Here is a 54,309-nt window from a genome sequence, read left to right as displayed (position 1 = left end):
CACTGTGTGTGCGACTCTGTGCCCGGAGCGACGGATGCCGCGGCGGATCGCACTCCGATGAACGCTACGAACGCGCAGACGCCGGTGGAGAAGACCTTTCAGGACTGTAAGGAACCGGCCGGAGGCGAGCACCGCGCGACTAGTGTCGACCCCATGCAGGAGCCAACCGAGGTCGTCGTCGTCGAGGACGACCCCACGGTCAGGGAGGCGGTGGGCGCCTACCTGCGGACCCACGGCTACGCGGTCTCCAGCTTCGGCGACGGGATCTCTGCGCGGACGGCGCTGCGCGACAGCATTCCCGACGTGGTGATCGTCGACCGCATGCTCCCCGGCATCAGCGGTGACGAGCTGTGCCGTGATCTGCGCTCGTTCTCCGACGTGCCCATCATGCTGCTCACCGCTCTCGGGCAGGTGGAGGACCGCATCGAGGGGTTCGAGTTCGGCGTCGACGACTATCTCGCGAAGCCGTTCTCGCTGCGGGAGCTGCTCATGCGCGTCGGTGCGCTGGTGCGGCGCTCGCAGGTGACGCAGGCCGCGGTCGGCGAGGTGCGGGCCGGCGTGTTCGCGATCGATCCGCTCCGTCGGCGGGTGTGGGTGCGCGGCGACGAGATCGCCCTCACCGGTCGTGAGTACGACCTGCTGCACTTCCTGGTGCGCAGCGAGGGGCGCCCGCTCGGTCGCGAGGAGATCCTCCGTGAGGCCTGGGGCTGGAGCTTCGGCGAGGCCTCGACGGTCACCGTGCACGTGCGCCGGCTGCGGGAGAAGATCGAGGAGGATTCGCGAAACCCCATCCACCTGCGCACGGAGTGGGGCGTCGGATACCGCTTCTCGGCAGAGGGGGACCGCTCGTGATCATGCTCGCCGGGGCCGATGTGCTGCTGATCGTGCTGACGTGCCTGCTCGTGGCCGTGTGCGTCGCGGCGCTCACGCTCGCCCTGCTGCGGGTGCTGCGCCGTCGCTCGGTGCGCGCGCAACTGATGCTGGTCGCGAGCGCGGGGGTCGTCACGATGGCGGCCTCGGTCGTCGCGATCTCGCTGGAGATGTACATCTCGACGCACGACTTGACCGTGCTCCTCGTGGTGATCGGGGTGTCCCTGGTGCTCGGGATCATGACCGCCTGGGTGGTGGCCAGGGCGATGCGGTCGTCGTTCGATCGTCTGTCGGCATCGCTCGACGAGGTGGGCCGCGGAGGTGTGATCGTCGCCGAGCAGGGCGGATCCCGCGAACTGGACGATCTGTCGGTGCGGCTCGCCGAGGTGTCGGCGAAGGTCGATGCCGCGAATGCCGAGCTGGAGCGGCTGGACTCGGCGCGACGGCGGTTCTTCGCCTGGATCTCGCACGATCTGCGCACGCCCCTGACGGCGGTCCGTGCGCTCGCCGAGTCGATCGAAGACGGCGCGGCCGATGCTCCGGAGCGCTTCGCCGGGCAGGTGCGGGTGCAGGTGGAGACGATGAGCCGCATGGTCGACGACCTGTTCGAGCTGTCGAAGCTGACCTCGGGAGCCGTGCAACTGCAGACCCAGCAGATCGAACTGCTCGACGTGGTCTCCGATGCCGTCGCCGACGTCGCGGCAGCCGCACACCGCCACGGCGTGCGCATCGTCGAACGCGGAGTGGGCGGCCACGTGCTCTGGGCGGACCCGCATCAGCTCGGACGGATCGTCGTCAACCTGCTGACCAACGCGATCCGTCATGCACCGCGCGACACGGAGATCGTCATCTCGGCCACCGAGGTCGACCGGAACCGGCTCGTGCTCGGCATCCTCGATCACGGCGCGGGTGTCGCGGTGGAGGATCTCGACCGCATGTTCGACGTCGGTTGGCGCGAGGACGCGGCCCGCACGGCCCCGATCGATCAGGACGGTGTGGCCTCCGGGGCCGGTCTCGGCCTGTCGATCGCCCGCGGCCTCGCGCGTGCGCACGGCGGAGAGGTGTTCGCCGAGCGGACGGATGAGGGGTTCCGCATGAACGTGCTCCTGCCGTTCGCGGCGGTTCCCGCCACCGTGTGAGGGGCCTCGACGGATGCCCTCGACACGCGGGCTCTCGACACGGTGGGGGAGGCGGGTCATAGGCTGGAGCGCATGACTGACGTTCTTCCCGTGGGCCTCGCCCTTGATGAGTTCAGCTCCGACATCCGCCCGCAGGACGACCTCTATCGCCACGTGAACGGCGCCTGGCTCGCCCGCACCGAGATCCCGGGTGACAAGGCGCGCTGGGGCTCGTTCCACCTTCTCGCCGAGCAGGCCGAGAAAGACGTGCGGGCGATCATCGAGGAGTCGCAGGATGCCGAGGAGAGCACTCCCGCCCGCAAGATCGGCGACCTGTTCGCGAGCTTCATGGACACCGAGCGCATCGATGCAGCCGGGGTGACGCCGCTGACCGACACCCTCGCCGAGATCGACGCGATCGACGGCATCCCGTCGTTCCTGCGCACCGTCGGCGCCTACGACCGCGACGGCCGCGCGTCGGTCATCGGCCTGTACGTCGACGGCGATCCCGGTGACCCCGAGCGCTACATCCCGGTGCTGGTGCAGGCGGGTCTCTCGCTGCCGGACGAGAGCTACTTCCGCCTCGACACGTTCGCCGACACCCGGGCGGCGTACCGCGCGCACCTCGAGCGGCTGCTCGACCTGGCGGGTGTCGCCGATGCCGCGGTGAACGCCGACCGTGCGATCGCGCTCGAGACCGAGCTCGCAGGCCACCACTGGGACAACGTGCGTAGTCGTGACGCGGTGGCCACCTACAACCTCAAGACGTGGGAAGAGCTGCAGGCGCTCGCCGGTGTCGACCTGACCCCGTGGCGCGAGGCGGTCTCGCCGTCGAACCCCGCGGCCTTCGACGAGGTCGTCGTCTCGCAGCCCAGCTTCTTCGAGGGACTCGGCTCGCTGCTCACGCCCGAGCGTCTGGACGACTGGAAGGCGTGGTTGCGCGCCAAGGCCGTGCACGCCGCGGCTCCGTACCTGACCGACGACCTCGTGCAGGAGAACTTCTCGTTCTACGGCACCGAGCTCACCGGCGTCCCCACGATGCGTGAGCGCTGGAAGCGCGGCGTCTCGCTCACCGAGGGCGCGCTCGGCGAGGCGATCGGCAAGGTCTACGTCGAGCGGCACTACCCGCCGACGGCGAAGGCCGCGATGGATGAGCTGGTCGCACACCTGATCGAGGCCTACCGCCAGAGCATCACCGACCTCGAGTGGATGACGGCAGAGACCCGCGAGCGCGCGCTTGCCAAGCTCGATGCGTTCACCCCGAAGATCGGCCACCCCGAGGTGTGGCGCGACTACTCGAGTCTCGAGATCGACCGGGCCGACCTGTTCGGCAACGTGCGCCGGGCGTCGATCTTCGAGCACGACCGCAACGTCGACAAGGTGGGCACCCCCATCGACCGCACCGAGTGGCACATGCCGCCGCAGATGGTCAACGCGTACTACAACCCGTCGATGAACGAGATCGTGTTCCCTGCGGCGATCCTGCAGTATCCGTTCTTCGACGCCGGCCGAGATGCCGCCGCGAACTACGGGGGCATCGGGGCGGTCATCGGCCACGAGATCGGCCACGGTTTCGACGACCAGGGCAGCCGCTACGACGGCGACGGTCGCCTGCAGGACTGGTGGACGGATGCGGATCGCTCGGCGTTCGAGGAGCGCACGAAGGCGCTGATCGCGCAGTACGACGCCCTGGTCCCCGAGGGACTCGACGCCGAGCACCACGTGAACGGCGCCCTCACGATCGGCGAGAACATCGGCGACCTGGGCGGCCTCGGCATCGCGCTGAAGGCCTACGAGCTGTCGTTGGACGGCGCGGAGGCCCCGGTCATCGACGGGTACACGGGCGTGCAGCGCCTGCTGCTGTCGTGGGCGCAGGTATGGCAGCAGAAGAGCCGCGACGCCGAGACGCTGCGCCTGTTGACGATCGACCCGCACTCGCCGAACGAGTTCCGCTGCAACCAGATCGTGCGCAACATCGACGCCTTCTACGAGGCGTTCGGGGTGAGCGAGACCGACGCGCTCTGGCTGCCCGCGGCGTCGCGAGTGACCATCTGGTGACCAATCGCCCGACTCTGTGAAGCATCCCCCGGCGGTGGGGTTACGATAGCCCTGCCGCTGGGGAGCGTCTCCCCTCGGTATCCCGCACATCCACCCCCCTAAGGATCAGCGTGGGCGCTCTCGAGCCTGGTGAAGGCTTCCGCAACTCCTCGGCCCCCGAGTCCCTCGACGGTGCCCAGGAGGCATCCGGTGCGGGTCGCCGCTCGCAGCGCACCAGCCGCCGACTCCCTCGACGCGCAGCCGCCGGACGCCGCTCGTTCACGGCCACCCTCCGTTCGCTGGAGGGGCTCGTCGACTCCGGTGCGCAGGTCTCGGTGCACGTCGTCGACCTCGACAACCACGTGCACGTGTTGGCCGGCGACGACCACGTCACGATGCCGATCGCGGGCCTCGGCGTGGTGCCGCTGCTGATCGAGGTCGCCGCGGGCTTCCAGAGCGGTGCTCTCGATCCGTTCGAGATCGTCGACCGCGACAGCGTCGATGCCGTGGAGACCTCAGGGCTGTGGCGTCATCTGCACGCGCCGGCGCTGCCCTTGGAAGACCTCGCCGTGATGGCGGCGACTGCGGGTGATCCCATCGCGGTGAACGCACTTCTGCAGCGGGTCGGGCACGATCGGGTGCGCGAGCGCATCGAATCACTCGGACTGCGTCGCACCGCGCTGCTCGACCGCTTCCGCGACCGCCGCGGCCCCGACGACGCCCCGCAGGTCGCCGTGGGATCTGCGCGGGAGCTCGCGGGCCTCTTCTCCGCTCTGGTGAACTCGCAGGTGGTCGACGCCGCCGTCAGTGCGCAGGTGTCGGAGTGGCTGAGCCTGAACCAGGATCTGAGCCTGGTCGCGGCATCCACGGGTCTCGACCCGTTCGCTCACGATCACGACGCGCACGGCCTGCTGTTCGTGAACAAGACCGGCCGTGACCGCGGGGTGCGGGCCGAGGCGGGTGTGCTGGCCGGGCCTCGCGCCGGCGTCGCCTACTCGCTCATCGTGTGCTTCGACGACCTCTCGATCACGCATCGCCTGCGCGCCCACGATGCCTTCCGTGTGCTCGGAGTCGAACTCATGGAGTACACGCACTGAGCCTGTCTCCCATGGGTCTGTGTCCCCTGATCGCGCCTGTCCCGCGATCGAGCCGGCGAGAACAGGCAGTCTCGTCGGATCAGGCGGGGAGCGGCTGAATCGGCCTGATCCCGCGTGATCTCACCTGATGGCTGATGTCGCGTGATGTCGCGTGATGGCCTGATCGCGCCTGATCGCGCCTGATGCCGCCTGATCCCGCCTGATCCCGCGTGATGGCCTGATCTCGCGTGATCGCCGGATGTCGCGGGCGTCAGACGTACCGGCGGCTGTGCTCGCTAGCATCGAGGGATGCCTCGACCTGACTGGACTCCGCACCGCCGCGATGACGGCGAGCTTCTCGGGTGGATCCACCCCGACGGCGACGACTGGATCGCCGTCGATGTGCTCGGCCGCCCCGCATCCGCCCCGACCGAGTGGCTCGATGCCGAAGCGGCGCTCGAAGAGCACGGCATCGCTTGGCTCGCCGAACCGTGGATGCTGGAGGGCGAGGACGCCCGTCCGCTGCGGGTGCGCATCCTCGAAGTGACTCCCGACGAAGACGGCGCTCCCGGCCGGATCGTCGTCAAGATCGACGACTTCGGCGACATGACCCGTCCGGCCACTGCGCAGTTCATATTGTCGTGGCCGATTCCCGATCGGTTGCGCCCTCCGCATGAGGGTGATCCGGATCCGCGCACGATCTCCCGTTGACGGCCGGCGTCGACTCCCGTAGACCGGAGGGCGACCGCATCGGATGAGGAGCACTGCATGGGAATCGTCTTCAGCGACATCGCCGTCTCGGCCGACGGCTACGCGACCGGCCTGAACCAGACCGAGGAGAAGCCGTTCGGCGACGTCGACGACGGCTGGCTGCACAACTGGATGTTCGACGCGTACGAGGAGAACAAGGCGGAAGTCGACGCGATCGTCACCTCGGGCGCGACCATCATGGGTCGCAACATGTTCGGTCCAGTGCGCGGTGAATGGGACCGGGAATGGCGCGGCTGGTGGGGCCCGAACCCGCCATACCACAACCCGGTCTTCGTGCTCACGCATCACCCGCATGCGCCGATCGAGATGGAGGGCGGGACGATCTTCCATTTCGTGACGGAGGGGATCGAGGTGGCGCTCGAGAGGGCGCGGACGGTCGCCGACGATCAGGACATCTCGATCGCGGGCGGTGCGCGCACCGTGAACCAGTACCTCGCAGCGGGGCTCCTCGACGAGCTGCGCCTGCACATCACCCCGTGCATCATCGGCGCTGGGGAGCGCATCTTCGAGGGCGTATCGCCGCAGCGGCTCGAGCGGGTCTCGGTGCGCGCGACGTCCCTGGTGACGCACATCACCTACCGCCGGCTCTGACCTGTCGGGCGAAGTCCGTCTTCAGCGCGGCAGCGACGGATGCTGCTCTGTGCTGCGCTGCCTCGGGATGAAGAGCGACAGCACCACGGCGATCACTCCCGCGGCGATCGCGAGCCAGAAGCACACCTCGAACGCGGCGCGGGAGGGCACGGCGACCCCGTCGATGTCGATGCTCATCGCGGCGAGGACACCACCCATCACGGCCGACGCCCCCGACGTTCCGATCGACCGGAACAGCGCGTTCAGGCCGTTCGAGGCTCCCGTCTCGTTCGCGGGGACCGAGCGCATGATGATCATCGGCATCGCGGCGAACGTGAAGCCGATCCCGACTCCGATCAACAGGTTCGCGACCAGGACGTGCCATACCTCGCTCGACCACAGCAGCACGAACACGTAGGCGAGCACGATCGCGGTGGCGCCGACCGTGAACAGCGGGCGCGGGCCCACGGTGCGCTCCAGCCAACCCGAGAGCGGCGAGATCACCATCATCACCAGACCCGCGGGCATGATCACGAGCGATGCAGCGACCATGTCGAGGCCGAAGCCGCCCCCGATCGCCGGCGCCTCGAGCATCTGCGGGAACGTCACGTTCGAGGCGAAGAGCGCGAACCCCATGCCGATCGCGGCGATGTTCGTGAACAGCACGGCGGGCCGCGCGGCGACGCGGAGGTCGAGTAGCGGGTCCTTCGTGCGCAACTGGTACCAGCCCCACACCAGGAGCACCGCGAGCCCGCCGATGATGCAGGTGAGCGTCAGCGGCGAGGTCCACCCCCACTGCGCGCCTCGCGAGACGAAGAGCAGCATGCCGGTGAGGCCGATCGCGAGGCCGACGGCGCCGATCACGTCGAGTCGACCGGGAGAGCGCAGCACGTCTTCGGGGATCACTGCCAGCACCAGAGCGAGGCCGATGACGCCGAGAGCGGCGGCGAGCCAGAAGAGCATGTGCCAGTCGGCGTTCTGCGCGAGAAGGGCCGCCACCGGCATTCCGATCGCGCCGCCGACGCCCATGGTGGCGCTCATCAGGGCCACGGCGGTGCCCAGCCGTTCGGGCGGCAGCACGTCGCGCATGATCGCGATGCCGAGCGGGACGACGCCCGTCACGGCCCCCTGCAGCGCACGGCCGATGATCACGCCGACGATCGAACCGGAGACGGCGGCGATCACGGAGCCGAGGATCAGGATCGCGAGCAATGCGATCACGACCCGGCGCTTGCCGTACATGTCACCGAGGCGGCCGGATATCGGGGTGGCGACCGCCGCGACGAGAAGAGTGATCGTGACGACCCAGGTCGTGTCCTCGCGTGAGGCGTTCAGCAGTTGCGGCAGCTCGGCCTGCAGTGGCACGACCAGGGTGAACATGAACGAGGAGCACAGCCCCGCGAAGGCGAGCACCGCGACGATCGCCCACTTCGGTGGGGTCCGGGAGAGGCGCTTCCTGGCTCTGTCATCACTCGCACCCACCGGCTCAGGCTATCGGCGATCGAACGGTGCGGGGCCGTCCGGCGCTGGCTAGCATGTGCTCATGGCCACGAGCAGCGTCGCTCCGGACGATCCCGCCGCCCACCGCGGCATCTCCCGGCGCACCCAGTCCGAGATCTACCGCGCCGGCATCAGCGGCACGAGGCCCGCGGTGCCGATCGATCCCGTCGGCCTGAAAGCGGCGGCTCGCAAGGCCCTGAGCGCTGAGGCCTTCGCCTACATCGCCGGTGGGGCGGGTTCCGAGCGCACCATGACGGCCAATCGCCGCGCCTTCGAGCGCTGGCAGGTGTGGCCGCGGCCGTTGCGCGACGTCTCGACCCGCGAGCTCGGCGTGGAGTTCCTCGGGAAGAGGCGTGCGACCCCGCTGCTGCTCGCACCGCTCGGGGTGATGGAGATGGCACACGCGGATGCCGACCTCGCGGTCGCACGGGCCGCGGCCTCTCTCGGCGTTCCGTACACGCTCTCGAACCAGGCGTCCTTCCCGATGGAGCAGGTGGCGGATGCCGCGCCAGGGGGCTCGCGGCTGTTCCAGCTCTACTGGTCCGCGTCCGACGACCTCAACCGGTCACTGCTCGCCCGCGCCGAGGCATCCGGATGCGAGGCGATCGTGGTGACCCTCGACACGCACCTGCTCGGCTGGCGCACGCGCGACCTCGATCTGGCCTATCTGCCCTTCACCCGGGGCATGGGGATCGCGCAGTACACGAGCGATCCGGTGTTCCAGAAGCTGGTGCGGGAGCGTGCCGCCGCTTCGAAGCGCGATGCGCCGGGCGTCAGGGTCACCCCCAAGGCGGTCGCCGCAGCCCTCACGATCGCGCGGAAGGGCGCGCCGCTCACGGGCGGCGGCTCGGCGATCGACAACCTCCGCTCCCCGCTGCCGAGGGCTGCGGTCGAGACCTTCCTCGACATCTTCTCCACTCCGGCGCTCACCTGGGGCGACCTCGGGAAGGCCCGCGAATGGACGAGCCTGCCGATCATCCTCAAGGGCATCGTGCACCCCGACGACGCGCAGGCCGCCCTCGACGCCGGGATGGACGGCATCTGGATCTCGAACCACGGCGGCCGTCAGATCGACCAGTCCGTGCCGACGCTCGATGTGCTGCCCGCGATCGCCGAGCGCGTGGCGGGCCGTGTGCCGGTCGTCTTCGACTCCGGAGTGCGTGGCGGAGCGGACGCCGCGATCGCCCTCGCACTCGGTGCCACCGTCGTGGCGCTCGGACGGCCCTATGCGTACGGGCTCGGCATCGCCGGCGAGACCGGGGTGCGCGAGGTCGTGCGCAACGTGCTGGCCGAGCTCGACATCACACTCGGGCTCGCGGGCCTGACCTCGATCCCGCAGCTCGATCGCGACGCGCTGCGGAAGGTCTGATCGCGGTTCCGATTCCTCGAACGGGCCGAGGAGGGGCAGACTGGGTGCGTGCGAACCATCCGTGACCTCGACACCGTTGAACTCATCCTCGACGCGCAGGGCCTGCTCGACTCCATCCGGGGTCCGCAGCGCGTGGTGGATGCCGGAACCCTGCGTGCCCTGCAGCAGTCGGGCAACTACGTCGTCGGCTTCTTCGACGGCGAAGGCGACGACGAGCGCATGGTCGGTGCATCCATAGCCTTCTTCGGCGAGCCCGCGCGCCGTGCGATGCACTCGCACATCACCGCCCTGCTTCCCGAGTACCGCGGTCGCGGCTGGGGTCGCGAGCTCAAGGAGCACCAGCGCCAGTGGGCGTTCTCCCGCGATGTCGGCCGCATCACATGGGTGTTCGATCCGCTCGTGGCGCGCAACGCGCACTTCTTCTTCACCGTCCTGGGCGCGCGCGCCACCGGCTACTCGGTCAACCGCTACGGCATCTTCGGCGGCGGCGACGCGGGCGATGAGAGCGACCGCCTCGATGTCGAGTGGGCGCTTGCCGACATCGCCAAGCCTCCGGCCGATGACGCGGTGGTCGAGACTCTCGAGATCCCCGCCGACATCGAGGCGCTGCGCATCTCCGATCCGGCCGCCGCTCATGAATGGCGTCTCCGTCTGCGTGCGCAGATGGAGGGTCTGCTCGGCAGCGGGCTCACCATCGCCGGGTACGACAACGCGCGCGGCTACCTCTTCACCGCCTGAGGATCCGCTTCACCGCCTGAGCCCGCGGCGGGGTGGGCTCAGCGCACCCCGCGCATGAGCTTCAGCACGGGCTTCACGCTCAGCAGCAGTCCGATGCCGACCACGATGGCGATGCCACCGAGGATCGAGAAGAACGGCACCTCGTCGTCGGGGTTGTAGAACTGCACGAGCCAGCCGGAGATCGCCGTGCCCAGTGCGATCGACAGGAAGAACAGCGCGACCATCTGGGTTCGGAAAACGGTCGGTGCGAGCTTGGTGGCGGCCGAGAGCCCGACCGGCGAGATGAGCAGTTCCGCGACCGTGAACACGAAGAGGATCCCGACGATCGCGAGCAGTGGCGTGGAGTTCGCTCCTCCGCCGGCGAACGGCAGGAAGAGCAGGAATGCCGAGCCCATGATGATCGCGGCCAGCGCGAACTTCACCGGGGTCGACGGCTGGCGCTTTCCGAGCTTGGTCCAGATCGCCGCGAAGACACCGGACAGGATGATGATGAACACCGGGTTGATGGACTGCACCCACGACACCGGCATCTCCCATCCGAAGAGATTCCGGTCCAGGCGCTGGTCGGAGTAGATCGTCAGCACGGTGAACTGCTGCTGGTACAGCGACCAGAATGCGACACTCGTGATGAACAGCGGCAGGAACGCCCATACCCGGGAGCGTTCGGTGGCGTCGATGCGGCGGCTGCCGAGGATCACCGAGAAGTAGGCGACGGCGGCGACGATCGTGACGCCGATCACCAGCGTGGCCAGGTTGTCGGGCCGGATCACGCCGATGAGCACCAGGACGGCGATGAGCACGACCGCGGCGCCGGCGATGATTCCGACCAACAGGTAGCGCGACTTCGGGAGCGGGTTCGGCACCTCCCGCGCCGAGGCGGGTAGCGACTTGCGACCGAACGCGTACTGGATGAGTCCCAGCGTCATCCCGATGGCCGCGAGCCCGAAGCCGTAGTGGAAGCCGAGCGAGGACTGCAGGATGCCGGTGAGGATCGGACCCAGGAACGCGCCGAGGTTGATGCCGAGGTAGAACAGCGAGAAACCGGCGTCCCGTCGCGGGTCGTCGGCGCTGTAGAGGCTGCCCACGACCGATGTCGCATTCGCCTTGAGCCCGCCGGATCCGAGCGCGACGAGCACGAGGCCGACCCCGACGCCGACCGCGCCGGGGAGCAGAGCGAGGGCGAGGTGGCCCGCCACGATCACCATCGCGCTGACGAACAGCACCCGCTCCGCCCCGAACAGGCGATCCGCGAGCCAGGCGCCCAGGATCGTCGAGAGGTAGACCGACCCTCCGTAGGCGCCCACGATGCCGCCCGCGATCGCCTTGGGGATGCCGAGGCCGCCTTCGGTCAGCGAGAAGTACAGGTAGATGAGCAGGATGCCCTGCATGCCGTAGAAGCTGAAGCGCTCCCACATCTCCACGCCGAAGATGTGCACCAGGGCCCACGGCTGCCCGAAGAACCGGGTGTCGTCGTCGCGGGTCCGCGGTGTTCGCGCTGCAGTGCTCATCCCCAGGACGCTACTCTGGCGCAGCCGTCGAGGCCAGAGAGCGCGCGGGAACCACGGATAGAATGAGATGCCCGTGTTCACGGGTTTCCTCCCGCATCCGACCATTGGAGCCACCATGGCCGAACAGTCCCGCCTCGACAAGGTCATCGCCCTCGCCCGCCACCGCGGGTTCGTGTTCCAAGCGGGTGAGATCTACGGCGGTTCCCGTTCTGCGTGGGACTACGGCCCCCTCGGCACCGAGCTCAAGGAGAACATCCGCCGGCAGTGGTGGCAGACGTTCGTGCGCGGCCGTGGCGACATGGTCGGCCTCGACTCCAGCATCATCCTGCCCAAGCGCGTGTGGGAGGCGTCGGGTCACGTCGCGACCTTCACCGATCCGCTGGTCGAGTGCCTGCAGTGTCACAAGCGCTTCCGCGCCGACAACCTCATCGAGGACTTCGAGGCGCGCAAGGGGCGCAAGGCCGAGAGCGGTCTCGCCGACATCCCGTGCCCGAACTGCGGCACCAAGGGCCAGTACACCGAGCCGAAGGCGTTCTCCGGTCTGGTGAAGACCTACCTCGGCGTCGTCGACGACGAGTCGGGCCTGTACTACCTGCGTCCCGAGACGGCGCAGGGCATCTTCGTGAACTTCTCGAACGTGCTCACCGCGAGCCGCAAGAAGCCGCCGTTCGGCATCGGCCAGGTCGGCAAGGCGTTCCGTAACGAGATCACTCCCGGAAACTTCATCTTCCGCACCCGCGAGTTCGAGCAGATGGAGATCGAGTTCTTCACGCCGCCGGCCGAGGCGCAGGAGTGGTTCGAGCACTGGGTCGAGGCCTGCTGGAACTGGTTCATCGATCTCGGCATCGACCCCGAGAACATGCGTCAGTTCGACGTGCCCGAGGACGACCGTGCCCACTACTCGGCCGGCACCATCGATGTCGAGTACAAGTTCGGCTTCGCGGGCAAGGAGTGGGGCGAGCTCATGGGTGTCGCCAACCGCACCGACTACGACCTCTCCAGCCACAGCGAGGCGTCCGGCCAGAGCCTGACCTACTTCGACCAGGCCACGGGCGAGCGCTACACCCCGTACGTGATCGAGCCGTCGTTCGGTCTCACCCGCGCGATGATGGCGTTCCTCGTTGACGCCTATGTCGAAGAGCAGGTGCCCAACGCCAAGGGCGGAACCGACGTGCGCACGGTGCTCAAGCTCGACCCGCGCCTCGCGCCGGTCAAGGCCGCGGTGCTGCCGCTGTCGCGCAACGAGAAGCTGTCCCCGCTCGCTCGCGAGGTCGCCGACACGCTCCGCAGCTCGTGGGCCGTCGACTTCGACGACGCGGGTGCGATCGGCCGCCGCTACCGTCGCCAGGACGAGATCGGCACCCCGTTCTGCGTCACGGTCGACTTCGACTCCCTCGACGACCGTGCCGTCACCGTGCGCGACCGCGACACCATGGCCCAGGAGCGCGTCTCGATCGACGAGCTGCACGCGTACCTGGCCGAGCGCCTGCGCGGCGCCTGAGCACGCAGTATCCGGACCCCGTCGGCCTCATGCGGGCCGGCGGGGTCCTTCATGCGCTCCCGGCCACCGCGCGCGCGTACCTCTCGGAGAGCAGCTGCAGGCGGGGGAGCAGCTCGGGCGGGCTCTCGACCGTGAAGTCCATCATCAGCATCCCGATGTAGGCGGCGACGGTGTCGAGGCTGTCGGCGCCGGTGACGAGGATGCAGTGCTCGTCGTCGACCGGTTCGACCACACCGACCGCGGCGTGGATCCGATCGAGCACGGCCGCAGCCGGGGCGTCGATGCGCAGCCGGGCGTGCACGATCCAGCCGCTCACCGCGATGGTCCGCATCGCGAAGGCCGTGTAGTCGCCGCCGGGCAGCGGCTGCGGGTCGAAGCGCCGATGCGTCGGCATCCGCAGCTCCATCCAGTCGACGCGGTACGTGCCCCACTCTCCAGTCTCGGGGTCGCGCGCGACCAGGTACCAGCGGCGCACCCAGGTGAGCAGCCGATACGGCTCGACCAGCACGGGCGCGCCCTCGTAGTCGAAGCGCAGCCATTCCTCGTTGCGGATCGCGCTCGCGATGGCCTGCAGCGTCGCGGCGTCGACCTCGGGGTCCGGTGCGTCGGTGTCGTTGTTCTCCGGGGCGCGGTCGACGCTCGAGCGCAGCGCATCCACCGTCGGGCGCAGGTGCGAGGGCAGCACCTGTTCGAGTTTGGCGAGTGCCCTGGCCCCCGACTCCGCCACCCCGGCGATGCCCGCTGCGGCGCGGAGTCCGACCGTGACCGCCACGGCTTCCTCGTCGTCGAGGAGCAGCGGAGGGAGGCTGCCACCGGCCCCGAGACGGTATCCGCCGACCGATCCGCGCGTGGCGTCGACGGGGTATCCGAGGTCGCGCAGCCGCTCGATGTCGTGCCGCACGGTGCGCGAGGAGACGCCGAGCCGGGCGGCGAGCTCGGTTCCGGAGCGCTCGGGGCCGGTCTGCAGCAGGGCGAGCAGGGCCAGCAGCCGCGCGGTGGGATCGGCCATGAGAACTCCTCGAAAGTTCTTCGTCCATTAGGAACGAATCCAACCTAATGCACTCCTACCTTCGAGATATGGAAAACACGACGCTCACGTTCCGCCCCTTCACCGTCTCGGTCTCCACCGCCGAGGTCGCCGATCTCCAGGATCGACTCGCCCGCACCCGTCTTCCGCAGCCTTCTCCGACGGATGACTGGGATGCCGGCACCCCCAATTCCTATCTGCGCGAGGCCGTCGCGGCCTGGCGCGACTTCGACTGGGCTGCCGCCCAGGAGCGGATCAACGCCGTCCCGCACTTCACCACCGAGATCGACGGTCAGACGATCCATTTCATCCACGTGCGGTCGGCTCACGAGAGCGCGACGCCGCTGCTGCTCGCGCACACCTACCCCGGTTCGGCGATCGACTATCTCGACCTGATCGACCGTCTCGTCGACCCGGTGGCGCACGGCGGCCGCGCGGAAGACGCGTTCGATGTCGTCATCCCGGACGCGCCGGGGTACGGCTTCTCGCAGCCGCTCGCCTCTGCGGGGTGGACGACCGCGCGGGTCGCGGAGGCCTACGACCGCCTCATGCGCGGGCTCGGCTACGACAGCTACGGCATCCACGGTTCCGACAACGGCGCGATGGTCGCCCGCGAACTCGGTCTGCTCGAGCCGGCCGGGTTCCTCGGGCTGCACGTGCTGCAGTTGTTCTCGTTCCCCTCGGGCGACCCGGCGGAGTTCGAGAAGCTCGAGCCCGCGGACTACGCCGGCCTCGAGCACATGCAGTGGTTCCAGTCTGTCGGCGGCTACAACGCTATGAACTCGTCCCGTCCGCAGACCGTGTCGGTGGGGATCAGCGACTCCCCGGTCGGGCTGCTGGCCTACAGCGAGCTGTTCAACTCGTTCGGCAACGGCACCTCGCTGGTGCCGTTGGAGACGATCCTGCTCGAGGTCAGCGTGAACTGGTTCGCGAATGCGGCCTCCGGAATGTCCCGCAGCTACCTGGAGAACGCCAGGGCCGATGTCGGCGCCGAGGATGCCGGGCCGCGGGTCAGCGCCGCACGTACCGGGGTTGCGGTCTTCGCCGACGATTTCCAGACGATCCGGGTCTTCGCCGAGCGCGACAACTCGAACATCGTGCACTGGAGCCGCTTCGACGAGGGCGGGCACTTCGCCGCTCTGGAGCGCCCCGACCTGCTCGCCGGCGACATCCGCACGTTCTTCGCCGCGCAGGCCTGACGTTCTTCCCCTGGGGGTCTTCGCCCCGGTTCCTCCATACAGACCCACCCGTGCGAGCACCGCGCGGGTGGGTCTAGCATGTCGGCATGTTCGAGCCGTGGAGCGAGTTCAACGTCGCGATGGCGGGCGCGACGGCCGCGCTCGCCGGACTCGTGATCGTCGCCGCCAGCGTCAACATCGCCGAGATCGTGAAGTCGCGCACCCTGACCGCGCGGCTGCTGGCAGGCATCGCCGCTCTGCTGCTCGCTCTGGCTGTGTCGGCGCTGGGGCTCATCCCCGATATCGACGGGATATGGTTCGGCGCGGCGGCCGTCATCGCTACACTTCTGGCCGCGGTGTTCCAGGTGCACGCCACGCGGCTGATCGCGTCCGACCCGAGCCCCGAGGACCGCGCCCGCCCGCTCAAGTATCTCGTCGGTTTCCTGCCGATCGTCGCCTACCTCACCGCGGGCGTGCTGGTGTGGATCGGTCATCCGGCGGGGCTGTACCTCGCGGCGGCGGGCTGTCTGCTGGCGATCGTCTCGGCTGTGGTCGTGTCGTGGGTCGCGCTCGTCGAAGTGCTGCGCTGAGAGATCCTGCGCTGAGAGATCCTGCGCTGAGAGATCCTGCGCTGAGAGACGCTGCGCTGAGAGACGCTGCGCGGAGAGACCCTGCGCTCGTACTCGCGACTCAGCCCGTGACGGTGAGCTGCACCTCGGGGGTGCCGCCCGCCTCGACCCAGGCGAGTGAGCGCTCCAGAATGCCGCGCAGCACGTCGAGGTCGATCTGCTCGAGGTCTTTGATGTACAAGCATCCGACGCCGGTGGTGTGCGGGCCGAGCTTCCCCAGGGCCTCGGTGTGCTCGGCTACTCCGTCAAACAGGTAGATCGTGGTGGCGGCTTTGCGGGGTGCGAAGCCGAGCAGCCCGCTGTCGCCTTCCGTGCCGGTGGGGTATCGGTAGTGGCAGGATCCGAACCCGATGATCGTGCCCCAGGTCTGCGGCTCGCGGCCGGTGATGTCCTGCATCAGCGCGGTCAGCGTCTCGGCGTCGCGGCGGCGGACCGCGGGGGAGGAGCGGGCGATGAGCCCCGCGACGTCATCTCCTGTGGGCTTCATTTCGTTTCCTTCGCCGCAGCCTTCATGGCCTTCTTGTGCTCGCGCACCTTCGCGAGCGAGTCCGGCGAGACGATGTCGGCGACGCTGCGGTACGACCCGTCCTCACCATAGGGAGCGGATGCCTCGCGCCACCCCTCGCCCGTGAACCCATACTGCTTGCCGAGGAGGGCGAGGAAGATCTTGGCCTTCTGCTCGCCGAAGCCGGGAAGGGCCTTCAGGCGCTTCAGCACCTCGGGCCCCGACGGGTCGCCCTCCGTCCACAGGGCCGCGGCATCACCGTCCCAGTCGTCGACGAGGGTCTGGCACAGCGTCTGCACGCGCGTCGCCATGGACCCGGGGAAACGGTGCACGGCGGGCGTCTGCTTGAACGCCTCGAGGAACTCGTCCGGCGCCATGTGAGCGATCGTCGCGGCGTCAGCTGCGCCGGTGCGCTGCTCGATCTTGAGCGGACCGGCGAACGCGGTCTCCATCGGAACCTGCTGGTCGAGCAGCATCCCCACGAGAAGGGCGAGCGGATTGCCGGTCAGCAGCTCGTCGGCGGCGGTGTCTCCGGTGATGTGAAGGGCCATGACTCCAGTGTGCCACCGTGCAAGCCGAGCGTGTCAGGCGGTGGCGGCGCCCTCAGACGACTCGGCCTCGGGCGCGATGCCGTACAGCGCTGCCAGCGCCGCGGTGAACTCGTCGGCGCGACCCGCGGCGGCGAGCTCGTGGGCCCGCACCGTCGGGGCGTGCAAGAGGACGCCGGAGAGGTGACGCAGGGCCTGCTCGACCTTGCCGTCTTCGTCGCCGCGCGCACGGGCACGATCGATCTCGCGCTCGAGCAGTTCGAAGATGTGCGAGCGGAAGGCCACCACCGACGGGGTCACGCTCTGACGCGCGCCGACGACATGGAAGGTCTCGGCGGCTTCGCGCACGACGCTGCGGGCGGCATCCGTCGCCTGCAGCTCTTCGAGCGGCGCGTGCAGCCGGATGGTCTCGAGGTCGAGCAGTGCGACACCCTCGAGGGAGGCGACCGCGGGGTCGACGTTGCGCGGCATGCCCAGATCGACCACGAGCTGGCTGTGCGCGCCGACCGGGCAGCCTGCGGTGGCGAGGCCGGTCGGAAGCTGCAGGTGCTCCGGTCCGAGCACGGGCTCCGTGGCCGTGGTGCAGGTGATGAGCAGGCTCGACCGTGCGGCAGTGCGGGCGTACTCGTCGGCGGTGATCGGACGGATGCCGTGCTTCGCGGCGAAGACCTCGGCGCGGCCCGACGGCGAGTACACCGAGATGTTCACGGCACCGCGCTCGCGGAGCGTGGCGAGAGTGACCGCGGCGTAGGCTCCCGTGCCGACCAGCAGTACCCGTTCGGCCGACCAGTCGGCGATGCGGCTGTCGGCCAGTTCGAGAGCGAGGCGCACGAGCGAACGGCCGGCGCGGCCGAGGGCGGTGACGTTCTTGACCTTGCGCTGGGCCTGGCTGGCGCGCTGGAACAGGCGCTCGAGCTCGGGCGAGGTGGTGCCGTCCTTGCGGGCCGACTTGAGCGCGCGGCGCACCTGACCGGCGATCTCGCCCTCGCCGGAGACGACGGATTCGAGGCCGGAGGCGACGGAGAAGAGGTGCTCGGCGACGCGTCGACCCGAGTGCACGGTGTAGGCGCCGTCGAGGTCGGCAGCGGAGATGCCGGTCGCGGATTCCACCGCCTCGATCACGGCCTCGACGCCGATGGCGCCGGCGGCGGTGACCGGTTCGTCCATTTCCACGTACGCCTCGAAGCGGTTGCACGTCGCCAGGACGACCGCACCCTGCACGCACGGCGTCATGCCCACGATGGTGGGAGCGACGTCGTCGGGGGTGCGGCTCAGGCGTTCGAGCAATTCGAAGGAGGCGGTCTTGTGACTCGCCGTCACACACAGCAGCACAGATCGATTGTACCGGAGCGCCTGCGGGCGAGGGTCCGGCCGGTCGAACTCGGCGGCTCCATAAGGGGCAGATGGGAGGATGGAGGCATGGCCCTCTCCGACGCCCCGCTCCTGCGCGCCCTCGCCGGCGACCGTCCTGCCCACCCGCCGGTGTGGTTCATGCGACAGGCCGGCCGGTCGCTGCCCGAGTACCGCGAGCTGCGTGTCGGAACAAGGATGCTCGACGCCTGCCTGACCCCCGACCTCGCCGCTGAGATCACTCTGCAACCGGTGCGTCGCCACGGGGTCGATGCGGCCGTGTTCTTCAGCGACATCGTGATCCCGCTGCGCCTCGCCGGCGTCGAGGTGGAGATCGAGCCCGGCCGCGGCCCGGTGTTCGCGAACCCGGTGCGTACGGCAGCCGACGTCGACCGCATCACCGCGATCGACCCGAACGACCTCGACGGCACGGCCATCGCCGAAGCGGTCCGTCTCGTCACGGTCGAGCTCGGCGACACCCCGCTGATCGGGTTCGCGGGCGCGCCCTTCACGCTCGCGGCCTATCTCGTCGAGGGCGGTCCGTCCAAGGAGCACCTGCGGGCCAGGGCCATGATGCACTCCGACCCCGACTCGTGGAACCGTCTCGCAGGCTGGCTCGCCCAGGTGTCGCGCCGCTTCCTGGAGACGCAGCGCGACGCGGGTGCATCCGTCGTCCAGCTCTTCGACAGCTGGGCCGGCTCCCTCAGCACGGCTGACTACCGCGCCTTCGTCGCCCCGCACTCCCGCGCGGCGCTGGACGGCATCGGCCTCCCGACGATCCACTTCGGAGTGGGCACCGGTCCGTTCCTCGCCGACATGCGCCTGGACGGCATCGCCGACGGCGTGGGGGTCGACTGGCGTCAGTCGCTCGACGAGGCCGCCGCGATCCTCGGACCGGACGTCACGGTGCAGGGCAACATCGACCCGGCGCTGCTCGCAGCCCCGTGGTCGGTGCTCGAGGCCCATGTGCGCGACGTCGTCGAGCGCGGTCGTGCGGCGCGTGCTCACATCCTCAACCTCGGCCACGGCGTTCCGCCGGAGACCGATCCCGACCAGCTCACCCGCATCGTCGAGCTGGCGCGCACGATCTGACGGCCGCCGTCTGACGGTCAGGAGGTCCGTGGCCGCCGCAGACGGCGCGTGATCCGCAGGTCGTCGAGGGTGAAACGTCCGTCCGGGAGCGCTTCGCGGATGCGCGCATCGTCGAATGAGCGTGACGGCCGGATCCCGAGGGGTGCTTCCGGAGCGAACGGCGCGGGTTCGCTCACGCCTTCGGCGAGCATCCGCGCCTGGGCCTTCGCGACGAGCGGCACGACCATGGTCCACTCCGTCACCTGCGCCAGCGCGCGCACCATCCATGTCGGTACGGGGACGAAGGCGGGTCGGCGTCCGGCGACCCGGGCGATGCGGCGGATGGCCTCGCCGAGCGTGACTTCGTCCGCTCCCATGACCGCGATCGTGGGTTCCTCGACGCGGCCTTCGAGGGCCGCGACGAGCACATCCACCGCGTCGTCCACCGGCACGGGCCGCGCCGTGCGCTCGCGATACCCGACGGTCCAGAAGAAGGGCAGGGTCCGCACCGCCTTGGTCACGTGGTCGACCATGTGGTCGCCGGGGCCGTAGATCATGCCGGACTTGAGGATCGTGTGCGGGATGCCGGAGGAGCGCACGATCTCCTCCGCCTCCCATTTCGACTCGTGATAACCGGAGCCGCAGTCGGGGCGTGCCCGGAGGAAGCTCACGAGGACGATGCGCTGCACGCCCGCGCGGCGAGCGGCCTCCACCACGGTTCTCGTTCCGTCGACGTGCACGCGACGGAAGGTCTGCTCGCCGATCTCTCGGTTGATCCCTGCACAGTGCGCGACGGCGTCGCAGCCATCGAAGGCCACGGCCAGCGCGTCGACGTCGGTGATGTCGACGCCGTTTCGACGGGAGACGACGACCGCATCGTCGAGTCGTTCGGCGAGGTTCCTGCCGACGAAACCGGTACCGCCCGTGATGGCAACTCGCATGATGCCTCCCCTTCGCTCATTAGCTACGCGGCTAAAGAGTATCTAGCAAAGGTGCTATATTGCAACCATGGCAGACAGCGCGACCGACATCTTCGCAGCGCTGGCGCACCCTACCCGGCGCCAGATCCTGCAGGACCTGAAAGACGGTGAACTCGCGGCCGGCGAGATCGCGTCGCGCTTCTCCGCGAGCGGCCCGACCATCTCCCGTCATCTGAGCGTGCTCCGCCAAGCCGGACTCATCAGCGAGCGCCGCGACGCCAACCGTATCCTGTACTCCCTCGTCGGCGAGCGGCTCGCGCTCTCGGTCGGCGACTTCCTCTCCACGGTGTGCCCCGAGCAGATCGTGCTGCGCGAGGTCCGCAAGCGCGGACGCGGCGCGTCAGAGCCCGTCGAAGCCTGAACTGCCCGTTGCGGGGGGCCGACCGCCCCGGTGCGAGAATTGAGGCATGAGCCCTGAGCCCTCCGCTGCCGAGCCGTCCGACCTCGCCGCCCGTGCGGCGGAGAAGCATGTCGTCGTCGTCGGAGGCGGCATCGGGGGCCTTGTCGCCGCGCGGGAATGCGCGAAGGTCGGGATGCGCGTCACCTTGCTCGAGGCCGCAGAAGACCTGGGCGGCGCGATCCGTCGGGTCGATCTCGATGGAGTGACCGTCGACGCGGGGGCCGAGAGCTACGCGACCAGGGGCGGCCTCGTGCGAGCGCTCGTCGAGGAGCTCGGGCTGGCCGACCGCATCGTGGTCCCGCAGGCCGGCGGCGCCTGGCTCGCCGGTATCCCCGGAGTGGGCGCGGCGCCTCTCCCGGCCGGGGGCATCCTCGGCATCCCCGCCAACCCGTTCCAGCCCGACGTCCGGCGCATCATCGGATGGTCCGGTGTCTGGCGCGCCTATCTGGATCGCGTGCGACCGCCTCTCACGATCGGTCACCAGCTCAGCCTCGGCAAGCTCGTCGCCTCGCGCATGGGGGCGAAGGTGCGGGATCGCCTCGTGGCTCCCGTGACGACCGGTGTCTACTCGGCATCTCCCGACGACGTCGACATCGACGTCGCCGCACCCGGACTCAACGCCGCCCTGACCCGGGTCGGCTCCCTCTCGGGGGCCGTGCAGACGCTCCGTGACGAGGCGGCGGCGAAGGCTGCGGAAGCCGCATCCGGTGCGCGCATGGCAGCGAAGGAATCGGCAGCGAAGACGCCGGGGGCCGCCGTTGAGGGTCTCTCCGGTGGCATGAGCATCCTCGTCGATGCGCTCGTCGCCGATCTGGTGCGACTCGGTGCCGAGGTGCGCACGGGCGCATCCGTGCGCACCGTGCACAAGGCGGAGGCGAGCTGGGCCGTCGAGGTCGAGGTCACCCCGACCGATGAGGTTCCCACGAGCATCGACGGTGCAGACGCGCTCATCGCCGAGCTGCGGGCCGCCGCCGTGGATTCCGTGCCGCCCGTGATCGACGAGTTCGATGCGGACGCCGTCATCATCGCGACGCCCGAATCCGTCGCGCGCGACCTCCTCGCCGCGGCGGTGCCGGCCCTCGCCAAGACAGAGGCCGCGACATCGCCCGAGATCGAGATCGTCACCCTCCTCCTCGATGCACCGGAACTCACCACGATCCCCCGCGGAACCGGCGTGCTGACGGTTCCGGGCAGCCACACGGCCAAGGCGCTCACCCACTCGACCGCGAAGTGGGGCTGGGTGCGCGATGCCGCCGGCACCCGGCAGATCGTCCGGGTGTCGTTCGGCGCGCAGGGTGAACCGGCGGCGACCGCCGCGCTCGGCGACGACGCGGCCGCAGACCTGGCACGGCGCGAAGCCTCGGCACTGCTCGGCGTCGTCATCGCCCCCGCGGCCGTCATCGCCTCGCATCGTGGCCGCTTCGTGCAGTCGCAGCCGGCGTCGATCATCGGCTCCGGTGAGCGACGTTCCGCCGCACGCGCAGCCGTCGAGGCCGTGCCCGGCGTGGCCGCGGTCGGCGCCTGGCTCGCCGGAACGGGGCTCGCCCAGGTGATCCCGGATGCACGGGACGAGGCCGATCGTCTGCGACGCACCCTGTTGTGGGACTGAGAGTGGGAGTGGGAGTGCTCTCCGTGTCAACCCTCTGACCCATAGATGCCGAAATCGGCATACGGGGTTACGCTGGGTACCTGGCCGCGGGGTGCGAAAGCCTGCGGCCGGTCCCAACCGGGCGAATCTGGCCGGACTACCGGAACAAGGTGAGGAGACCCCATGAAGGGGAAGATCGGACTCGTCGTCGGGCTCGGCGTGGGCTACGTCCTCGGCACCCGTGCCGGACGTGAGCGCTACGAGCAGATCAAGACGCAGTGGCTCAAGGTGTGGAACCTCGATCCCGTGCAGGAGCAGGTCACCAAGGTCAAGGGCTTCGTCGGCGACAAGGCCGCGGCCGTCCCCGGCGCTCTCTGGACCGGGGTCGTGAAGGTCGCGAAGTCGGTCAGCGGCAACGGCACGCCCGGTCAGCGGCTCGACTCCGCCATCGCCACCGGACGCGAGGCGGCGGAAGACCTCGCCGAGGCGACGGAAGAGGCGGTCGAAGCCGCGAAGGCCACCGCGTCGTCGAATGCCTCGTCGAGCAAGACCTCGACCAAGACCGCAGCCAAGCCCGCCGCGAAGAAGCCCGCGGCCAAGAAGCCGGCTGCGAAGTCCGCCCCCAAGAAGTCCGGCGCCTGACATGCCCCGCGGATACCGTGATCGTGCCGACGACAGCCTGCTGACTCTCCTCGGAGACCTGCCGGAACTCGTCACGAATCTGGTCAAGGCCGAGATCGATGCTGCGAAGGCGTGGATCTCGCGCACCTCGAAGGACGCCGGCATCGGTTCCGTGTGGTTCCTCGTCGCGCTGTTCTTCCTGTTCTGGGCCGTGCCCGTGATCCTCGTGTTCGCGATCGCCGGGCTGTCCTCCTGGTGGCCTGTGTGGCTCTCGGCGATCGCGGTGTTCGGCATCCTGATCCTCGCCGTGCTGCTGTTCGCGCTGCTCGGTATCCTCAAGTTCCGCAAGGTGCTCGCACGCCAGAACCCGGCGCAGGCCGTCGCCGAAGACATCCGACTCGTGAAGGAGGCCGGCGATGACGAATTCTGAGTCGCTGCCGCGCACCGCCGTTCCCGGCGGGATCGTCGACCCTGTCGCCTCGGCCCGTGCCGAGCTGAAGGCCGCCCTCGCGGCGATCGAGGTCAAGGGGAACATCCCGCGCCGGGTCGAGAAGGCGTCGACGCGTGCGGTGGCGAAGGCCCGTGTGTACGCCGATCGCAACCCGATCGGGGCGATCGCCGCCACGGTCGGCATCGCTGCGGCGGTGGGGGGAGCGGTCTGGGCGATCGCGCGCTTCCTCTCACGCTGAAGCACAGCATTCCAGGATGCTGTGAGCCGCCCTCGTGGGTGATTAGCGGCTCCTGCGCAAACGAGGCAGACTGGGGAGCATGATGTCCGAAGAGCGCGATGAGAACCCGTCCGGCTTCACCCTCTGGGCTGTCTGGCGACGAAACCCCGACGTCCCCGTGACGGAGAACGACTCGACCGAGCTCGAGACGATCGTCTCCTACATCGAGGACTCCGGCGTGACCGTGCGCGGCTTCTACGACGTCTCCGGTCTCAAGGCCGACGCCGACCTCATGGTGTGGCTGCACGGTGAGACCGCCGAAGAACTGCAGAAGGCCCTGCGTCGCCTCCGTCGCACCGAGCTGCTGCGATCTCTCCTGCCGGTGTGGAACGTGATGGGCGTGCACCGTGACGCCGAGTTCAACCGTGCGCACGTCCCGGGCTTCCTCCGCGGAGTCGATCCCAAGGACTGGCTGTGCCTGTACCCGTTCGTGCGCACGCCCGAGTGGTACCTCGCGCCGGAGGAGGAGCGTCGCAAGATGCTCGCCGACCACGGGCGCAAGGGTGCCGCCTTCACGGGAGTGCTGGCGAACACCGTCGCCTCCTTCGCGCTCGGCGACTACGAGTGGCTTCTTCCGCTCGAGGCCGATGAGCTCACCGACCTCGTCGACATGATGCGCGACCTCCGCTACACCGACGCACGCAGGTACGTGAAGGAGGAGGTGCCCTTCTACACCGGGCGCAGGCTCCGGTTCGACGAGATCGCGGACGTCCTCCAGTAAGCGCATGAGCACCCCCATCCGTCTGGGTACCCGTCGCAGCGCGCTCGCGCAGGCGCAGTCGGGTCATGTCGCCGTCGCTCTCGAGAAGCTCTCGGGGCGCCGGGTCGAGCTCGTCCCGATCACCAGCGAGGGCGACACGAACCGTGCCTCGCTCTCCGAGATCGGCGGTCAGGGCATCTTCGCCACACGCCTTCGCGAGGCCCTGCTCGCGGGGGAGTGCGATTTCCTCGTGCACTCGCTGAAGGATCTGCCGACGGCGATCCCCGATGGCCTCGTGATCGCGGCGACGCCGAAGCGTGAGGATCCGCGCGATGTGGTCCTCACCCGCGACGGCATCGCGTTGCACGAACTGCGCTCCGGCAGCACCGTCGGTACCGGCTCGCCCCGTCGTATCGCCCAGGTGCACCGCCGTGCACCGGGTGCCGAGGTGGTCGATATCCGAGGCAACGTCGACTCCCGGCTGGCCAGGGTCGCCTCCGGTGAGTTGGACGCCGTGATCCTCGCGGCAGCGGGCCTTTCGAGGCTCGGAGCGAAATCTCCGCTGCGGCGGGAAGAGCTCGGTCTCGCCGAGTGGCCGACCGCCCCCGGCCAGGGGTCGCTCGCCGTCGAGACCCGTGCCGATGCACCGGAAGACCTGCGTGCGGCGCTCGCCGGTCTCGACGACGCCGACACCCGTCTGGCCATCACCGTCGAGCGCGCGATCCTGCAGGGACTGGATGCCGGATGCCAGGCGCCGATGGCCGCGCACGCGGTGGTGGACGGCTCCTCGGTCCGGGTCAGGGCGGTCGTCTACGCCGCTGACGGAGGGCGCCGGATCGGCCTCGACGTCACCGAAGACCTGAACGGGGAGTATATTCGTCGGAACGGCAGTGGCAATGGAGCGGATGCTGCCGATGGTGCAGACCCGATGCACGCAGCGCGCGAGCTCGGGTTCACTGTTGCCCGTCGGCTGCTCGATCAAGGGGCGGCCGGCCTCGTATCCCGAGAGCAATCCTCATGACCACTTCCGAAATCAAGCAGGACCGACCGCTGGACGGCTGGCGAATCCTCGTACCCCGTGGCGGGCCGTGGGGCGACAGTGTCGCCGCGAGCCTGCGCGCGCTGGGCGCCGTGCCGGTGGTCGCGCCGCTCATCAACTTCGCCCCGACGACCGACCAGGCGACGCTCGACTCCGCCCTGGCGCAGTTGGCCGCGGGGGAGTTCGACTGGCTGACCGTCACCAGTGCCACGACCGTCGACGTGCTCTTCGCGCACCGAGCGATCGTGCCGCGCACGACCAAGATCGCCGCCGTCGGTGAGACGACCGCCGCGGCTCTGCAAGCGGTCGGCTACGAGGTCACGCTGGTTCCCGAGCAGGACAACTCCGCTGAGGGGATGGCGCAGCAGCTCATCGCCCTCGAGAAGGAGCCGCGCCGCATCCTGGCCCTGCGCAGCGAGATCGCGAAGCCGGTGCTGAGCCGGCTGCTCTCCGAGGCGGGTCATGACGTGCATGGCGTCGTCGCCTATCGCACCGTGGGAGTGCCGGTGACGGAGCGCATCCGCCGCGACGTCGAGAACGGCCGGATCAACGCGATCCTGATCACCAGCGGATCGGTCGCCGAGCAGGTGCGTGAGCAGTTCCCGGAGATCCCCGACGAGACGCTGCTCGCCGCGATCGGACCGCGGACCGCGAAAGACGCGCAGCGTGCGGGTCTGCCCGTGTCGGTCGTCGCCGACCGGCAGACCGTCGACGCGCTCATCGACGCGGTATCGCACTTCACTCTTCCGCATGCGGCCGACGAGTTCGCACCGTGAGCTTTCCCGACGTTCGGCTGAGGCGCCTGCGGCAGTCCCGTGCGGTGCGCGACCTCGTGCGCGAGACCTCGCTGCATCCGCGACAGCTCGTGCTTCCGCTCTTCGTGCGTGAAGGCATCTCCGAGCCGGTGCAGATCGGCTCGATGCCCGGCGTCGCGCAGCACTCCCTGGATTCGCTCCGCGCGGCGGCGGTCGAGGCTGCAGAGTCCGGAGTCGGCGGCGTGATGCTGTTCGGCGTGCCCGCCGTCCGTGATGCCGTCGGGTCGGGAGCCGACGATCCGCGTGGCATCCTGAACGTCGCGACCGAGGCCCTGGCCGCCGAGGTCGGCGACGCGCTCGTCGTGCAGACCGACCTCTGCCTCGACGAGTTCACCGACCACGGTCACTGCGGCGTGCTCGCAGCCGACGGCTCCGTCGACAACGACGCGACTCTCGAGCGGTACACCTCGATGGCGCTCGCACAGGCGCGCGCAGGTTCTCAGCTGCTGGGGCTTTCCGGGATGATGGACGGCCAGGTCGCGGTGATCCGCCGGGCGCTCGACGCCGAGGGGTTCACCGACACCCTCCTGCTCGCGTATGCCGCGAAGTACGCCAGTGCCTTCTACGGACCCTTCCGCGAGGCCGTCGACTCTCAGCTGACGGGTGATCGTCGCACGTATCAGCTCGACCCGGGCAACCGGCGCGAGGGCGTGCGCGAGGCGGTCGTCGATGAGGCCGAGGGGGCCGACATCGTCATGGTGAAGCCGGCGATGGCGTTCCTCGACGTGCTGCGCGAGGTGCGCGACACCGTGAGCATTCCGGTGTGGGCATATCAGGTCTCGGGCGAGTACGCGATGATCGAGGCCGCCGGTGCGAACGGCTGGATCGACCGTCGTGCCGCCGTTCTCGAGTCCCTTCTCTCCATCCGCCGTGCCGGTGCGGATGCGGTGCTGACCTACTGGGCCACCGAAGCGGCCCGCTGGCTGCGCGACTGATCTCTCCGAGGAGTTCTCCTTCATGACCGACCGCAACGACGACCTGTTCTCCGCTGCCCGTGCGGTGATCCCCGGTGGGGTCAACTCTCCGGTGCGCGCCTACGGCTCGGTCGGCGGGACGCCGCGATTCCTCGCCTCGGCGAAGGGCGCGAAGGTCACCGATGCCGCTGGTCGCGAGTACGTCGACCTCGTCGCCTCGTGGGGTCCTGCCCTCCTCGGCCATGCGCACCCGGAGATCGTCGCCGCGGTGCAGGAGGCCGCGTCCCTGGGACTCTCGTTCGGTGCTCCGACCGAGGGCGAGGTCGAACTGGCTGCGCTGATCGCCGATCGCGTGCGGTTCGGCGAGACCCGACCCGTCGAGCGCGTGCGCCTGGTCTCCACGGGCACCGAGGCGACCATGACGGCCATCCGCCTCGCGCGCGGTGCCACCGGTCGCGACCTGCTCGTGAAGTTCGCCGGCCACTACCACGGGCACTCCGACGGTCTTCTCGCCGAGGCGGGTTCCGGGGTCGCGACGCTCGCGCTCCCCGGATCGGCCGGCGTCCCGGCGCCGGTCGCCGCACAGACCCTCGTGATCGGGTACAACGAGCCGGATGCGCTGGCTGCGGTGTTCGCCGAGCACGGTCAGCGGATCGCCGCCGTCATCGTCGAGGCCTCGGCGGCGAACATGGGCGTCGTCGCTCCACTCCCCGGATTCAACCGGCTGATCGCCGAGACCGCCCACGCCCACGGTGCGCTGATGATCCTCGACGAGGTGCTCACCGGATTCCGGGTGCACCCGGCAGGCTTCTGGGGTCTGCAGGCCGCCGCGGGCGAGGACTATCTGCCCGACATCTTCACGTTCGGCAAGGTGGTTGGCGGGGGCATGCCGCTGGCCGCGCTCGGTGGACGTGCCGAGGTCATGGATCTGCTCGCGCCGCTCGGCCCGGTCTACCAAGCAGGGACGCTCTCCGGGAACCCGCTCTCGGTCGCTGCGGGTCTCGCGACACTGCGGCTCGCCACTCCAGAGGTCTACGCGACGGTCGACGCTGCATCTGCCCGAGTAGCGACCGCGCTCGACGCCGCGCTCACGTCGGCGGGTGTCACGCACGCCGTCGCGACCGCCGGCAACCTGTTCAACGCCTCGTTCCGGGCCACGGCGCCGCAGAACTATGCCGAAGCCCAGGCGCAGGAGTCGTTCCGCTACGCGCCCTTCTTCCACTCGCTGCGCGAGCAGGGCGTGGCCCTTCCGCCGAGCGTGTTCGAGGCCTGGTTCCTGACCGCCGCGCACGGCGAAGAGGAACTGCAGCAGATCGAGGCCGCCCTTCCGGTGGCTGCGGCCGCTGCCGCCGCGGCGCGCCCATAGCGCGGCCACAGTCGGGCGGGCGTCTCGGTAGCGCGGCCACAGTCGGGCGGGCGTCTCGGTAGTGCGGGCTCGGTCAGGCGGGTGTCACCGCGAGATGAACATGACACGGCGCGGCGGGGCGTCGGTGTAGACACGGCCGAGTGGGCTGGTCCACTCGATATCGCCTCCGGGGAGTTGCCTTGCATGCCAGCGGTGCTTCTCGACGATGCCGGGATGCTTCAGTGAGTGGTGTCCGACGCAGAAGTGACTGAGGTTGTCGATCGACGTGCGCCCGCCCTTGGCGTGGTCGTGGTTGTGGTCGATCTGGCACCTGTGGATCGGTGTTCGGCAGCCGGGGAATCGGCAGTGCTGGTCGCGGGCCTGAAGATGTCGTCGCATCGCCGCCGTCGGCGCGTACGCGGCCGTGGCCGTCACGATTCCGGTGCGGTCGAGGAAGAGGCGGGACCACCCGCCGTGGCGACCGGCGAGGTCGCGGGCGACGTCGGGATGCAGCGCGCCGATGCCATCGAGTTCGGCCGGTCGGTCGTCAGCCCCGACCAGCGTCTCGGCAGCGATCGTGACCTGAAGGCGAGCCTGGATGCTTTCCAGCGCGGTGCCCCTCGCCGCGGAGGGATCGGTGGTCAGGAGTAGATCGCTCAGCAGATCGGTACGGATCGCATCGATGCCGCGCCCGTCTGTCGGGACGTGGGCGCCGTCGACGGACGGATCGGTCGTGAAGGTCACCCCGTTGCCGAAGATCACATGTGCATCGAATCGGGTGTCGTCAGCGGCCTGGCCGTGCGGGGGAAGGTGATCGGCGCACGAGTCGAGCTCGTCCGGGCGAAGCTTCGTCACCGCACCGGCACCAGGAGTGCGATCGTCACGCGTGTCGATGACATGCTGCGCGAGCCGGGTCAGGCGGTCGAGGATCGCGTGGGCGAGGTGCTCGGGAAGCACGACCTGCAGCAGTGCGAGGCCGTCGTCGAGGGACCTCAGCGTGACCGATCGTTCTCGGTGGGCGCGCCGGTGAAGCTCGACCACGGTCTCGCCGGCGAGGGACGAGGCGATCTGGCGCACCGTCGTGCGAGTGCGCGCGGGGGAATCGTGCTCGGCCACGACGATCGCGGCCGTGTCGTCGAGGGCGAGAGTGTCGGCGTCGCTTCGCCCCTCGCGGACGCCCTGCCGCACGATGCTTCCCTCACGCACGATCTCTCGGACATGTGCGGCGCTGATCGCACCCCGGCGGAACGCATCGCGAACCATGGGGTGCTCGGCGTCGAGGAAGAGGGCGTCGGTGAATGCGTACTCGACGCTGCCCTTCGACATGCGGCCGGCGGCCGAGTACTCGGCGACCGTCGACCGATGGATCGACTCGCGATGCTGCGGATGCTCCCGGACATCATCGTCGAGGAGACGCAGCCGATCGGAGAGGAGGGCCGAGGCTTCTGCTTCGAGTATCGCGATGTCTCGCCGCTTCTCGACCCAGGCATCGAGCAGCGCTTCACGCTGATCGGTGTCGTTCGCGGATGCGGCCATGCGTCGAGTATAGTACATATGTTCGAAACTCGGAAGGGGAATGATGATGACTGGTGCTGATCGACAAGGGATCGTTGCGTTCCTGTGAGCAACTTCCAGACAACTGGCAGGGCCGCGCTGGCAGACTGGGGGACATGGTGACGTTGTTGCTGGACCAGACGCAACTGGAGGTCGTGCTCTCGCCGATCGAACGTGCCGCCACCTTCCACCGTGACAACCTCCGTATCGCGCGCGACACCATCACCAAGGTGCAGTTGACGGAAGACGCCTGGACCTGGCTCCGCGGCGTCCCGAACCCGGGGACGCACATCCCCGGTGTTCTCGCGGCAGGCAGTTGGAAGGCCGCGGGCAGTCTCGACTTCGTGCTGATCCGTCGGCGTCGTCCGAGCGTCGTGATCGACCTCGAGGACGACGAGCAGTACCGTCGCCTGATCCTCACCACCAGCCACGGACTCGCGCTCACGCAGGCACTGCGGCTCGATGTGTCGACTGAACCGGCGAACGTCGAGGAGATCGTGGCGACGGCACCGGTCCCGGTCTCGAAGGGCCGCCGCCGTCCCGTCATCCGCCCTCGGCCCGCCTGACACCCTCGGCCCGCCGGACGCCCGCGTCGCCGGAGGTCCGCCCCGATGCGTGGCGTCCTCGGGAACGTAGAACGCCCTCCCGACTCACAGGTCAGGAGGGCGTTCGCATCAGCCGAGTCGCTCAGCCGTGATGGTGCTCGCCGTCGGTGTGCCCGGCGTCGTCGTGGTTATCGTCGTCGTGGTTATCGCCGTCGTGGTCCTCGTCGGCGTGCTCGCCGTGATGGCCCTCGTCGGTGTGCTCGCCTTCGTTGTTGTCGCCGACGTGCTCGTCCGGAGTCTCGGCGGCGGCGCCGTCGTGCCCGGCGTCGTTCCCGTCCGGATTCTCCGCGTGAGCCTCGGCGTCAGACGCCTCGGGGGCCGGATCGTCGGCTTCCGCGGAAGCCTCGGCCAAGGGCACGGTGTCGATCACGCCGGTGGACGCGACGCTCCAGTGCGCGCTCTCGTCGCGTTCGTTCTCCGAGCCTTCGTTCTCCGAGACGGCGTTCTCCGAAGCCTGGTCCTCGGCGCTCAGCGGGTAGTCCTTCGGCTCGTCCTCGTAGTACGCGCGAGCGGCGGCGGCGAGCATGGAGCTCACTGCCGCGGCGCGGGGGTCGGAGTCAGCAGGGGAGGCTGCGGCGTCGTCGGAAGGCGTGGCATCCGATTCACCGGTGCCCGACGCGTCGTGGAGGTCCGCGAAGATCTCGACCCCGCTGTGGTCGTCGTCGCCGGAGGCCAGATCGGAGGGTGCCTCCGTCATATCCGCGGCGTCCGCTGGTGTGGCAGCACCGAACAGAATCTCATCGAAGGATCGGGCCGGGGGCTGCTCGTCGGCGGACTGCCCTCTGAGGGTCGAAGCGTCGTCCGCCTCGAACGGACCCGAGGCGACGTCGCCCGACTTCTCGACAGGAGCCTCCTCGACCTGAACTTCTTCGCCGGGAACTTCGTCGACAGCGGCCGCTACGACGGGCGTCTCTTCGAGGGGTGCCTCCTCGGACGGCGTCTCCTCGGTCGCGATGACGTCGGCGGAAGCCGCGTCTGCAGGCGATTCGTCCGAAGCGCTCTCCGCGCTCTCCACGCTTTCGTCCTCGGAAACCTCGGAAACCTCGGAAACCTCGGTGGCGATGGATGCGGCGAGGTCGTCGGTCACGGCCTCACCTGCGGGAGCAGCGGCGGCCTCGGCCGCCCAGGCAGCAGCTGCAGCCACGGGGATGGCGACCACGGAGTCGGCGGGCGCGGGAGCTGTCGCTTCTGGAGCCGCCTCGTCGGGGGATGTCGCTTCGGGAGCGGTCGGCGCGGCAAGCTGGGGCGGCGCTGCGGGAGCGTTCGGCACGAACCGGCCACCGCGCATGAGGTCGATGAAGACGTCTTCCAGCGTCGGTCCGCGCTGCACCAGGGTGCTCAGAGCGATGCCCGCATCGGCAGCGATGGCTCCGACCGTGCCGGCGTCTCCACCCCTCACCGTCAGGCCCGAACGCAGCACTTCGATGTCGAAACCGGCAGCAGCGAGCGCTGCCGTCAGGGCCGCGCGATCCGCGGCGTCCACGATGACGGAGCCGCCCTTCGTGTCGGCGAGCGTCTCGATGCCGCTGGCCAGTACGAGCTCGCCCTTCGAGAGCACGAGCACATTGTCGGCGACCTGCTCGACTTCGCTGAGGACGTGCGAGGACACGAGGACCGTGCGCCCCTCGTCGGCGAGGCGACGCATCAGGAGACGCATCCAGCGGATGCCTTCGGGGTCGAGCCCGTTGGCCGGCTCGTCGAAGACCAGGGCGCCGGGGTCGCCGAGAAGCGCGTGGGCGACGCTGAGTCGCTGGCGCATCCCGAGTGAGAAGCCGCCGATGCGCGAGTCGCCCTCGCCCTCGAGGCCGACCAGCGAGAGCACCTCGCCGACGCGTGCCAGCGGGATGCCGTTCGCCTTGGCGGCGATGGTCAGCTGGCGTTCGGCGGTGCGACGAGGACGGTAGACGGTCTCTTCGAGCACCGCGCCGATCGTGCGCAACGGCTGGCGGAGCTCTGCATAGGCCGTGCCGCCGATCGTCGCCGTGCCGGACGTGGCGCGCACCTGGCCGAGCAGGATGCGCAACGTGGTGGTCTTACCGGCTCCGTTCGGGCCGAGGAAGGCGGTGACGGCTCCGGGCTCGACGCGCGCGGAGAAGTCCGAGACAGCGGTCACCTCATTGAAGCGCTTCGTCACGTGCGTGAACTCGAGCACCTGTCCTTCAGGCATCCGTGACCTCTCGTCGCATTTGAACAGTTCCTCCCTATCCTGCCGGAAAAGCCTGTCGGATCCCGCATTTCGCGCGGATTCCTGCCCTTGCCGAAAGGGGTAGCCTGGCCAGCGTGACCGATTCTCACGCTGCATCCCGCGTTCTCGTCCGCACCGAAGGGGCTCTCGGGCGGCTCACGCTCAACCGCCCCGAGGCCATCAACGCCCTCGACGTCGACATGATCCAGAGCCTCACCGCAGCGCTCGACGCCTGGCGCGACGACACCGACGTGCAGATCGTGCTGCTCGACGGAGCGGGAGATCGTGGCATGTGCGCCGGCGGCGACGTGCGCGCCCTGCATGCGCAGATCGTCGCGGGGCAGGCCGATCAGACCGCCGAGTTCTTCCGCGCCGAGTATGCGTTGAACGCGATGATCGCCGAGTATCCCAAACCTGTGGTGTCCTTCGCCGACGGCATCACGATGGGTGGAGGCATCGGCCTGGCCGGGCACGCGGCGATCCGTATCGTCACGGAGCGCTCGAAGCTCGCGATGCCGGAGACGCGCATCGGATTCACGCCCGACGTCGGCGGCACCTGGCTTCTCGGCCGTGCCCCCGGGCGCTTCGGCGAGTACTTCGGCCTCACCGGGGCGGCGATGAGCGGCGCGGATGCCGTGTATCTCGGCTTCGCCGACCACTTCGTGCCGTCGGATCGCCTCGACGCGTTGAGCGAGGCTCTCGCGTATCGCGCCGATCCCACGGGTCCCAGCGAGATCGTGCTGCTGTTCGACGAGACGCCGGAGCCCTCGCAGCTGCCCGCATCGAGAGAATGGATCGACGAGGCCTTCTCCGCTCCCACTGTGATCGAGATCATCGAACGCCTGCAGGCCCAGGGCACGACGGAAGCCGTCACGACCGCGGATCTTCTGGAGGGACTCGCGCCGACCGGCCTCACCGTCACGCTCGATGCGATCCGCGAAGCGCGCGAACTGCCGGGGCTTCGTGCCGCGCTGGAAGGCGAGTACCGCCGTGTGCTGTGGTTCGTGAACGAGCACCCCGATCTCGTCGAGGGCATCCGGGCGCAGATCGTCGACAAGGACCGCGATCCGAAATGGGACCCGCCGACGCTGGCCGAGCTCGCGTCGGACGCCGGCGCCCCTGCGCGCGGGTACGTTCCGCAGCCTGCCCTGTTCTGAAACGGTTCTGTTCTGAGGCGGGCTTACACGGAGGATGCGGGGACAGTGTCGGCGGTCGATCGCGACTGCCAGATCGCGCGGAGCACGTCGATGACGTCATCTGGATCCGCCTCGGCCGAGCCGGCCTCGTCGACCAGTTCGCGGATGCGCCGGATCACCGAGGTGGGAAGAACCCCCGCGGTCTCGGCGACCCGGGTGCCCGCAGCGGTGCGAGAGACGACCAGCCCCTCACCTTCGAGCATCTTGTATGCACGAGCCACGGTTCCGGGGGCGACACCCAGGTCGCTCGCCGTCTGTCGGACCGTCGGCAGTCGCTCTCCCGCGCCGAGCTGTCCCGAGACGATGAGACCGCGGAGCTGCCGGTAGATGTCCAGCGCCGGGTTCGCGTCGTCGGTCGGTGACAGTCGGGGAGCGGGGCTCACCGTGCGGCTTCCCGGTCGCCCGAGCGCTCCGCGACGCCCGTCGGTTCTGTGTCGTATCCCGGCGGGCACAGCTGTGCGCTCACGAGGAGAAGGAGGATGAACGCCGTGATCTCGAGAGCCGGCGCCAGCCATCCGCCGACCGCCGCGATTTCTCCGTATCGCCAGAAGGCCTCGTAGGAGTCGCTGCGGCCATCGCCCTCGACTGCGAGGCCACTGATCGAACCGGCTTCGGCGATGAATCGCCATGCCCCCGCAAGAGCGAGAAGAGCGCCGGACGTCGCGATCCGGGTGATGCCCTGTGCGATGTCGCGTCGTTCCTGTTGCTCGGCGAGGACGCCGGCGGGGCGCAGAAACGGGCGCGCCGCGTTGACATGCAGTGCGGCGACGGTCACGGCGACGAGTGCTCCGGTGCAGATCAGGACGGGGACTCCGTACGCCCAGCCGTAGAACCACGGCCGGATCGGATCGATCGTCTCGTTGGGCACTGCGATCTCGAGGAACACGTACGGACCGCCGTCGATGTTCGAGGAGGCGAGCCCGGCGAGCAGCGTGGTGGCGGTGAGCACGAGGACCGTGACGGCGGTTCCCGTCGAGTCGAGAGGAGAGCTGAAGGTCAGCCAGGTACGGCGTGCGGAGACGATGGGATGCTCCGGCGGCGTGCTGCCCCGCGTCGTGATCAGGAACGTCAGGGCGGCCACGCCGACACCGGCGGTGAGCACCGGCAGTGCATACCGCCACCACGAGACGACGCCGTCGAGGTTCACGGCGTACCCGGTGATCAGACTCTCGGTGACGAAGAGAGCGATCACCGAGAGTGCCACGATGCCGAGGGTGCGATGCTCTGGCGCGTAGCGCGCGAAGATCCCGCCGGATACCCCCGGGGCGAGGCGCGCGCGAGTCGAGGTCCGCGTTCGCCAGCGGGGAGAGATGGAGACACCGACCGCGATGATCGCCGCGAGGATCAGGGAGACCCAGGGCATCGAGAGGAGAGCACCGAACAACTGCCAGGGATCCGGCAGCCCGGAGCCGACGGGGATCCGGTCTGCCGTTGCGAGCGAAGATGCGGTGGTCGCGATCATGGAGAGTCCGTCCTCTTTTGTGTCATATGTTTATCACAAGTTGTATCAACGCGTAAACACAAAGAAGGGGAGATCGGTCTCGCCGGTCTTGTTCGCCCGCGTGCAGAAACCGCAGACCGGCGGGAGAAGCGGTTCGCTGTGAGCGAAGGTCCACCGTGAGGGGGATACGAATGTCCGCGGATCGTGGCACTCTGTCTTGTGGCCGATTGTCGGTCGGCATCCGTCTGCCGAGAAATCCGCCGTTCCATCCTTCCTAGAAAGTCCGCCTGTGCTGGGAAAAATTCTCCTCCGCTATCTCTCCCGATACCGATGGCTGCTGCTCGCGGTGCTGGTCTTCCAGCTCGCCAGCGTGGCAGCGACCCTCTACCTCCCGCGCCTGAACGCCGACATCATCGACAAGGGCGTCGCCCGCGGTGACACCGGCTACATCTGGAGCACCGGTCTGTTCATGCTCGCGGTCTCGCTGGGGCAGATCATCGCCTCGGTCACCGCTACCTACTTCGCCGCGCGCGCCGCGATGGGCGCCGGTCGCGACATCCGCGCCGACGTGTTCGGCAAGGTCAGCGGCTTCTCCGAGCGCGAGGTCTCGCAGTTCGGCGCCGGCTCGCTCATCACCCGCAACACGAACGATGTGCAGCAGGTGCAGATGCTCGCGATGATGGGCGCGACCATGCTGGTCACGGCCCCGCTGCTCGCGATCGGCGGCATCATCTTCGCCGTTCAGACGAACGTCGGCCTCAGCTGGCTCATCGCCGTCTCGGTGCCGCTGCTGCTGATCCTGGCCGCTCTCGTGATCGGCCGCATGGTGCCGCTGTTCCGCAGCTACCAGGGCAAGCTCGACAACGTCAACCGCATCATGCGCGAGCAGCTCACCGGCGTGCGCGTCGTGCGTGCGTTCGTTCGCGAACGCATCGAGGAAGATCGCTTCCGCGGCGCCAACACCGACATCATGGTCGTCGGCCGCAAGGTCGGCTCGCTCTTCGTGCTGCTGTTCCCGCTGTTCATGCTCATCCTCAACGTCACCGTCGTCTCGGTCATCTGGTTCGGCGGCATCGAGGTCAACAACGGCACGGTGCAGGTGGGCACGCTGTTCGCCTTCATGCAGTACATCGGCCAGATCATGGGCGGCGTCATCATGGCGAGCTTCATGGCGATGATGATCCCGCGTGCCGCGGTCTCGGCCGAGCGCATCGGCGAGGTGCTCGACTCCGAGTCCACGCTGGTCCGCCCCGAGAACGGTGTCACCGAGTTCCCGGTCCCCGGATCCGTCGCGCTCGATGACGTCGAGTTCACGTACCCCGGTGCCGATTCCCCCGTGCTCACCGGCATCAGCTTCGCCGCGCAGCCGGGCGAGACCGTTGCGATCGTCGGATCCACCGGCTCCGGCAAGACGACCCTCGTGTCGCTCATCCCACGTCTGTTCGACGTCTCGGGTGGTTCCGTGCACGTCGGGGGCACCGACGTGCGCGAGGCCGATGTCGAGTCACTGTGGGACAGCATCGGCCTGGTGCCGCAGCGTCCGTTCCTCTTCACCGGCACCGTCGCATCGAACCTGCGCTACGGCCGTGAAGAGGCCACAGATGAAGAGCTGTGGCACGCGCTCGACATCGCACAGGGTCGCGACTTCGTCGAGGAGATGCCCGACGGTCTCGACTCCCGCATCGCCCAGGGCGGTACGAACGTCTCGGGTGGTCAGCGTCAGCGACTCGCGATCGCCCGCGCGATCGTGCACCAGCCGCAGATCCTGGTCTTCGACGACTCGTTCTCGGCCCTCGACCTCACGACGGACGCCCGGCTCCGCCAGGCGCTGTGGCGGGAGTTGCCGCATGTGACGAAGATCGTGGTCGCCCAGCGCATCTCCACCATCACCGATGCCGACCGCATCGTCGTCCTCGACGGCGGAACCATGGTCGGCGTCGGCACACATGAGGAGCTGCTCGAGACGAGCGATACCTATAGAGAGATCGTCGAGTCGCAGCTGGGGGTGGACGCATGAGCGAGCAGAACAACGAGCAGACCAGGCCCAAGCGCGGCCGCGGTAAGGCGGCAGCGGCCGTCGCCGAGGTCGAGCTGAGCGCCGAGGAGAAGTACGAGGCCGAGCTCGCCGAGCAGGCGCGTCAGAACTCCGGCGACTGGGACAGCGTCGCGCCGGGCAAGGCCGACAACTTCGGTCCGAGCTTCGCGCGCATGATCGGGCTGTTGAAGCCGTCGGCCATCTGGTTCGTCTTCGTGTCGATCCTGGGCGCCATCGGCGTCGTGCTGACGGTCGCGGCTCCCAAGGTTCTCGCCGAGGCGACCAACCTCGTCTATCGGGGCTTCATCTCCATCCAGCTCGGACAGCCGACCGACGGCTTCCCCGGCTTCCCTGCCGGCACGTCGCAGGACGTCGTCGTCGAGGCGCTGCGGGCGGGTGGGCAGGACGACTTCGCGAATCAGGTCGGCGCGCTGGGCGACTTCACGGTCGGCCAGGGCATCGACTTCGACGCGCTGCGTCTGGTCATCGCCGCCGTGCTCGGCATCTATGTGGCCGCGGCCTTCCTCACCTGGATCCAGGGTTACGTCATCAACGTGATCATGGTCCGCACCATGTGGCGCCTTCGTGAGTCGGTCGAGGCGAAGATCAACCGTCTGCCGCTGGCGTACTTCGACAAGGTGCAGCGCGGTGAGCTGATCTCGCGCGTCACCAACGACATCGACAACATCACGCAGACGATGCAGCAGTCGCTCTCGGGTGCACTCACCTCGGTGCTCACGGTGATCGGCGTGCTCGTGATGATGTTCTCGATCTCGTGGCAGCTCGCGCTCGTCGCCCTCATCACGCTGCCGCTCATGGGCGTCATCTTCGGCATCATCGGACCGCGTTCGCAGAAGGCCTTCGGCACCCAGTGGCGCAAGGTCGGTCGACTGAACGCCCGCGTCGAGGAGGCGTTCTCCGGCCACGCGCTGGTGAAGGTCTTCGGTCGCGAGAAAGATGCTCTGGACAAGTTCCAGGTCGAGAACGAAGAGCTGTTCCAGGCGAGCTTCAAGGCGCAGTTCCTCTCCGGCATCATCATGCCGGCGATGATGTTCGTCGGAAACCTCAGCTACGTGGGCATCGCGGTGCTCGGTGGTCTGATGGTCGCGAACGGTCAGCTCCGTCTCGGCGACGTGCAGGCGTTCATCCAGTACTCGCAGCAGTTCACGCAGCCGCTTTCCGAGCTGGGTGGCATGGCCGCCGTCGTGCAGTCGGGCACGGCCTCCGCCGAGCGGGTCTTCGAACTGCTCGACGCCGACGAGCAGGAGGCGGACGACGCCGACGCTCCCGAGCTGGTCGAGGGCAAGGGCGTCATCGAGTTCGAGAACGTCGCGTTCTCGTACACGCCCGAGCGTCCGCTCATCCGGGACCTGTCGTTCCGGGTGGAGCCGGGGCAGACCGTCGCCATCGTCGGCCCGACCGGTGCGGGCAAGACGACGCTGGTCAACCTGATCATGCGCTTCTACGAGCTCAGCGGCGGGCGCATCACGCTCGACGGGCAGGACATCGCCGAGGTGACCCGCGACGAACTGCGTTCTCGCACCGGCATGGTGCTCCAGGATCCGTGGCTGTTCGCCGGCAGCATCCGCGAGAACATCCGTTACGGCCGCTCCACCGCGACCGATGACGAGGTTCTCGCCGCTGCGAAGGCGACCTACGTCGACCGCTTCGTGCATGCCCTTCCCGAGGGTTATGACACGGTGCTCGACGAAGACGCCGCGAACGTCTCGGCGGGTGAGCGTCAGCTCATCACCATCGCGCGCGCGTTCGTCGCGCAGCCGTCGATCCTCATCCTCGATGAGGCCACGTCAGCGGTCGACACCCGCACCGAGCTGCTGCTGCAGCACGCGATGGCCGCGCTTCGCGAAGGACGCACGTCGTTCGTGATCGCGCACCGCCTGTCGACCATCCGCGACGCCGACCTCATCCTGGTGATGGAGCACGGTGACATCGTGGAGAAGGGCACGCACGACGAGCTCATCGCCGCGCAGGGCGCTTACTGGCGTCTGTACCAGTCGCAGTTCGAACAGGCGGCGACCGACATCGATGCCGAGGATGCTCTCACCGGGACGACGCCCGTCGTCGTGACGGGCGATGCGAACAATGCCGAAGGCACGGGGGCGGAGGCTGCGGCCGCTGTCGCCGGCGCCTCCGCGGGCGCTCAGGTGCCCGCAGCCGAGACGGCGGCAGCCCAGGCGCTGCTGGAAGACGGGGCGGACGGTTCCGGCCACCGTTCCTGATCTCCGGCATCGCGCACGAAGACGCCCCACCCCGCTCGCTCGGGGTGGGGCGTCCTCGTGTGTGCGTCGGCGCGGAGGGCGTCAGGAGCGGTCGGCGGTGATGCCGAGCAACTCGAGCGGGTGGGTCAGACGCCACCAGGGACTCGGGCCCTCGACATCTTCGGCCAGCACCAGCGGCGTCGTGACGGTGTTGAGCGGGCCGGTCGTGGTCAGTGTGCCCACCGCGTCGTCCTGCTCGCGTGCGTCGCCGAGGTCGAAGGCCGCAGCGGCTGTGGCGGTCGCGCCGTTCCACAGCACCACCTCGGCGTCCGACTCGGTGATGACATCGACCTTCTCGCCCCAGGGGGTCGTGACCCGACCGACCACGGTGTCCTTCGCTACGGCGGGCGCCTGAGCCTCCAGCGCCGCTTCCGCTTCGGTGAACAGGGAACGGGTGAGAGCGAGTCGCTGCTCGTTGCCGGCCTGGTTCAGCGCCGCGGCGAAGAGATGCACGGTTGTGTCGCCGATGACCACGTCTTTGGCGGTGAGCAGATTCCAGCCGACGAGCGTGCCGGTCTTGATGCCGACGACGCCGGGATCGTCGAGCATCCCGTTCGTGTTGACGACCGTGCCGGCGCCCGGCAGATCGACCGACTTGGTGCCGACGATCTCGGCGAAAACCGGGTTCTGCATCGCGCGCTCGCCGAGCGTGACCAGTGCCTCGGGGGTGGCCACGTTGCGCTCGTCGAAGCCCGACGGCGTCACGACGGTGATGCCGGTGAGGCCACGTTCGCGCAGCCACACCTCGGCGGCCCGAGCGAACTCGCGGTCGGAACCCCAAATCTCGGTCGCGAGGCGGTCGATGTAGTTGTTCGCGGACCCCATGAGGGTTCCCTGCAGCAACTGATACTCCGTCAGCACGCCGCCGATCGGCACGTCGAGGGCGGACTGGTCGCTGCGCCGGTAGTCCCAGTACTTCACGCTGTCGGCGCGGGTGAAGGAGAACTCGGGCCCTTGCTCGCCGACCGCCAGCGGCATGCGGTCGAGCACCATCAGGCTGCTCACGACCTTGGTGATGCTGGCGATGCTCACGGCGTCGGGCACGGACGCCGCAGTGGTCATGCCCGCGATGCCGACGGCGCCGGCACCTTCGGTCGGCCAGGTGACGGTGGCGGCGGCAGCGGGAGTGGTCGTGAACTCGACGGACTGCACCGTGGGTGGCACCTCGTGCAGCGGCCACAGCAACGTGGTCCCGGCGTACGCGGCGACGAGGCCGACCAGCGTGGCGAGCGGGACCAGGATGCCGGGACGGGCGATGGCCGGTCGAAGGCGGGCGTCACGCAGCAGGCCGTTCGAGCGCTCGGCTTCCGACGTCTCATCGAGAGTCGCGACAGAGGTGTGCGCGGCGACCGCCGTGGTGTCCACCCAGGTCAGGGCTGTGGCCGGGGCGGTGTCGTCCGCCCACTGGGGTGCGGTCGAATCCAGCAGCGCGAGGGCTTCGTCGGAGGTCTCAGGGGTCACACGCTCGCGGGGGACGAACGGCGGCTTCGTCAGAGGGGGAGCGGCCGGTTCGGGGGTGAGCACCGGTTCCGGTGCGATCACGGGCTCCGGTGCGACGATCGATTCCGGCGCGTGCGTCGATGTCTGCTCGGCCGTCAGCACCGATCCGCCCGTCGCAGTATCGACTGGTCCGGAGGGGGCGGCGGTCGCCGGGCCGTCGTCGCTGACGACGCCCGTCGCCTCGTCGGCGGGATCTGAAGCGGTCACTCGTTTACGGTACCCAATCCCGGGCGAGTTCCGCGGCGCACGGCACTGTCGCCACGCGGGTGTCGCCAGCGGGTAGGATCTTCAGCACAACCACGGGAGTCCGGCGAGCCGGGCTGAGAGGGAGCGAATCGCGCTTCGACCGTCGAACCTGATCTGGGTCATGCCAGCGCAGGGAGGAGTTCAGATGAGTACGCCCACGTCCACATCCGCCGCAGCGAAGACGGCAGGGAACACCCCGGGCCGGAGCTATCTGCGCTGGCGGATCGTCGACATCGTCGTCGCCAGCGTCATCGGTGTCGCCGCCGGTCTGATCTTCTTGGCCTGGAACGTCGGCTACCTCGGACCGAAGGCCCTGCTCGAGCCCCTGCTTCCCGGCATCCAGGGTCTCCTCGACGGCCCGTGGCTCTTCGCCGGCGTGCTCGGTGGACTCATCATCCGCAAGGCGGGGGCGGCGATCTACGTCGAGCTGCTCGCGGCCGTGGTCTCGGCGCTCATCGGCAACCAGTGGGGCGGGTTCCTCACCCTCGAGGCCGGTCTCGTGCAGGGGCTCGGCGCCGAGCTGGTCTTCCTGCTCTTCTTCTACCGTCGCTGGTCGCTTCCGGTCGCCATCCTCGCCGGTGCGGGCGCCGCCCTTGCCGGCGGTATCAACAATCTCGTGCTCTGGTACGCAGGTTCCGGCCCCGCCTTCACGATCATCTACTTGGTCAGCACCGTCATCTCGGGCGCCGTCATCGCGGGTGCGCTGTCGTGGGTGCTGGCGCGCGGAATCGCCGCCACGGGTGCGCTCGATCGGTTCGGCTCCGGGCGCGAGGCGCGCGTCCGCGTCTGATGTCGGTCGATCAGACAGTCCCGGCCGCCGTCGAGGCGCGCGGCTGGGGGTGGCGTCACGCAAGTCGCATCGCCTGGGCTCTGCGCGACGTCTCATTCCGCATCGAGCCCGGTGAGCGGGTGCTGGTGCTCGGCGCGTCGGGCGCGGGCAAGTCCACGTTGCTGCACGGCCTCGCGGGCGTGCTCGGCGGTGAGGAAGAGGGTGAGAGCGCGGGAGACCTGCTCGTCGACGGTGCTTCGGCCGTGGCGACGCGCGGCCGTTCCGGGCTCGTGCTCCAGGACCCCGATTCGCAGGTCATCCTGGCGCGGGCCGGCGACGACGTCGCGTTCGGTTGCGAGAACCTCGGAGTGCCGCGGACCGAGATCTGGACGCGTGTCGCGGCGGCGCTGGACGCGGTGGGCCTCGACGTGCCGCTCGATCACCCCACCAAGGCCCTCTCCGGTGGCCAGAAGCAGCGCCTCGCTCTCGCCGGGATGCTGGCGATGCGGCCGGGTCTGGTGCTGCTCGACGAGCCGACAGCGAATCTCGACCCCGCGGGGGTGATCGAGGTTCGCGATGCGGTGGAGCGGATGCTGGAGGCCCAGCCCGCGACGCTCGTCGTCGTGGAACATCGCCTCGATGTCTGGCTGCCGCTCATCACTCGTGTGATCGTGATCGGTGCGGGGGGCGTGGTCGCCGACGGCCCTCCGCGCGAGGTGCTGCAGCGTGAGGGATCCCGGCTCGCGACGGACGGCGTCTGGGTGCCGGGGTGGCCTCCGCGGATGCCGTCGCCCCCCGCGAGCCGTGCGGGGGAGACGCTGCTGTCGGCACGGGAGCTCTCCGTCGCCCGGGTCAAGGGCAATCCGGTCGCGACAGGCATCGATCTGGAGGTGCACGCGGGCGAGGCCCTCGCGATCACCGGGCCCAACGGTACGGGAAAGTCCACGCTCGGTCTCACCCTCGCCGGACTCCTCGTCCCCTCCAGAGGCGAGGTCGTCGCATCCAGCGCCCTCGCCGACGGTGCCGGTCCGTCGCCGATCCGCTGGACCTCCCGCGATCTGCTGACCCGAATAGGAATGGTGTTCCAGGAGCCCGAGCACCAGCTGCTCGCGAAGACCGTGCGCGATGAGCTCGCAGTAGGACCGCGGGCCCTCGGCATGACGGAGGACGAGATCGCGGCCCGGAGCGAAGAGCTGCTCGCCAGGCTTCGGCTCACGCCGCTCGCCGCCGCGAATCCGTACACGCTCTCCGGTGGTGAGAAGCGCCGTCTCACGGTCGCCGCCGCGATCGCGACGCGGCCACGCGTGCTCATGCTCGATGAACCGACGTTCGGGCAGGACTCCCGCACCTGGGCGGAGCTCGTCGCGATGCTCGCGGCGCTTCGTGACGAAGGCTCCGCGGTCGTCACGATCACCCACGACGGTGAGGTCGCGCGGGCCCTGCACGCCGCCCGCTTCGAGCTCGGGGGTCCGGCGTGACCATGCTCGACACGCGCGCGCGCACCGGGGCGATCGCCCGCGTCAATCCGGTCGCCAAGCTCGGGGTGAGCGCACTGATCGCGGTGCCCCTGATCCTGACACTCGATCCGGTGTCGGCGTCCGTCGCCCTCGTGCTCGAGTTCGTGCTGTTCCTGTTCGCCGGAATCGGCTGGCGCGAGTTCTGGGTGCGTACCTGGCCGGTGTGGCTCGCGGCGCCTCTGACCGGTCTGACCATCGCGCTGTACGGCGAGACCAGCGGTGTGGTCTACGTGGACTGGTTCGTGCTGCGCATCAGCGAGGGGTCGCTCGCGCTCGCGCTCGCGACGATGCTGCGCGTGCTGGCGATCGCGCTGCCGTCTGTCGTGCTGTTCATCACCGTCGACCCGACCGACCTTGCCGACGGTCTCGGTCAGATCCTGCGGCTGCCGGCCCGGTTCGTGCTCGGTGCGCTCGCCGGACTCCGGATGGTGGGCCTCTTCCTCGACGATTGGCGAGCGCTCGAACTCGCACGCCGGGCCAGGGGCGTCGCCGATCGCGGGCGCATCCGACGATTTCTCGGCATGGCCTTCGCTCTGCTCGTGCTGTCGATCCGCCGCGGAGCCAAGCTCGCCACCGCCATGGAAGCACGCGGGTTCGGCGCACCCGGTCCGCGCACCTGGGCACGCGAATCGCGCTTCGGCGCGGCGGAGTGGGGTCTCCTCGCCGTCGGGGCCGCGATCTCCGGCGTCGCGATCGCTGCGGCCGTTGCCACCGGACAGTGGAACTTCATCATCGGGCCGACGGGCTGACCGGGCCGCGGTTTCGTGCGGTTCAGTTCTCGGCTCAACTGCCGGCGCCGGTTCCGATCTGGAAGTAGTGCTCCCGGTGCAGTGCGCATCGCTCGTTGAACAGGGCGGTGCACCGGGGGCAGGCCGTCACCGCGAAGTACTCGCTGATCGTGAGCTCGTGACCGCATGCGCCGCAGAGGATCGCCCGGGTGTCGTGCTGCTCGGGCGCCCACTGCGCAGCCGGATGCCCCGCCGACACCTCATGGCAGCGGTGGCACGGGTAGTAGTGGCCGCAGCAGGCGAAGCGGATCGCGATGATGTCGGTCGGGCCCCGGTAGTGCGCGCACCGGGTCATGTCGTCGATGACCGGGCCGAACACCGGCGGTCGGCCGGCGGACGGAGGCGCCACGCTCAGGACTCGTTCCAGAGCCGCCGGTAGTACTCGAGGCGCACGCGGTCGGGCTCGACCCCGTAGGCCTCGATGAGTGTGTCCTCCCAGCCGGATCCGAAGTTCCACATCGTGCTCATCGAGGCCACGGCGATGTCGGCCCAGCGGTCGGCGACGCCGAGCGCCGCGAGATCGACGAAAGCGGTCGGACGGCCGGCGTCGTCGAGAAGCGTGTTCGGCATGCAGGCATCGCCATGGCACACCACCAGCCGGTCGATCGGCGGTGCCTGGTGCAGCTCCTCCGACACGACAGTGCCTCGTTCCGCAGCGTTGGCGATCCGCCACTGCGTGCTCCACTCCCAGGGGCACTCGGCCACAGGCAGGGCGTCGTGCAGCGCGCGCAGGCCCGCACCCACCGCCCGCACCGCGGTCTCGGGCTGGTCGGCCCAGCGCGGGTCGACGGCACTGCTCGCGTCGAGCGCGACGGTGACGAGCCACTCGTGCGTGTCGTCCTGCCCCTGTTCGAGCACCTCGGGCACCGCGATCCAGGTGCGCGCCCACCGCATGCGCTCGGCTTCGTCGCGCATGTTCGCCTCGTCGTCGAGCGGCCCCCACTTGATGTACCGGCCGTCGTCGGTGCGGAACGTGAGCCCGCCGATCCCGTTGAGCCAGACCGGCACGAGTGCGGCACCGCGGGCGAGCTCGCGAACCCGAGCCGGCACGTCGAGTGAGGCGGAGGGGATGCTCATCCGTCCATCCTGCCCGACGTCGACGTTCTCGGTTCATCGGCGCTCGTCGCGCAGACGTTCGAGGTAGGCGTTGTAGGCGTCGAGCTCGGTCGTGCCGTGCGCATCGGCATAGCGATCGGCGGCGGCGGCGCGGGCGGTGTCGTCACGGAACCACCGATGCATGACGTACACGAGCATCAGCAGCGTCGGCGCCTCGCCGTACGACCATGCCAGACCGCCCGCCAGACGCTGGTCCTCGAGCGGATCCAGCCCGAGGGCCAGGGTCGGTGCGACGAAGTGGTCGACGAGCATCGTCGTCGCCATCATCAGGAAGACCCCGAAGAACGCGTGCAGTGCGGCCTCGGCGAAGACGTCGAGTGCCCGCCCGCCGTGCCCGAGGCGCACGGGGAGGGGGTCGGAGCTCAGCACGGGGATGGCGAACAGGATGCCCACGGTGAGGAACCCGACCTCCAGGGCGATGTGGCCGCCGGGAGCGGCGAGGACCCGATCCGCGAGACCGGCCAGATACAGACCGTAGAACGCGATCAGGTACACCGGGAGGGCGATCCACGGGCTCAGGATCCCTCGCGCGGCGCGGCTGCGGAGTCCACCGTGCGCGGCATGCAGCACGGCGGTACCCAGCCCGCGGTGTGGTGTGGCTCGCAGGAGCAGGGTGCCCGGTGAGCCGAGCACCAGCAGCGGCGGGATCGCGATCATCAGCGTGAGCTGCTGGAACATGAACACCGACATCAGCGCGTAGCCGTACGCCTCGACCCCGAGACCGGTGATCGCCGCGAGCGCGAGGCAGCCCAGGAGGAACACGACCGTGCGCCAGACGGGCCACCGGCGGTGCTGCCGCCACAGACGGATCGCTCCGCCGAGGTATGCGACCGCCAGCACGGCCGCCACCAGGGGCAGGACGGGGAAGGGTCCCGGCGCCGGCAGGACGAAGTCGGACAACGTCGGTGGCGCGTCCGGCATCCAGTCGTTCATCCGCTCGTGCCCTCTCGCGAGCCGTCCGGGCGACCGGGAAGCTGCGTGTCCCGCGTCTCCGCGCGGTGACGGAACCAGATGCCGATGACGAGGACGACGCCTCCGATCGCGAGCGCGACGTCGGCGAGGTTCCCGATGAACCAGTTCCCGTACGCGAGGAAGTCGGTGACGTGACCGACACCGAATCCGGGAGGAGCGAGCAGACGGTCCAGCACGTTTCCGATGGCGCCCCCGAGGATGAAGCCCAGCCCCCAGGCCCGCCACTCCGTGCGTGCGCGGGTCGCGACGACGAACAGCACGGCGACGGCACCCACGCCCACCACGGTCAGCACCCACGTCGCCCCGGAGCCCAGCGACAGCACCGCCCCGGGGTTGTAGGCGAGCTGCAGGCCGAGCGCGTCACCCAGCAGGGGTATCCGTTGCGTCAGGCTGAGCCCGGCGATCGCGGCGGCCTTGGTGGTCTGGTCGATCAGGACGACCAGGCCGGCGATCACGAAGGCGACGGCGTATCTCGGGACGCTCTCACGTCTCATCGGACGGCTCCGGCTGCGTCGCCCGATCACGTCGACGCCGCGCACGCCCCGCGAAGACCACGCCGGTCGCGCCGAGGGCGAGGATGAAGCCGATCCCGACGAGGAAGACGACCCCGAGCAATCCGAGGTCGTCACGCTGCACTCTCCGTTCGCCGTTCTGCTGCTCGTGCGTCGTCCCGGCGGTGGGCGTGGGGGTAGGTGTGGGAGAGGTGGTCGGCGCGGGGGTGGGGGAGGGCGCCGGCGCGGGCGTCTGGCTCGTCGTGCGCGTATCGGCTTCCGAGGCGACGACGCTGTACGGCACGCGGGCGGCTGCCGACTCAGCAGCGACGAGCAGGGTCAGGGCGCTGATCACCGCCCCCATGACGGTCGCGCCCACCGCGCGCCGAGTCGTCCGGATGCCCGGTCTCGTCTCGGGGCTCAGTGGTTCGGGAGGGTGCGGATCGGCGTTGTCCACGGGGCTGTTCATGGGTCTCCTTCGAGAGGGTGCGAGCAGAAGGTTCGAGAGGGCGGAGTCTCGGATCATGCCGCGCAGAGACGGCGCGGCATCGTGAGGGGTGTCGGGATCCGGGTGGGGGTGCGCGCGGCGGTCGGCCGATGCGCGACGTCGACGCAGGGCGTCGGCACGGGAGGTCGACGGGGATGTCGACGGCGGAGGCCGACGCGCGATGGAGGCGGCCGTGCATGCGCGGCCGGTGCGGATCAGGTTCGGGAGAGACCGAGTTGGAGGAGTGGGATCGCGGTCACACGCGGACGCAGGTGCGACGCGGACGATCGACAGCGTGCGCCGGATCCGACTCGGAGTCGCGTGATCGGCGTACGTCGTTGCGTCGCACGCGTCCGCAGGAGCAGCACGGCGAGTGCAGACAGCACCCCGAGTGCACACAGCGCGGCACCGGCGAGGGTGCTCGCCCCGATGTCCGCAGCGGCGGCGGGGACATGCTCCTGGTCCGCGGCTGCCGCATGGTCGAAGGCATCGACGGCCGTGGCGGCGAGAGAGGGCGCGGCGCCGTTACCGTCCGTCAGCCCGTGGGCCACCACCGTGAAGCCCAAGATCAAGAGGAGTGCGAGGGTCACGGTGGTAATGAGCCGCATTATCAATGGCTGTGCGACGGCGCCTGCGGGTCGGACGATCCCGGGCGAGCGGCGCATTCTCCGGATCCTACCTGCACCGGTTATCGCGTTCCTCCGAGCGATGGCGGGTGTCGTAGGCTCGCTCTCGACGCCGTACCTCGGCTCGTGGTGAAACCAAGAACCACGTAGGCTGGGACTGCGTTCCATCAATGCATGTCGCACGACGACGTTCGAAGGAGAACATCAGATGCAGATCAGCGGACAGGGTGCACTCGTCACCGGCGGAGCCTCGGGGCTCGGCCTCGCCACGGCACGCCGGCTCGTCGCCGCGGGCGCTCACGTCACGATCATCGACCTCGCCTCGTCGAAGGGAGCCGAGATCGCGGACGAACTCGGCGGTCTGTTCGTCGCGGCCGACGTCACGAACGCCGAGGAGGTGCAGGCGGCCGTCGCAGCCGCGCAGTCCGCCGCTCCGCTGCGCGTGGTCGTGAACTGCGCCGGCATCGCCCCGCCCGCCAAGGTGCTCGACCGCGAGGGCCACCCGGCCGTGCTCGCCGACTTCGAGCGCGTGATCCGCATCAACCTCGTCGGCACGTTCAACGTCATCTCGCAGGCCTCCGCCGTGATCGCGAAGAACGAGCTGCACGATGAGGAGCGCGGCGTCATCGTCAACACCGCCAGCGTCGCCGCGTTCGACGGTCAGATCGGCCAGCCCGCCTACTCCGCATCCAAAGGCGGCGTGCACGCCATGACCCTCCCGGTGGCACGCGAGCTCGCCCGCTACGGCATCCGCGTGTGCACGATCGCTCCCGGCATCATGGAGACCCCGATGCTGATGGGCCTTCCGCAGGCGGCTCAAGACTCGCTCGGCCAGCAGGTGCCGTTCCCGTCGCGCCTCGGACGCCCCGACGAGTACGCCGCGCTCGTGCAGCAGATCGTCGAGAACGGCTACCTCAACGGCGAGACCATCCGCCTCGACGGTGCCATCCGCATGGCGCCGCGCTGACCCTGCGTCTGCCATTCCCCTTCGCGATCAAGAACCCAGGAGAACCCATGTCCCTTGCAGGCAAGACCATCCTGATGTCGGGCGGCAGCCGCGGCATCGGCCTCGCGATCGCGCTGCGGGCGGCCGCCGACGGTGCGAACATCGCGATGCTCGCGAAGACCGACACCCCGCATCCGAAGCTCGAGGGCACCATCCACACCGCTGCCGAGCAGATCCGTGCGGCGGGTGGTCAGGCCCTGCCGATCGTCGGTGACGTGCGCGACGACGACGACATCACCGAAGCCGTCATGAAGACGCAGGGCGAGTTCGGCGGCATCGACATCGTGATCAACAACGCCAGCGTCATCGACCTCTCGCGCTCGCTCGACCTGAACGCCAAGAAGTACGACCTGATGCAGGACGTCAATGTGCGTGGCACGTTCATGCTCTCGCGCGCAGCGGTGCCGATCCTGAAGGACGCGGAGAACCCGCACATCCTCTCGCTGTCGCCGCCCCTCAACCCGACCCCGAAGTGGCTCGGCGCGCACACCGGATACACACTCGCGAAGTTCGGCATGACCATGGCGACCCTCGGACTCGCCGCCGAGTTCGCACGCGACGGGATCGCCGCCAACACCCTGTGGCCGCGCACCACGATCGCGACGGCGGCCGTGCAGAACCTCCTCGGTGGTGACAAGGTCATGGCTGCGAGCCGCACGCCCGACATCTATGCGGATGCCGCGTACGCCGTGCTGCTCAAGCCCGCGGCGTCGTACACGGGGCAGACGCTCATCGTCGAGGACGTGCTCGAGGCCGACGGTGTGACCGACTTCTCCGGCTACGCTGCGATCCCCGGCACCCCCGACAGCGCTCTCTTCCCCGACATCTTCCTCGACTGAGCCCCCGGCCGCCCCGAATCCGAAGGCCGAACCCGAAGGCCGAACCCGAAGGCCTGAGCGCGAGGCCTGAGCGCGAGGCCTGAGCGCGAGGCCGAAACGGAGACCATCCGTCTGCAGCACCGCGTGTCGGGCCACGCCGCGCCGCGCCTCACCCGGTTCGTCTCCGTTTTCGCGGGGTCAGAGTCGGAGCCGGAGCCGGAGCCGGAGGGGCGGGGGGTCAGATCAGCAGGTAGACCGCACCGATGATCGTGAGCGCGATCACGATGCGGTCGAACACGCGCTGATTCATGCGGCGGGCGACGCGCAGGCCGAGGAGCGCGCCGATCACCACGAGCGGGGCGAGCACGGCATCCATCAGCAGAACCGGTGACTCGAAGAGCCCGAGGCCGGCGAGGAACGGCACCTTGATCACGTTGATGATGGCGAAGAACCACGCGGACGTGCCGAGGAACACCTGCACCGGGGTGCGGGTGGCCAGGAAGTACATCGACATGACGGGGCCACCGGCGTTCGCGACCATGGTCGTGAAGCCGCCGAGCGTGCCGTAGGCGCCCGCGAGCAAGACGCCACTGGAGGGAGCTGCCACGGCATCCGCTCTGCTCTGCCGCCACCGGCGCCACAGCGTCACGGCGATCATCAGCAGCAGGATCACCCCGATCGCACGGCGCACCACCCCGTCGCCGGCGAGCGCGAGGAAGGCGAATCCGAGCAGCAGGCCCGCGATGACCGCGGGGGCGAGCCGCAGCAGCGTGGGCCAGTGCGCGTGTCGGCGATAAGCGAACAGGGCGAACAGGTCGCCGACCATCAGGAGCAGCAGGGTCGCGGCGGTCGAGGTGCGTGCGGGCAGGACGGCCGCGAACAGCGCGATCGCCAGGATGCTGCCGCCGGGCAGGGCGGTCTTCGAGATGCCGATCGTCACGGCGGCCACGGCGAGCGCCGCCCAGGCCCACGGGTCGAGTGCGATCACCGTTCGAGCTCGACGACGATCGCGTCGTAGCCGCGGCTCGAGGCGAGGTCGACCGGGAGTACGCCGTCGCCGTCGGGGATGCTGATGTCGGCCCCGCCGTCGAGCAGGGTGCGCACCACGTCGACATACGTCGAGGATCCGTCTCCGAGCACGATCGCTTCGTGCAGCGCCGTCCAGTTCAGGTCATTGATGTGGTTCGGGTCGACGCCGGCTTCGAGCAGGATCTCGATGGTCGAGAGGTGCCCGCGTTCCGAGGCGGGGATCAGCGCCGTGCCGCCGAAGCGATTCGTGCTGGTCAGGTCGGCGCCGTTGTCGAGGGTCAGACGGAGGATCTCGTCATGTCCGCGCGCGCCCGCGTAGAGGTAGGCGGAGTCCTGGATGTCGTCCTTGGCGTTCACGTCCGCCCCGGCCTCGATCAGGACCCGGGCCGCGTCGACGTGGTTCGCCTTGGTCGCCGCGACCAGCGCCGTCATGCCGCCGGATCCCCGCGCCTCGATCTCCGCGCCGGCATCCAGGGCGTGCCCGACGGCGGAGGCGTCTCCGGCCTCAGCGGCGGCGAGCAGATCGCGGGTGGCATCGGTCATGGCGGCCTCCTGAGTCGGCGAGGAAGAATGCGGCGCGGGCGGGTGCAGGCCCGCCGAGCACGCCGTCGTGGTCAGCAGTGCAGCCGTGACGGCGCCGACGAACAGCATCCTTCGGGCACCCATGCGTCCGGTATACCAAATGATGCCGGGTGTCGGGCGATCAGCCCCGCGTGGCGGTCACTCCCGGGTGGGGATCAGCCCCGTGCAGCGGTCAGCGCCGAGGCGAACCGGACGGCGCGCTGCTCGATGTCGGCCCAGTCGCGAGTCTTGATCGACGCGCCGTTCGCCAGGTCTCCGCCGGCACCGACCGCGACCGCGCCGGCAGCGAACCAGGCGGCGAGGTTGTCGGGGTTCACGCCGCCGGTGGGCATGAGCGGCGCGTCGGGGAACGGGCCGCGCAGGGCGCCGAGGTAGGAGGGGCCGCCGAGCGATGCCGGGAAGATCTTCACGACATCGACACCGAGCTCGAGCGCGCCCATGACCTCGGTGGGAGTCATGGCGCCGGTCATCACGACGCGGCCGGTGTCGAGCATGCTGCGGGTGAGGTGCGGCAGCGTGCCGGGGCTGACCAGGAACTCGGCTCCCGCATCGGCTGCCTGCTGAGCCTGTGCGGGGGTGGTCACGGTGCCGGCGCCGATGTAGGCGGCATCGCCGTGGCGGGCGATGAGCTCGCGGATCACCGCGGGCGCGTCGGGGGTGGAGAAGGTCACCTCGATGCCGGTGACGCCGCCGCGGATGATCGCCTCCGAGGCTTCGACGGCCAGCTCAGGGGAGGGGGCGCGGAGGACGGCGAGGATGCCGGTCGTGCGGGCGCGGTCGAGACGGTCGGGCATGGGGCTCCTTCATCGGGCGGGCTTGTCCATTCTCGCGGGCGCAGCCTGTAACGACAAGTTGGTCAGGATGCGTGGGTGTGCGGCCAGGCCTCGATCAGATCCTTCGACTCCTTGAGTCCGAGTCCCGTGTGCTCACGGAGCGCCTTGATCGCGGCGATCTTGGCGCCGCCGGCGACCAGCTTGTCGATGTCGGACGCCACCGAGGCCGGCAGCTGGGCGCGGACCGACGACGGAGTCGCCGCCGTCGGGGTGATCGCGGAGTGCGTGGCGGTGGTGTTCGACACGGCTGCGGTGTGCGGGGCCGTGGTGCTCACTGACCAGTGGTCGATGCGGTCCTTCGCCTCTTTGAGCCCTGTGCCGGAGTGGTCGCGGTACAGCTTGATGGCGTGGATCTTCTGCCCGGCTGCGACGAGCCGGTCGATCTCGGCGATCACGTCGGGAGTCAGACCGGAGGCGCTGGTGGTCGCGGATGATGCGGCCGCCGAGTGCGACGTCGCGGTCGTCGGCGTGAACACCTGTGGTTCCGGGAGCTTGGGGCGCATGCCGCGGACCGCGACGGCGAGGATCGCCACGACGACGATCAGGCCGACGACGATCGCAATGATCCACAGCACGGCATCCATGGGCCCAGTCTATGGAGGCGTCATCGCCCGCCCCAGGTCGTTCCCATCCGTCACCGCGTACCCTGGAGGGTATGACCGAGACTCCCCGCACGCGCGAGACGCGCCCCGCAGCATCCGCGTCCGCCCCGCAGGGACGCCCCGCCCAGGGCAAGGTCCGCGAGACCAAGAAGCCACAGGTGCGCCCTGCCACCGAGGGATGGACCCAGCAGAAGGATGCCGAAGGGCGTCCGCTGCTGCAGTTCGCGAGCCCCAAGCGCGGCAAGCCGCCCGTGCACCTGGCCGACCTGACACCCGCCGAGCGCACCGAGAAGGTGAAGGAGCTCGGGCTCCCCGGCTTCCGAGCGAAGCAGCTGTCGACGCACTACTTCCGCCACTACACGTCGGACCCCGAGCAGATGACCGACCTTCCGGCCGAGACCCGCGAGCAGCTCGTGGCTGGAATGCTGCCGCCGCTGCTCACCGAGGTGCGACGCCTCGAGACCGACCGCGGCGACACGATCAAGTTCCTGTGGCGCCTGCACGACGGCGCGCTGGTCGAGTCGGTGCTCATGCGCTACCCCGGCCGCATCACCCTGTGCGTGTCGAGCCAGGCCGGGTGCGGCATGAACTGCCCGTTCTGCGCCACCGGCCAAGCGGGGCTGACGCGCAACATGTCGACCGCTGAGATCATCGAGCAGATCGTGCGCGCGAACCGTCTGATCGCCGAGGGTGGCCTGGGCGGCAAGAAGTCCGACGACCACAGCATGGAGCGCGTCTCGAACATCGTCTTCATGGGCATGGGGGAGCCGCTCGCCAACTACAAGCGCGTCATGGATGCGGTGCGGTCGATGGTCGCGCCGCAGCCGGACGGGCTCGGCATGAGCGCCCGCGGCATCACGGTGTCGACGGTGGGCCTGGTGCCCGCGATCAAGAAGCTCGCCGACGAGAACATCCCGGTGACCTTCGCGCTGTCGCTGCATGCCCCCGACGACCACCTGCGCGATGAGCTCATCCCGGTGAACTCGCGGTGGAAGGTCGACGAGGCCCTCGACGCCGCCTACGACTATTACGCCAAGACCGGTCGCCGAGTCTCGATCGAGTATGCGCTGATCAAGGACATGAACGACCACGCCTGGCGTGCCGACCTGCTGGCCGAGAAGCTCAACCAGCGTGGG

Annotated in this window: 54 protein-coding genes and 1 riboswitch (1 of these 55 running past the window's edge); of the genes, 32 read left to right on the top strand and 22 right to left on the bottom strand. The window is 69.3% G+C overall.

Going from position 1 to position 54,309, the window contains the following annotated elements; translation table 11 throughout:
- Window positions 1-153 precede the first annotated feature (153 nt).
- The 6 genes from ACIQLD_RS09930 (at window position 154) to ACIQLD_RS09905 (ending at window position 6,463) form a co-directional block, all read left to right on the top strand.
- A complete protein-coding gene (locus ACIQLD_RS09930; RefSeq protein WP_402607849.1) occupies window positions 154-852 on the top strand; it encodes a response regulator transcription factor in 699 nt (232 codons plus the stop codon).
- A gap of 2 nt (window positions 853-854) precedes the next feature.
- Window positions 855-2,009, top strand: a complete 1,155-nt coding sequence (locus ACIQLD_RS09925; RefSeq protein WP_402608517.1) for a sensor histidine kinase — start codon at window positions 855-857, stop codon at window positions 2,007-2,009.
- A gap of 72 nt (window positions 2,010-2,081) precedes the next feature.
- Window positions 2,082-4,046, top strand: coding sequence for a M13 family metallopeptidase (locus ACIQLD_RS09920; RefSeq protein ID WP_402607848.1), 1,965 nt, complete (start codon window positions 2,082-2,084; stop codon window positions 4,044-4,046).
- A gap of 110 nt (window positions 4,047-4,156) precedes the next feature.
- Entirely contained in the window at window positions 4,157-5,122 is a 966-nt protein-coding gene (locus tag ACIQLD_RS09915; protein WP_402607847.1) for a serine hydrolase, read from the top strand.
- Between the two features lie 288 nt (window positions 5,123-5,410).
- Complete coding sequence (locus ACIQLD_RS09910) at window positions 5,411-5,812, top strand: hypothetical protein (RefSeq protein WP_402607846.1); 402 nt, start codon at window positions 5,411-5,413, stop codon at window positions 5,810-5,812.
- A 57-nt stretch (window positions 5,813-5,869) separates the two neighbouring features.
- Window positions 5,870-6,463, top strand: coding sequence for a dihydrofolate reductase family protein (locus ACIQLD_RS09905; RefSeq protein WP_402607845.1), 594 nt, complete (start codon window positions 5,870-5,872; stop codon window positions 6,461-6,463).
- Window positions 6,464-6,484: 21 nt separating this feature from the next.
- On the opposite strand, the gene ACIQLD_RS09900 is transcribed toward ACIQLD_RS09905, so the two are convergent.
- Complete coding sequence (locus ACIQLD_RS09900) at window positions 6,485-7,924, bottom strand: MFS transporter (protein ID WP_402607844.1); 1,440 nt, start codon at window positions 7,922-7,924, stop codon at window positions 6,485-6,487.
- Between the two features lie 61 nt (window positions 7,925-7,985).
- Here ACIQLD_RS09900 and ACIQLD_RS09895 point away from each other — a divergent pair, with 61 nt between their 5' ends.
- Complete coding sequence (locus ACIQLD_RS09895; RefSeq protein ID WP_402607843.1) at window positions 7,986-9,311, top strand: alpha-hydroxy-acid oxidizing protein; 1,326 nt, start codon at window positions 7,986-7,988, stop codon at window positions 9,309-9,311.
- Window positions 9,312-9,359: 48 nt separating this feature from the next.
- A complete protein-coding gene (locus ACIQLD_RS09890; protein ID WP_402607842.1) occupies window positions 9,360-10,049 on the top strand; it encodes a GNAT family N-acetyltransferase in 690 nt (229 codons plus the stop codon).
- Between the two features lie 38 nt (window positions 10,050-10,087).
- Here the strand turns inward: ACIQLD_RS09890 and ACIQLD_RS09885 are convergent, their stop codons facing one another.
- Entirely contained in the window at window positions 10,088-11,557 is a 1,470-nt protein-coding gene (locus ACIQLD_RS09885) for a peptide MFS transporter (protein WP_402607841.1), read from the bottom strand.
- Window positions 11,558-11,672: 115 nt separating this feature from the next.
- Here ACIQLD_RS09885 and ACIQLD_RS09880 point away from each other — a divergent pair, with 115 nt between their 5' ends.
- The gene (locus ACIQLD_RS09880) at window positions 11,673-13,058 is read left to right on the top strand and encodes a glycine--tRNA ligase (protein WP_402607840.1); all 1,386 of its coding nucleotides are present in this window, start codon (window positions 11,673-11,675) and stop codon (window positions 13,056-13,058) included.
- Between the two features lie 49 nt (window positions 13,059-13,107).
- On the opposite strand, the gene ACIQLD_RS09875 is transcribed toward ACIQLD_RS09880, so the two are convergent.
- A complete protein-coding gene (locus ACIQLD_RS09875) occupies window positions 13,108-14,067 on the bottom strand; it encodes a helix-turn-helix transcriptional regulator (RefSeq protein WP_402607839.1) in 960 nt (319 codons plus the stop codon).
- Between the two features lie 68 nt (window positions 14,068-14,135).
- On the opposite strand from ACIQLD_RS09875, the gene ACIQLD_RS09870 reads away from it, so the two are divergent.
- Together ACIQLD_RS09870 and ACIQLD_RS09865 are read left to right on the top strand one after the other, a co-directional pair.
- Window positions 14,136-15,284 carry an epoxide hydrolase family protein gene (locus ACIQLD_RS09870; protein WP_402607838.1) on the top strand — a complete coding sequence of 383 codons (1,149 nt, stop codon included), beginning with the start codon at window positions 14,136-14,138 and terminating at the stop codon, window positions 15,282-15,284.
- Between the two features lie 86 nt (window positions 15,285-15,370).
- Entirely contained in the window at window positions 15,371-15,853 is a 483-nt protein-coding gene (locus ACIQLD_RS09865) for a hypothetical protein (protein WP_402607837.1), read from the top strand.
- Between the two features lie 100 nt (window positions 15,854-15,953).
- Here ACIQLD_RS09865 and ACIQLD_RS09860 read toward each other — a convergent pair whose 3' ends face one another.
- The 3 genes from ACIQLD_RS09860 to ACIQLD_RS09850 are packed head-to-tail and all read right to left on the bottom strand — an operon-like array spanning window position 15,954 to window position 18,277.
- Window positions 15,954-16,379: a DUF1801 domain-containing protein gene (locus ACIQLD_RS09860; RefSeq protein WP_402607836.1), complete on the bottom strand. Its 426-nt coding sequence runs from the start codon at window positions 16,377-16,379 to the stop codon at window positions 15,954-15,956.
- Window positions 16,376-16,948 carry an HhH-GPD-type base excision DNA repair protein gene (locus ACIQLD_RS09855; protein ID WP_402607835.1) on the bottom strand — a complete coding sequence of 191 codons (573 nt, stop codon included), beginning with the start codon at window positions 16,946-16,948 and terminating at the stop codon, window positions 16,376-16,378. Before ACIQLD_RS09855 ends, ACIQLD_RS09860 begins: the two co-directional genes overlap by 4 nt.
- 33 nt (window positions 16,949-16,981) lie before the next feature.
- Window positions 16,982-18,277, bottom strand: a complete 1,296-nt coding sequence (locus tag ACIQLD_RS09850; protein ID WP_402607834.1) for a glutamyl-tRNA reductase — start codon at window positions 18,275-18,277, stop codon at window positions 16,982-16,984.
- 87 nt (window positions 18,278-18,364) lie between these two features.
- On the opposite strand from ACIQLD_RS09850, the gene hemE reads away from it, so the two are divergent.
- Window positions 18,365-19,387 carry a uroporphyrinogen decarboxylase gene (gene hemE / locus ACIQLD_RS09845; protein ID WP_402607833.1) on the top strand — a complete coding sequence of 341 codons (1,023 nt, stop codon included), beginning with the start codon at window positions 18,365-18,367 and terminating at the stop codon, window positions 19,385-19,387.
- A 17-nt stretch (window positions 19,388-19,404) separates the two neighbouring features.
- Here hemE and ACIQLD_RS09840 read toward each other — a convergent pair whose 3' ends face one another.
- Complete coding sequence (locus ACIQLD_RS09840; RefSeq protein ID WP_402607832.1) at window positions 19,405-20,307, bottom strand: NAD-dependent epimerase/dehydratase family protein; 903 nt, start codon at window positions 20,305-20,307, stop codon at window positions 19,405-19,407.
- Window positions 20,308-20,374: 67 nt separating this feature from the next.
- Here ACIQLD_RS09840 and ACIQLD_RS09835 point away from each other — a divergent pair, with 67 nt between their 5' ends.
- From ACIQLD_RS09835 to ACIQLD_RS09790, 10 genes are all read left to right on the top strand, one after another.
- Window positions 20,375-20,707, top strand: a complete 333-nt coding sequence (locus tag ACIQLD_RS09835) for a metalloregulator ArsR/SmtB family transcription factor (protein WP_021198263.1) — start codon at window positions 20,375-20,377, stop codon at window positions 20,705-20,707.
- 46 nt (window positions 20,708-20,753) lie between these two features.
- Window positions 20,754-22,355, top strand: coding sequence for a protoporphyrinogen/coproporphyrinogen oxidase (locus ACIQLD_RS09830; RefSeq protein WP_402607831.1), 1,602 nt, complete (start codon window positions 20,754-20,756; stop codon window positions 22,353-22,355).
- Between the two features lie 162 nt (window positions 22,356-22,517).
- A complete protein-coding gene (locus ACIQLD_RS09825) occupies window positions 22,518-22,976 on the top strand; it encodes a hypothetical protein (protein ID WP_021198265.1) in 459 nt (152 codons plus the stop codon).
- A 1-nt stretch (window position 22,977) separates the two neighbouring features.
- Window positions 22,978-23,385, top strand: a complete 408-nt coding sequence (locus ACIQLD_RS09820) for a phage holin family protein (protein WP_021198266.1) — start codon at window positions 22,978-22,980, stop codon at window positions 23,383-23,385.
- Window positions 23,372-23,644 carry a hypothetical protein gene (locus ACIQLD_RS09815; RefSeq protein ID WP_402607830.1) on the top strand — a complete coding sequence of 91 codons (273 nt, stop codon included), beginning with the start codon at window positions 23,372-23,374 and terminating at the stop codon, window positions 23,642-23,644. Before ACIQLD_RS09820 ends, ACIQLD_RS09815 begins: the two co-directional genes overlap by 14 nt.
- Before the next feature lie 79 nt (window positions 23,645-23,723).
- Window positions 23,724-24,404 carry a hydrogen peroxide-dependent heme synthase gene (gene hemQ / locus ACIQLD_RS09810; protein WP_402607829.1) on the top strand — a complete coding sequence of 227 codons (681 nt, stop codon included), beginning with the start codon at window positions 23,724-23,726 and terminating at the stop codon, window positions 24,402-24,404.
- A gap of 4 nt (window positions 24,405-24,408) precedes the next feature.
- The gene (gene hemC / locus ACIQLD_RS09805; RefSeq protein ID WP_402607828.1) at window positions 24,409-25,404 is read left to right on the top strand and encodes a hydroxymethylbilane synthase; all 996 of its coding nucleotides are present in this window, start codon (window positions 24,409-24,411) and stop codon (window positions 25,402-25,404) included.
- Window positions 25,401-26,198 (top strand): uroporphyrinogen-III synthase, encoded by a 798-nt coding sequence (locus ACIQLD_RS09800; RefSeq protein ID WP_402607827.1) that lies wholly within the window; start codon window positions 25,401-25,403, stop codon window positions 26,196-26,198. Before hemC ends, ACIQLD_RS09800 begins: the two co-directional genes overlap by 4 nt.
- Window positions 26,195-27,172 (top strand): porphobilinogen synthase, encoded by a 978-nt coding sequence (gene hemB / locus ACIQLD_RS09795; RefSeq protein WP_402607825.1) that lies wholly within the window; start codon window positions 26,195-26,197, stop codon window positions 27,170-27,172. The genes ACIQLD_RS09800 and hemB overlap by 4 nt, the downstream gene beginning before the upstream one ends.
- A gap of 22 nt (window positions 27,173-27,194) precedes the next feature.
- The gene (locus ACIQLD_RS09790; RefSeq protein WP_402607823.1) at window positions 27,195-28,517 is read left to right on the top strand and encodes a glutamate-1-semialdehyde 2,1-aminomutase; all 1,323 of its coding nucleotides are present in this window, start codon (window positions 27,195-27,197) and stop codon (window positions 28,515-28,517) included.
- Window positions 28,518-28,601: 84 nt separating this feature from the next.
- On the opposite strand, the gene ACIQLD_RS09785 is transcribed toward ACIQLD_RS09790, so the two are convergent.
- On the bottom strand, window positions 28,602-30,032 hold the full coding sequence (locus tag ACIQLD_RS09785; protein ID WP_402607821.1) for a DUF222 domain-containing protein: 1,431 nt from the start codon (window positions 30,030-30,032) through the stop codon (window positions 28,602-28,604).
- Window positions 30,033-30,166: 134 nt separating this feature from the next.
- On the opposite strand from ACIQLD_RS09785, the gene ACIQLD_RS09780 reads away from it, so the two are divergent.
- Window positions 30,167-30,616 (top strand): hypothetical protein, encoded by a 450-nt coding sequence (locus ACIQLD_RS09780; protein WP_402607819.1) that lies wholly within the window; start codon window positions 30,167-30,169, stop codon window positions 30,614-30,616.
- A gap of 121 nt (window positions 30,617-30,737) precedes the next feature.
- On the opposite strand, the gene ACIQLD_RS09775 is transcribed toward ACIQLD_RS09780, so the two are convergent.
- Window positions 30,738-32,822, bottom strand: coding sequence for an ATP-binding cassette domain-containing protein (locus ACIQLD_RS09775; RefSeq protein WP_402607817.1), 2,085 nt, complete (start codon window positions 32,820-32,822; stop codon window positions 30,738-30,740).
- Window positions 32,823-32,935: 113 nt separating this feature from the next.
- On the opposite strand from ACIQLD_RS09775, the gene ACIQLD_RS09770 reads away from it, so the two are divergent.
- A complete protein-coding gene (locus ACIQLD_RS09770) occupies window positions 32,936-33,997 on the top strand; it encodes an enoyl-CoA hydratase/isomerase family protein (RefSeq protein WP_402607815.1) in 1,062 nt (353 codons plus the stop codon).
- A gap of 23 nt (window positions 33,998-34,020) precedes the next feature.
- Here the strand turns inward: ACIQLD_RS09770 and ACIQLD_RS09765 are convergent, their stop codons facing one another.
- Both ACIQLD_RS09765 and ACIQLD_RS09760 read right to left on the bottom strand, forming a co-directional pair.
- Window positions 34,021-34,419 (bottom strand): GntR family transcriptional regulator, encoded by a 399-nt coding sequence (locus ACIQLD_RS09765; RefSeq protein ID WP_402607813.1) that lies wholly within the window; start codon window positions 34,417-34,419, stop codon window positions 34,021-34,023.
- Window positions 34,416-35,498: a hypothetical protein gene (locus ACIQLD_RS09760; protein ID WP_402607811.1), complete on the bottom strand. Its 1,083-nt coding sequence runs from the start codon at window positions 35,496-35,498 to the stop codon at window positions 34,416-34,418. The genes ACIQLD_RS09765 and ACIQLD_RS09760 overlap by 4 nt, the downstream gene beginning before the upstream one ends.
- Window positions 35,499-35,766: 268 nt before the next feature.
- On the opposite strand from ACIQLD_RS09760, the gene ACIQLD_RS09755 reads away from it, so the two are divergent.
- Entirely contained in the window at window positions 35,767-37,494 is a 1,728-nt protein-coding gene (locus ACIQLD_RS09755; RefSeq protein WP_029258535.1) for an ABC transporter ATP-binding protein, read from the top strand.
- Window positions 37,491-39,752, top strand: a complete 2,262-nt coding sequence (locus ACIQLD_RS09750) for an ABC transporter ATP-binding protein (RefSeq protein WP_402607809.1) — start codon at window positions 37,491-37,493, stop codon at window positions 39,750-39,752. Before ACIQLD_RS09755 ends, ACIQLD_RS09750 begins: the two co-directional genes overlap by 4 nt.
- Window positions 39,753-39,833: 81 nt before the next feature.
- On the opposite strand, the gene ACIQLD_RS09745 is transcribed toward ACIQLD_RS09750, so the two are convergent.
- The gene (locus ACIQLD_RS09745; protein ID WP_402607807.1) at window positions 39,834-41,498 is read right to left on the bottom strand and encodes a D-alanyl-D-alanine carboxypeptidase; all 1,665 of its coding nucleotides are present in this window, start codon (window positions 41,496-41,498) and stop codon (window positions 39,834-39,836) included.
- An 82-nt stretch (window positions 41,499-41,580) separates the two neighbouring features.
- Window positions 41,581-41,690: riboswitch (TPP riboswitch) on the top strand.
- On the opposite strand from ACIQLD_RS09745, the gene ACIQLD_RS09740 reads away from it, so the two are divergent.
- From ACIQLD_RS09740 to ACIQLD_RS09730, 3 genes are all read left to right on the top strand, one after another.
- Window positions 41,683-42,327, top strand: coding sequence for an ECF transporter S component (locus ACIQLD_RS09740; RefSeq protein WP_402607805.1), 645 nt, complete (start codon window positions 41,683-41,685; stop codon window positions 42,325-42,327). It overlaps the preceding riboswitch by 8 nt.
- Window positions 42,327-43,784 (top strand): ABC transporter ATP-binding protein, encoded by a 1,458-nt coding sequence (locus ACIQLD_RS09735; RefSeq protein ID WP_402607803.1) that lies wholly within the window; start codon window positions 42,327-42,329, stop codon window positions 43,782-43,784. The genes ACIQLD_RS09740 and ACIQLD_RS09735 overlap by 1 nt, the downstream gene beginning before the upstream one ends.
- A 2-nt stretch (window positions 43,785-43,786) precedes the next feature.
- Entirely contained in the window at window positions 43,787-44,572 is a 786-nt protein-coding gene (locus ACIQLD_RS09730; RefSeq protein WP_402608515.1) for an energy-coupling factor transporter transmembrane component T family protein, read from the top strand.
- Window positions 44,573-44,606: 34 nt separating this feature from the next.
- Here ACIQLD_RS09730 and ACIQLD_RS09725 read toward each other — a convergent pair whose 3' ends face one another.
- The 6 genes from ACIQLD_RS09725 to ACIQLD_RS09700 all read right to left on the bottom strand — a co-directional run bounded on the left by ACIQLD_RS09725 (window position 44,607) and on the right by ACIQLD_RS09700 (window position 48,267).
- Window positions 44,607-44,960, bottom strand: a complete 354-nt coding sequence (locus tag ACIQLD_RS09725) for a CHY zinc finger protein (protein ID WP_402607801.1) — start codon at window positions 44,958-44,960, stop codon at window positions 44,607-44,609.
- A gap of 2 nt (window positions 44,961-44,962) precedes the next feature.
- On the bottom strand, window positions 44,963-45,688 hold the full coding sequence (locus tag ACIQLD_RS09720; protein ID WP_402607799.1) for a phosphotransferase: 726 nt from the start codon (window positions 45,686-45,688) through the stop codon (window positions 44,963-44,965).
- A 33-nt stretch (window positions 45,689-45,721) separates the two neighbouring features.
- Window positions 45,722-46,660 carry a cytochrome c oxidase assembly protein gene (locus ACIQLD_RS09715; protein ID WP_402607797.1) on the bottom strand — a complete coding sequence of 313 codons (939 nt, stop codon included), beginning with the start codon at window positions 46,658-46,660 and terminating at the stop codon, window positions 45,722-45,724.
- A complete protein-coding gene (locus tag ACIQLD_RS09710) occupies window positions 46,657-47,193 on the bottom strand; it encodes a signal peptidase II (RefSeq protein WP_402607795.1) in 537 nt (178 codons plus the stop codon). Before ACIQLD_RS09710 ends, ACIQLD_RS09715 begins: the two co-directional genes overlap by 4 nt.
- Complete coding sequence (locus ACIQLD_RS09705) at window positions 47,183-47,659, bottom strand: hypothetical protein (RefSeq protein ID WP_402607793.1); 477 nt, start codon at window positions 47,657-47,659, stop codon at window positions 47,183-47,185. Before ACIQLD_RS09705 ends, ACIQLD_RS09710 begins: the two co-directional genes overlap by 11 nt.
- Before the next feature lie 233 nt (window positions 47,660-47,892).
- A complete protein-coding gene (locus tag ACIQLD_RS09700) occupies window positions 47,893-48,267 on the bottom strand; it encodes a hypothetical protein (protein WP_402607791.1) in 375 nt (124 codons plus the stop codon).
- Between the two features lie 244 nt (window positions 48,268-48,511).
- Between ACIQLD_RS09700 and ACIQLD_RS09695 the strand changes: the two genes are divergently transcribed.
- Both ACIQLD_RS09695 and ACIQLD_RS09690 read left to right on the top strand, forming a co-directional pair.
- The gene (locus ACIQLD_RS09695; RefSeq protein ID WP_402607789.1) at window positions 48,512-49,270 is read left to right on the top strand and encodes an SDR family NAD(P)-dependent oxidoreductase; all 759 of its coding nucleotides are present in this window, start codon (window positions 48,512-48,514) and stop codon (window positions 49,268-49,270) included.
- Window positions 49,271-49,317: 47 nt separating this feature from the next.
- Window positions 49,318-50,148, top strand: coding sequence for an NAD(P)-dependent oxidoreductase (locus ACIQLD_RS09690; RefSeq protein ID WP_021198290.1), 831 nt, complete (start codon window positions 49,318-49,320; stop codon window positions 50,146-50,148).
- Window positions 50,149-50,365: 217 nt separating this feature from the next.
- Here the strand turns inward: ACIQLD_RS09690 and ACIQLD_RS09685 are convergent, their stop codons facing one another.
- The 4 genes from ACIQLD_RS09685 to ACIQLD_RS09670 form a co-directional block, all read right to left on the bottom strand.
- A complete protein-coding gene (locus ACIQLD_RS09685) occupies window positions 50,366-51,115 on the bottom strand; it encodes a sulfite exporter TauE/SafE family protein (RefSeq protein WP_402607787.1) in 750 nt (249 codons plus the stop codon).
- Window positions 51,112-51,699 carry an ankyrin repeat domain-containing protein gene (locus tag ACIQLD_RS09680; protein WP_402607785.1) on the bottom strand — a complete coding sequence of 196 codons (588 nt, stop codon included), beginning with the start codon at window positions 51,697-51,699 and terminating at the stop codon, window positions 51,112-51,114. Before ACIQLD_RS09680 ends, ACIQLD_RS09685 begins: the two co-directional genes overlap by 4 nt.
- A gap of 194 nt (window positions 51,700-51,893) precedes the next feature.
- Complete coding sequence (locus ACIQLD_RS09675) at window positions 51,894-52,532, bottom strand: bifunctional 4-hydroxy-2-oxoglutarate aldolase/2-dehydro-3-deoxy-phosphogluconate aldolase (RefSeq protein WP_402607783.1); 639 nt, start codon at window positions 52,530-52,532, stop codon at window positions 51,894-51,896.
- Between the two features lie 62 nt (window positions 52,533-52,594).
- Window positions 52,595-53,155 carry a ribosomal protein L7/L12 gene (locus ACIQLD_RS09670; RefSeq protein WP_402607781.1) on the bottom strand — a complete coding sequence of 187 codons (561 nt, stop codon included), beginning with the start codon at window positions 53,153-53,155 and terminating at the stop codon, window positions 52,595-52,597.
- A gap of 71 nt (window positions 53,156-53,226) precedes the next feature.
- On the opposite strand from ACIQLD_RS09670, the gene rlmN reads away from it, so the two are divergent.
- Window positions 53,227-54,309, top strand: the 5' portion of a protein-coding gene (gene rlmN / locus ACIQLD_RS09665) for a 23S rRNA (adenine(2503)-C(2))-methyltransferase RlmN (protein WP_402607779.1). The gene runs 219 nt beyond the window's last position; only the first 1,083 of its 1,302 coding nucleotides appear in the window; the start codon lies at window positions 53,227-53,229; its stop codon lies off the right edge, out of view.

Origin of the sequence: Microbacterium sp. NPDC091662, from assembly GCF_044756705.1 — a bacterium.
Lineage (GTDB): Bacteria > Actinomycetota > Actinomycetes > Actinomycetales > Microbacteriaceae > Microbacterium.
The sequence above is the reverse complement of the archived record's forward strand: the minus strand, read 5'-3'. Positions and strand labels throughout refer to the sequence as shown.

Bases quoted from the DNA above. Each gene is read 5' to 3' on its own strand.
- ACIQLD_RS09675 (WP_402607783.1), bottom strand. From the start codon at position 52,532: ATGCCCGACCGTCTCGACCGCGCCCGCACGACCGGCATCCTCGCCGTC.
- ACIQLD_RS09740 (WP_402607805.1), top strand. From the start codon at position 41,683: ATGAGTACGCCCACGTCCACATCCGCCGCAGCGAAGACGGCAGGGAAC.
- ACIQLD_RS09855 (WP_402607835.1), bottom strand. From the start codon at position 16,948: ATGGCCCTTCACATCACCGGAGACACCGCCGCCGACGAGCTGCTGACC.
- ACIQLD_RS09780 (WP_402607819.1), top strand. From the start codon at position 30,167: ATGGTGACGTTGTTGCTGGACCAGACGCAACTGGAGGTCGTGCTCTCG.
- ACIQLD_RS09690 (WP_021198290.1), top strand. From the start codon at position 49,318: ATGTCCCTTGCAGGCAAGACCATCCTGATGTCGGGCGGCAGCCGCGGC.
- ACIQLD_RS09875 (WP_402607839.1), bottom strand. From the start codon at position 14,067: ATGGCCGATCCCACCGCGCGGCTGCTGGCCCTGCTCGCCCTGCTGCAG.
- ACIQLD_RS09920 (WP_402607848.1), top strand. From the start codon at position 2,082: ATGACTGACGTTCTTCCCGTGGGCCTCGCCCTTGATGAGTTCAGCTCC.
- ACIQLD_RS09910 (WP_402607846.1), top strand. From the start codon at position 5,411: ATGCCTCGACCTGACTGGACTCCGCACCGCCGCGATGACGGCGAGCTT.
- ACIQLD_RS09820 (WP_021198266.1), top strand. From the start codon at position 22,978: ATGCCCCGCGGATACCGTGATCGTGCCGACGACAGCCTGCTGACTCTC.
- ACIQLD_RS09720 (WP_402607799.1), bottom strand. From the start codon at position 45,688: ATGAGCATCCCCTCCGCCTCACTCGACGTGCCGGCTCGGGTTCGCGAG.
- ACIQLD_RS09930 (WP_402607849.1), top strand. From the start codon at position 154: ATGCAGGAGCCAACCGAGGTCGTCGTCGTCGAGGACGACCCCACGGTC.
- hemQ (WP_402607829.1), top strand. From the start codon at position 23,724: ATGATGTCCGAAGAGCGCGATGAGAACCCGTCCGGCTTCACCCTCTGG.
- ACIQLD_RS09730 (WP_402608515.1), top strand. From the start codon at position 43,787: ATGCTCGACACGCGCGCGCGCACCGGGGCGATCGCCCGCGTCAATCCG.
- ACIQLD_RS09710 (WP_402607795.1), bottom strand. From the start codon at position 47,193: ATGAGACGTGAGAGCGTCCCGAGATACGCCGTCGCCTTCGTGATCGCC.
- ACIQLD_RS09905 (WP_402607845.1), top strand. From the start codon at position 5,870: ATGGGAATCGTCTTCAGCGACATCGCCGTCTCGGCCGACGGCTACGCG.
- ACIQLD_RS09895 (WP_402607843.1), top strand. From the start codon at position 7,986: ATGGCCACGAGCAGCGTCGCTCCGGACGATCCCGCCGCCCACCGCGGC.
- ACIQLD_RS09790 (WP_402607823.1), top strand. From the start codon at position 27,195: ATGACCGACCGCAACGACGACCTGTTCTCCGCTGCCCGTGCGGTGATC.
- ACIQLD_RS09705 (WP_402607793.1), bottom strand. From the start codon at position 47,659: ATGAACAGCCCCGTGGACAACGCCGATCCGCACCCTCCCGAACCACTG.
- ACIQLD_RS09830 (WP_402607831.1), top strand. From the start codon at position 20,754: ATGAGCCCTGAGCCCTCCGCTGCCGAGCCGTCCGACCTCGCCGCCCGT.
- ACIQLD_RS09670 (WP_402607781.1), bottom strand. From the start codon at position 53,155: ATGGATGCCGTGCTGTGGATCATTGCGATCGTCGTCGGCCTGATCGTC.
- ACIQLD_RS09825 (WP_021198265.1), top strand. From the start codon at position 22,518: ATGAAGGGGAAGATCGGACTCGTCGTCGGGCTCGGCGTGGGCTACGTC.
- ACIQLD_RS09885 (WP_402607841.1), bottom strand. From the start codon at position 11,557: ATGAGCACTGCAGCGCGAACACCGCGGACCCGCGACGACGACACCCGG.
- ACIQLD_RS09880 (WP_402607840.1), top strand. From the start codon at position 11,673: ATGGCCGAACAGTCCCGCCTCGACAAGGTCATCGCCCTCGCCCGCCAC.
- ACIQLD_RS09695 (WP_402607789.1), top strand. From the start codon at position 48,512: ATGCAGATCAGCGGACAGGGTGCACTCGTCACCGGCGGAGCCTCGGGG.
- ACIQLD_RS09735 (WP_402607803.1), top strand. From the start codon at position 42,327: ATGTCGGTCGATCAGACAGTCCCGGCCGCCGTCGAGGCGCGCGGCTGG.
- ACIQLD_RS09815 (WP_402607830.1), top strand. From the start codon at position 23,372: ATGACGAATTCTGAGTCGCTGCCGCGCACCGCCGTTCCCGGCGGGATC.
- ACIQLD_RS09840 (WP_402607832.1), bottom strand. From the start codon at position 20,307: ATGCGAGTTGCCATCACGGGCGGTACCGGTTTCGTCGGCAGGAACCTC.
- ACIQLD_RS09715 (WP_402607797.1), bottom strand. From the start codon at position 46,660: ATGAACGACTGGATGCCGGACGCGCCACCGACGTTGTCCGACTTCGTC.
- ACIQLD_RS09775 (WP_402607817.1), bottom strand. From the start codon at position 32,822: ATGCCTGAAGGACAGGTGCTCGAGTTCACGCACGTGACGAAGCGCTTC.
- ACIQLD_RS09680 (WP_402607785.1), bottom strand. From the start codon at position 51,699: ATGACCGATGCCACCCGCGATCTGCTCGCCGCCGCTGAGGCCGGAGAC.
- ACIQLD_RS09860 (WP_402607836.1), bottom strand. From the start codon at position 16,379: ATGAAGCCCACAGGAGATGACGTCGCGGGGCTCATCGCCCGCTCCTCC.
- ACIQLD_RS09800 (WP_402607827.1), top strand. From the start codon at position 25,401: ATGACCACTTCCGAAATCAAGCAGGACCGACCGCTGGACGGCTGGCGA.
- ACIQLD_RS09925 (WP_402608517.1), top strand. From the start codon at position 855: ATGCTCGCCGGGGCCGATGTGCTGCTGATCGTGCTGACGTGCCTGCTC.
- ACIQLD_RS09835 (WP_021198263.1), top strand. From the start codon at position 20,375: ATGGCAGACAGCGCGACCGACATCTTCGCAGCGCTGGCGCACCCTACC.
- ACIQLD_RS09785 (WP_402607821.1), bottom strand. From the start codon at position 30,032: ATGGCCGCATCCGCGAACGACACCGATCAGCGTGAAGCGCTGCTCGAT.
- ACIQLD_RS09870 (WP_402607838.1), top strand. From the start codon at position 14,136: ATGGAAAACACGACGCTCACGTTCCGCCCCTTCACCGTCTCGGTCTCC.
- hemE (WP_402607833.1), top strand. From the start codon at position 18,365: ATGGCCCTCTCCGACGCCCCGCTCCTGCGCGCCCTCGCCGGCGACCGT.
- ACIQLD_RS09865 (WP_402607837.1), top strand. From the start codon at position 15,371: ATGTTCGAGCCGTGGAGCGAGTTCAACGTCGCGATGGCGGGCGCGACG.
- ACIQLD_RS09750 (WP_402607809.1), top strand. From the start codon at position 37,491: ATGAGCGAGCAGAACAACGAGCAGACCAGGCCCAAGCGCGGCCGCGGT.
- ACIQLD_RS09760 (WP_402607811.1), bottom strand. From the start codon at position 35,498: ATGATCGCGACCACCGCATCTTCGCTCGCAACGGCAGACCGGATCCCC.
- hemC (WP_402607828.1), top strand. From the start codon at position 24,409: ATGAGCACCCCCATCCGTCTGGGTACCCGTCGCAGCGCGCTCGCGCAG.